Genomic DNA, 55744 nt, shown 5'->3' on the forward strand with positions numbered 1-55744 from the left:
ATCTCCTTGCGGGTCCGCTTGCGCTTGCCCATGCCTTCGGCATCACCGAACGTCAGCTGCATCGATCGTCACCCTCATCGCGTTGCGCTATTGTCGCCCACGTCGGGGGAGTTGTTCAGAGTTTCCCTAGAGCCTCTCGCGTAGCCACATTACGTCGCTTTGCCGCCCACGGTGCAGGCTGCGATACTTCACGCCCGCCGCCCGATCGCCATTGCGGCAAGGCGTTACCGCCGTCGACCGCCGCGGCGCAACCGACCGACCATCCGGATATCGACAGCATGAACCGACTGACCCACCGTCTCGCCGCCGCCATCGCACTCACGCTGGGCGTCGCCGCCTGCGCCCCGACGACCCCCGTTGTCGAGGACGTGCCCGTGGAAGCCCTGCCGACGTTCGAGGTTCCGGCTCCGGCCACCGCGCAGCAGCGTGAGCTGGCAGGGCGGCAGGTCGAAGAACTCGATCGCATGCTTGCGCTCGACACGCGTTGCAATTGGCTCGACCCTGCCGCGCGCGCTGCGCTTGCGGCGACAGCGGAGGAGCGTCGCGCGTGGCTTGCCTGGCAGAACGGCGAACCGGCCGCTCCGCAACCTGCCGATGCGTCCTGCTCGAACAAGGAAGTTCGCACCGCGGTGGAATACGGTAGCTGGCAGATGCGGGTGACCTGGGCGCTGCGCGCGCACGCCCTGCTCGACCGTAGCGGAGCGACGAGCTGGCAGTCCGGGTTGAGCAGTGTGGAAGCGCAGCGTGCCGCGTTGCAGGAAGCGTCAGACGGGCTGGAAGCGCGTTATGCCGCGTCGATCCAGCAAGCACGGCCGGGAATTGAGAGCGAGGCACAACAGATGCTGGCCACGCGCTGCCAAGCGACCGCTTGCCCTACCCTTCCGCACGACCCGGCGTTTGCAGCGTATGCCGACGTATGGCTGAAACAGGCCGAAGCCTATGCCGTCGTTCTTGCAGGCATGGAAGACAAGCTCGGCGCCCCGCCGGCTGATGAGGACGCGGACACCGCGCCCTGAAGAAGCTCCCAAGCCTGGGCCGCCGCGACGCTGCCGGTGGCTCTGGGATAGACGTGAGCAGCGTTCGCTGATGGCAGCGCTTCCACCACATGGTCTGCCAGTAACCGCGACGTAGCCGTTCGCCAACGTTGTACACGTTTCACGCGGCACAGCGGCAGGTGATGAGATGGCACGCGGGTAATCGCGGGCAGGCCCGATAGGCGCCGACTGGCGCTCAAGCGTGCATACCGGCCATCCGTGCCCGGCGCGCCCCGCGGCTGTGTACTGCCGCCGGCGGGCGTCGGCTGCACCTGCTCCAGCCCGCCATGCCGCCCATTTTCGGATCATCTTCTGATCGCAGAACCCGATAGGGCTGGCATCCTGGTCCAGGAAGCATGCTGTTTCCAGGGCCCGACTGAACTCTGGACATTTAATGCAGGCACAAAAAAGCGGGGGGCTTTGCGCCCCCCGCTTCATCTCGCGCCGGTTGTCAGATAACAGCCGGTGAACTCACTTCTTACAGACGGGTGCTCGGGGTCAGCCACTCGTCGCCCTGCTCCTTCTCCGGGGTCAGGTTGGTGACCACGCCGGTGTCGAGGTTACGGTTCAGGGCCGAGGCCTTGAACGAATCGCACTCGGCGGTGACGCGCACGTACCAGCGGCCGGTGCCGTCGCCGAAGGAGCCGTTACCCTTCGAGGAACCGTTCTCCAGCTCATCGGAGTTGAAGTGCTGGGAAGCGTGCGGCGGCAGCGTGAAGGTGACCTCACCGCTCAGGCGGCCGGCGTCGTCCTTGGCATCAAGAGTGACCGGGCAGACGTCCGCAGTGTTGTTGGTGATGCGGAGGAACGACTGCGCACGGCTGTTGGCAGCCGGGTTGACGTTCTGGAACACCATCGTGCTGCCGTTGATCTGCAGCGGCGACAGGTTGACGCTGACGGCCGGCGGGTTGCGACGCTGGGTCGACAGCTGGTAGTCCACGTTGACAGTGGCCGACAGCGGCTGCGCCATCATCTCGTTGCTGCCGTTGGCACGCAGACAGACATACACCGTGCTTGCGCCCGGAGGCGCACCGGTCACAGCGGAGAACAGCGCGTTGCTGGCCGGAGCGCGGAACGCGATCGTGTCACCAGCGGCATTCACGGTGCCGTTGAGGCTGGTCGCGCCGTCGCAGGTCGCATCGGTGTTGAGGAACGCGTTGTCGTTACGGAACGCCGAGAGGTTCGTACCCTTGACGTCGATTGCGATCCGCGCGGTCGCGACGACGTTGTACTCCGGCGCGCTAGCAACCGCGTTGAAGTTGTTGACGTATTCCGTAGCGGTGGCACCAGCCCCCGTCACGGTCGCCTTGGCGATGTCGATCACGATCGAGCCGGGCGACCACAGGGTGTTCGGCACGCCGTTCGCGCCGCCAACGTCACCGTTCAGCGAGAAGCGGGTCTTGCGACCATACGCGCCGGCGCCGGTGCCGCCACCGGCGACGTCAATGCGTGCGGCGGTATTCGTCGCCGGGTTGGACTTGATGTCCAGGCCCCAGACCGAACGCGCGATCGTGGTGCCGGCAGCAAGGATCTGCTGGCCATCTGCGTTCTGCGCGGTGATTTCCGCACCGATGAAATCCTGCGTGAACAGACCCTGGACCAGGTTCGTCACCTGCAGGCTGTTCAGTGCAATCGCGTTGCCGGCCGCAACGTTGCCGGCGGCGGTAGCGGTGAACGTGAAATTCAGTTCCTGGCCCGAAGCCGAGTAGTAGGCGCCCGGCTGGATGGTGCCGCCGCCGAACTGGCTTCCGATGACGAAGCCGTTGACCAGAGTCTGCGCCGGAGCGTTCTGGTCGAAGCGGGCGCCGTTGGTCAGGGTGACCTTGACGGTGACAGTGCTGCCAGCGGTGACCGTAGCCATACGGTCAGCATCGGTGGGCTGAGCGGTCAGGGTGAGGTCGCGCGGGGTGTAGATGGTCGTGCCATCGTTGACGATCAGGTCCTTGGCGAACGTGATCTGCTTGCCAGCCGGGTAGCCGAGCGAGGCGGCCGAGGCGAGGCCCGGCAGGGCGACCGCGGCAGCCACTGCAGCGGCGAGCAGGGTCTTGTTGAACTTCGTCATCTGTAACTCCATTAGGTGTTGGCAACTAAACGTTTAGTTTGCAAGTAGCTCTTACCGGTTACCCGTTCTCCCCGGTACCGTCGGGCGAACCCTCTGGCAACCGGTTGCATCCTTGAAGCCTGGACAGACGACATGTCCCCCGGACCCCCCGAACCGCAAGCTACCGCCGAACGTTAACCAACCCTTAGTGCAGCGTCAAGCACGATCCCGCCTCTTCAGGATCAGGACTACCTGACTAGGAGACGGGCCTATTCATCATCATGGGACTGCTTACATCGTCACATGCGACGGAAAATTGACGCGCCCTTCACAGAAAAAGCAAGGGTTTTGGCCAATTTCGCCGACGTGCGGAGCAACGCGCTCAGCGCGTTAGCTGATGTCGTGCTAGACGGCGATATCGTTCGCGCTGGTGATGGCCAGGATGATCCCGATCATGATCACGCCAATCACCGAACCGATGAGCAAAATCGCCAGCGGCTCCAATAGCGCAAGGAACTGTTTCATGCGGGCGCGACCGGTGTTTTCGCACAGCCGTGCGAGTGACTGCAGCATGGCGGGCAACTCGCCCGAGCGTTCGCCCACTCGGATCAGGTTGTAGCCGGTGGCGGTGAGGGTGGCCTGCTCCTCCAGGGAGTCCGCAAGCGTCGCGCCGGCGCGGACGTTGCGCACCACGTCATCCAGGCGTGCGCGCCGGCCGGGCGCGCGCACGCCGGCCTGGGCGAGTGACAAGGCATCCAGCAGCGGCACCCGGTTGCCCAGCAGCGTGGCGAGGATGCGCGCCCACGCCGCGGTCTCGGCCTCCACCCGCCAGGCGCCGATGACCGGCAGCGATTCCATGCGCTCGTAACCCCTGGCCCGTGCCTGCGGATCCTGCAGCCAGCGCCAAGCTGCAGCGCCCGCCCCTGCCAGCAGCACCAATAGCACCCACCAGTATTCACGGGCGAACATGCCGGTACTGAGCACGGCCCACCCGAGCCATGGAAGCTCGTCCGCGCGCGTCAGCAGCGTGGCGAACTTGGGGACGACGAAGGTGAACATCAGGATGACGGCCCCGATGCCCGCGGTCACCAGCACCGCAGGGTATGTCAGCGCCTGGCGGATCTCAGACTGCACCTGCTGGTCGTATTCCATCTGGCTCACCGCATCCCGCAGCGCCTTGCCAAGCTGGCCGGATTTCTCACCGCTGAGCACCAGGGTCCCGACGTAGGGGGGCAACGGGAGGCCGGTGTCGAGCAACGCCTGCGAGAACGACTGACCCCGACGCAAAGCGGCCGAGATGGTCTCGAAGGCGGCGAGCAGGCGCGGATGGTGTGCCGACCGGGACTGCGCGCCGACCGCCTCGGCCAGGCCCACCCCGGACTCCAGCAGGGTGGAGAGTTCATGCAGCGCCAGGATGACGTCGCGACCGCGCATGCGGCGCTCGCGCAGGCCCCGCCTGCCCGGGAGGGCCTGGACCTTGTCCGGGCGCAGCGATACCACCGACAACCCCCGGCGCTCGAGCAGCCGCGCCGCTTCACGCTCGGTCGCGGCAGCGATGTCGCCCTCGAGCACCGCCCCTTCGGCGTTGATCGACTTGAACCGGAACCTCGCCATCAGACTGCCGTCACCCGCAGCACTTCATCCACCGTGGTCATGCCCTGCCAGGCCTTGAGCAGGCCGTCCTCGCGCAGGAAGCGGTAGCCGCGCTCGCGCGCCATGGCACGCAGCTGCTGGTGCGTTGCACCCGCGACCACCGACTGCTGCATGGCCTCGTCGACCGGCACCAGTTCGTAGATACCGACGCGGCCGCGATACCCCGTGCCCTGGCAGTGGGGGCAGCCGACGGCCTCCATCCACCTTGGCTCGGAGCCTGCGCCAAGGACGCGCCCGGCCCAGTGCGCGGCTTCCTCCATGATGGCCGGCAGCACGGATGCGCCCGGGCGGGCGCACTGGGCGCAAAGCCGCCGCACCAGCCGCTGCGCCTGCACCCCCTTCAGCGGGGTGGCGACCAGGAACGGCTCCACGCCCATGTCGATGAGACGGGTGAACGCACCCAGCGCGTCATTGGTATGCACGGTCGACAGCACCAGATGCCCGGTCAGCGCGGACTGGATGGCGATCTCGGCGGTCTCGCGGTCGCGGATCTCGCCCACCATGATCACGTCAGGGTCCTGGCGCAGGATGGACCGCAGCGCGGTCGCGAAGGTCAGCCCGATATCGGCATGGGCCTGGATCTGGGTGATGCCGGGGAGCTGGAATTCCACCGGGTCCTCGACGGTGATGATCTTCTTCAGCCCGTCGTTGCTGGCGGCCAGCGTGGCGTACAGGGTGGTCGACTTGCCCGAACCGGTCGGGCCGGTGACCAGCACGATGCCGTGAGCCTCCCGGCTCCATCCCTGCAGCATCTGCAGATGGTCGGCCTCCATGCCCAGCCGCTCCAGCGCGAGATCCTTGCGCTCCTTGGGCAGCAGGCGCAGCACGATCGATTCGCCGTGAACACCGGGCAGCGCGGAGGCGCGGATGTCCATCAGCTGGCCGCTGGCCCGCGTACTCAGGCGGCCGTCCTGCGGCAACCGGCGCTCCGCGATATCCATGCCGGAGATGAGCTTCAGGCGCGATGCCACGGCATTGAAGCGCTCGCGTGGCAGGCGCAGGCGGGCATACAGCACGCCATCGATCCGGAAGCGGACCACGAACTGGTGTTCTTCGGGCTCCAGGTGGATGTCCGAGGCGCGCTGCTCCACTGCCTGCGCCATCAGGTTGTTGACCAGCTCGACCACCGGCGCCTCTTCGGCCAGCTCGCGAAGGTGGCGAACATCGTCGCCGTCGTAGCGACCGCCCTCGCCCTGCTCCCTGATCAGCTGGTCAAGGGTGCGTTCCACCAGCTGGGCCGGCGCGAGCGCCGGGCGGATGTCGCGACCGGCATACAGATAGTCCAGTGCTTCGCGCAGCGAAGGATCAAGCGGATCCCGACCCGCACACCAGGCCTGGCCATCCGGGTCCTGCCACAGCAGCACTTCGCGGTCCTGCAGCCAGTCGAACCCCGGTTCACCCCCACCTTCGGGAAGCACCCATTCGCCGGGCGTCGCTGGCAGGGCGACGTCGCGCCCGACAACCGGCAGCGCCAGCTGGCTGGACAGTGCCTCGACCAGCTGGTCTTCCGACAACGCACCGATGCGCACCAGCAAGCTGCCCAGCCGCGCGCCCACGGAGCGCTGCAGTTCCAGCGCGCGCTCGAGATCGGAAGGCCGGATCGCCTCGCGGGCGAGCAGCAGCTCACCGAGCAGGGGGGGCGCATCCCCGATGGCAGGCTGGGCACTCATTACGGATCCGGCGGCATTTCGGGCGCGTATTGTGTCATGGCCTGACTGCAACCCCTCCCCGCACGCCTGCGCGCGGATAGAATGGGCGGGTCCCGTCCTGGATCTCCGACATGCGTATGCGCCGCCATCCCTCCAAGCCCCGCCTGGCGCGCGGGTTCACCCTGCTCGAGATGATCGTGGTCCTCGTGATCATCGGCCTCATCATGGGCCTGGTCGGGCCGCGGCTCTTCAGCCAGGCCGACCGCGCCAAGGTGCAGACCGCGGAGACCCAGGTGCGGATGCTGCGCGGGGCTCTGGAAACGATGCGCCTGGACATCGGCCGGGTGCCGACGCAGGAGGAAGGCCTCCGGCTGCTGACGGAACGCCCGACAGACCCTGCGATGGCGCAGCGCTGGCAGGGTCCTTATCTGGAAGACGGCGTGCCGCAGGATCCATGGGGCAATGCGTACCAGTACTCGCCCAGGCCGTCCGGGCACCATTCCTTCACCCTGTACTCGTTCGGTGCCGACGGCCAGCGCGGTGGCGAGGGCCACGACGCCGATGTCGGTCAACTGCCGGATTCGTGAGTCGCGTGCGGGGCTACACCCTGCTGGAAATCCTCGTGGTGGTTGCCCTGCTCGCGCTGGCGACGTCGCTGGTGGCCCCGGCGGGCTACCGGATGATCACCAGCTGGCGCGAAGCCGGTGAGGTGGACGAGGTGCTGCAGTCCATCAGCGCGCTGCCGCTGCGCGCGCGCGCGGCCGGACGCGAACTTGTCTTGCCGGACCCTACGACCCCGGACCCCGCAACACCGGATGCGGCGCACGTCGAGCTGCCCGACGGCTGGCGCCTCGAAATGCACTCACCACTGACGGTGCGCGCAAACGGTGCGTGTTCGGATGCCTCGGGCATCCTGCATACCACACGCCAGCTCATCGATTTCCGTGTGGCAGCACCGTTCTGCGCGGTGCGCCGCGTTGCTGCGGACGGCCAGTGACGGTGCGCGCCTGCCGACCGCCCGTACGTGCGCGCGCGACCGGGTTCACCCTGCTGGAAGCCATCGTGGCGATGGTGGTCATGGCCACGTCGCTGCTGGCGCTCTACAGCTGGCTGTCCACATCCACCTTCGCACTGACCCGGGCGCAGGCACAGGCGCGGTCGCTCGAGGACGCCCGCACCGCACTGGCACTGGTCGAGGACATCAATCCTTTCGAACACCCCAGGGGTGAGCGCGACATCGGGCCGTTGCGGGTGCGCTGGCAGGCCACGGAACTGACGGAGCGTCGGCCAGGGCTGAGCAGCGTCGGGTTTCCCACCCAGTTCGACTTCATCCTCTACGACGTCGAGGTGGAGGCCCTGCGCGACGAGCGCGTGGTACGGACCTTCAACTTCCGAAAGGCCGGATGGGAGATCACCCGCCCCATCAACCTGGAAGAAGAATGAGCAGGTCCAGTGAGTCCGGCATGACCCTGCTGGAAATGCTGGTGGTACTGGTCATCGCCAGCATGGCCCTGGCGCTCGGGTTCCAGTCACTGGGGCAATGGCGACGCGCAAATGCCGCCATCGAGACCCTGACCCTGCAGGGCCGGCAGATGATGCTGTCGCGCAGCTGGCTGGAATCGTCAGTCCGGGGGCTGCACCCGGTGGAGGACACGCCCTTCGCGGGCCAAGGGGAGCAGTGGACAGGTGTGACACTGCAACCGGTGCTCGCAACACAGGGTGGCGCCACCGCGGTGAGCTGGCGGATCGAACGCGGGGCGGGTGGCGTGGTGGTCCTGTCGTTGGAGGAAGGGAGCCAGGCGCTGGAGCTGCCTCTGGGTGAAGTCGCCGACGCCCGATTCGAGTATCTCGACCCGGAAGGTGGCCTGCACCCGCAATGGCCACCCGCGCTGGGCCTCAACGACCACCTGCCGGCCGCCGTGGGTCTGGTTCTTGAAGGCGCACCTGGGGATCAGCGGGTCTGGCTGGCCCCGGTGATCGGCATGCGCAATCCGGTTCCGGTGATGTATGAACCCGAGACGGATTAGTCCGAAGCGGCGCCGCCAGTCAGAAGGCGGCTTCGTACTCGTGATCGTGCTGGCGCTGGTCGTGGTGCTGACCGTACTCGCGTCGGCGGTTGCCACGTCCGGGCGGCGCGCAGTGGAAGAAGCCCAGGTCGAGATCGAGCGCTTCGAGGGCGATCTCGATATGCGCTCCACGCAGGAGACGCTGCTGTTCATGCTCTCCACCCATCGGCGAAACATTGCCGGCCTTGCGGCGCTCCCATCGCCTGCTGCAACGGCTGCAATGCTCGATGACGATACGGATGGCGCAAGTGCGTTACCCTCGGGCAACGACATCCGGCTCGATGGGACCAGCTATCGGGGCCTCGGAAGCGCGGCGTTCGCCCTGCAGGACGATGCAGGCCTGCTGAGCCCGAACTGGGCTTCGCCTGCACTGCTCGAGGCCTTCTACTCCAAGCTGGGGGTGCCACCCGAACAGTGGTCCGGCCTGGAAGCCAAACGGCTCGACTATCAGGATCCCGACTCACTCCACCGCCTGGACGGGGCCGAAGCGGAGCATTACGAGAAGGCTGGCCGCCCGCCGCCGCCCAACCGGGCCGTTGCCACGCCCCTGGAGTTCCGGCGCATCCTGCAATGGGATGACGCGCTTGCGTCCCTGGACGATGACCGGCTTCTGGGCATTCTTTCCGCGCACCGCGGTGGCACCATCAACCTCAACAGTGCTCCCGCAAGCGTGCTGGCGCTGATCCCGGGCATGGACGAGGCCAGCGCACAGCGACTGGTTTCATACCGGGTGCACTCCCCGATCGTCTCCGTTTGGCAGGTGCGGGAATTGTTCCCCATCCCGCCTTTCATGGAGGACAACGTCACCCTCTTTCCAAACCGGGCCGGCAACCTTATCCTGTGGGATCGTCGTCGAGGCGTTAAGAGACTCGTTCACTGGAGCCTGACGCCTTACGCCATCGGTGGTCCGCCCTGGCAAATCGACTACGAGGTCATCCTCGCGCGTGAGAATCAATCGGACGATGCCCTGGGTGAAGCGCCTTCAACGCCGCTTTTCACCCCGCCGGATCCTGCTGGGAAAAGATTCGAACCTGACGCTGGAGAGTGAAGGCAGTGATGCCCTCGTCTGCCTCGTCGGGCGGGCACTCTGCCTGTTCGTGCACGTGGATGCCAGCCGGGTTCCGGAGAAGCAGCAGCGCGATTTCGTCGGCCTGGCCGTACGGCGTGCCGCGCCGTTCCCGGACCCGGAGTTTGGCGTTGCCTGGGGGCCCGATGGCCGGGCCGCAGTGTGGTACTGGTCGCGATCGAGGGTCGAGGAACTGCTGTCGTCAAGGCAGGTGCGCGCGGGCAAGGTCCGCTTCGAGCCCGAACCCCTGTATGTCAGAAGTCCCCATACCACCGGGGCCGGGCTTCTCGCGCTTCACGAAGGTTTCGAGGGGCGCGTCTGGCACGAAGGATCGCTGACCGCCAGTCGATGGTGGCCCACGTTACCCACCGCCGAGCAATGGCACAGCTATGTCCGCGCCGCAGGGCAGGTATCCCCGGGGATGGGCGCGCCCGCGGCAGTGGAGTCGAGTACGCAGGCCAGGCCTTGGGGCGCTCGGACCGGCACGGGGCGCGCGTCGTTGCAGCTCTCCGGACTGGAGCGGCATCTACCCACTGCCGCTCTCGCGGCAGCCTTGCTGGTGGTTACCATTGCGGCAGTACAGACGGGCAGTCTGCTGAGGAGTCACCTGGACACCTTGCAGGCCGAGCGCGCAGCGGAGCAGCTCGACGATCCGCTCAAGCGGATCCTTGCGGCGCGCGAAGCCGCTGACGGCCATCGGGTTGCCATCGACCAGCTGATCGCCCTGCGCGCTCCCCGCTCGCTCATCGAGCTGCTGGCCGAAGCCGCCCGGCTTGTTCCCGGCGATGCGCACATCTCTCAGTGGAGCCAGCCGGTGCCGGAACGCGTGGAGATCACATTGTCAGGAGCAACCGCGGATCCGCAGTCCCTGGTCGAAACCTGGGAAGCCTCGCCCTATTTCGAAGGAGTTACCACTGATGTCGGGCGTGGTGGCGAGATCGTTATCCGCGCGCTTATCACGCCCGCGCTGCCGCCGACTGGTGCCACGTGAATCGAGCCCAGCTGACTGCCAAGCTTCGCGATCAGCTCAACGCGACCCCCTGGTTGCGATGGGCATTGTTGTTGATCGGCGTTCTCGCTGCCGTCCTTGGCTTGCAGGGACTCGAGAGTCTGCGATCGCGCGCGCAGGACATGTCCATCGAGCAGGAGGCGCGTCTGCGCCAGATCCGTTCATTGCAGGGCCAGGACGTCTGGATCGCGCGCCAGCGCGAGTCGGCGGAGCTGCACGAAAGCCTTCTGGCGGAGATTCCATCGGCCCCCACCAGCGGCGTTGCGCAGGCCGCCGTGCAGGGCTGGCTTGCCGGGCTGGGCAACAGCATCGCCGACACCGAAAGCGTTCGCATTTCCGTGGAGGGCGCGGCCCCGGTGGAATCGATGCCAGGCCTGTTCCGGATTCGCGCCACCCTGCGCGCCGGGATGACGGCACGCGAGGCCCTCAATGTGGCACGACAGATCGAGAGCAGTGCCAATCTCGTCGTGATCGAGAGCGCGGAGATTCGCAGTGACGTCAATCAGCTGGCGAGCTTTGGCGTCAATGCGTTCTACCGGATTGCGCCGGCTGACCAGCAGGCAACGCAATGAGGCGTGTGTACCTTGTCGTGGCAGCTTGCATCATAGGAGGCCTTATCATTGGTGCCTCGTGGCCACCGCCGCCCATCCCGCGTCAACGTGACGATGTGGGCCAATGGTCGCTCCCCCCGCGCGAGCAGATCGCCCGCTTCTCCTCCGACGCGTTCACCGAGGCAGAGAAATTGCGATGGCGGGCGGACGCATCGGAGGGTGGGGACGCACCGTCTGCAGCCGTGGCATGGCAGTTTGCCGGGCTGACCGAAGCCGGACGTACGCAGGCACTGGTGATTGAAGCGGGGACCAGGCAGGCGCGCCGCCTCGTCGCCGGGGAATTGCTGCCTGATGGAAGCAGGCTGGTCAGCATCGACCGCGACACAATCACAGTTGACCTTGAAGGCTGCACACGCGTTTACCAGATGCACCGCAAGCAACCCATCCGCTCGTCGGGCTCGTGTGATGTCACGCCAGCTGCTTCGGAATAAGAGAGCTCCATGACCTTTTATCGCCCAACCATCGGCATCGCGTTTGCCGTTACGCTCCTGGCGGCCTGCGCAAGCCCACACGAACGGACCCGCGCACCAGCTCCGCTCGCTGTTCCAGCGAAGCCGCAGTATGTCCAGGCCGACCCCATCGTGGACAACAGCGCACAGCCCACGGATCTGGTCCAGAGCGCCACGCCGCGCGTGGACATGCCCAGCAGTGCAAGCGTTTCACTGGGTTCCGGCGAGATGTTGCCCCCGATGCCCGACACGCCCGTACGAATCAACGTACAGGACTTGCCGATCACCGTTCTGGCGAACGAGGTGTTCAACAATATCCTCGGCCTGAACCTCAACATCGACCCACAGGTAGCGCAACTTCAGGAGCTGGTGACGCTCAACACCCAGGAGAACCTGCGGCCGATCGAACTGTTCCGCCTCACACGACAGGTGCTGGCGGAATATGGGGTGTCCGTGGAGTTCGAGGGTGGCCTGGTGCAGTTGCGGATGGCGGCGCAGGGCACGTCCGCGACCCCCCCTTTGGTTGTCAGCGGTCGCGCATTACCAAGTGTTCCCACTTCCCATCGGCCCGTGTTCCAGCTGATCGAGCTTGAGGTGGTCCGTAGCGGTGACGCTGTTCGCTGGTTGACGACATTGTTCGGCCAGGAGTTGCGCATCACCGAGGAGACCGCGCGCAATGCGATCCTGCTGCAGGGGCGCCCGAGCCAGGTGCGTCAGGCAATCGAAGCACTTCGTGTCTTTGACAGGCCGCTGATGCGGGGTCGGGTCAGCACACGGCTCGAGCCTGTCTTCATGACGGCTGACGAACTTTCAAACCGGCTCACTGAAGTCCTCAATCTCCAGGGGTACAGCGCAAACCGTAGCGCCGGTTCGCCCGCAAGCGTGATCGTGCTGCCGATCGCTGCAGCGAATTCCGTCATCGTGTTCGCGACCAGCCAGGACACGTTGAATTACGCGGTCTCGTGGGCACGCGAACTCGATCGGCCGAGCCAGCACGCCGGTTCCGAATCAATGTTCTATTACCAGGTGAGAAACACGAAGGCGATCGACATTGCCAGTGTGCTTACCAACAGCCTTCAGGGGACCACCGCCAACACTCCGGCCGCTACGGCGGAGGCAGGGACTGCTGGCGGAGCGCCCAGCCAGGGTGCAGCCGCAGTTCGCACGGCACCGGGCTCGTCGATCCTCGTCGACGAGCCACGCAATGCGCTCATCTTCCAGGGTGATCCCGCGCAATGGGAACGGATGCTCGGCTTGATCCGCCAGATGGACCGCGCGCCTCGCCAGGTCATGATCGAAGTCACGATCGCGGAGGTCACGCTCAATGACGATCTCGAGTACGGCCTGAGCTGGTTCGCCAAGAATGGCTGGGGGCGCTTCGACGGCAGCATCTACAGCGGTAGCGGCTCCGGCGGAAACAACCCGGGACCATCAGGTGGGCTGACCTACCTGGTTGATGTTGCAGGTCAGAACCGGCTTGCATTGACGGCGCTCGCATCCGACAACCGTGTCAGCATCCTTTCCACGCCGAGGCTGCTGGTAAAAAGCGGCAGCGAGGCGAGCATCGACGTCGGCACGGAAGTTCCGACAGTCACAATGACCACGACCTCGAACCAGCAGACGGATGGCAACACCAACCTGCTGCAGTCGATCCAGTACCGGAAGACGGGCGTAATTCTCAATATCAAGCCGACGGTCTATTCGGATGACCGGATCGACCTGGAGATCAGCCAGGAAGTCAGCGAGGCGCTTCCGTTGAACTCCGACTCAACGGCCGGATCGCCGTCGATTTTCAATCGCAGCCTCAACACTTCCCTCAGCCTTCGGGATGGCGGGTCCGTGGTGATGGCCGGCCTGATATCGACGAGCAACACCAATACCGAGAGCGGAATACCGTTCATCAAGGATGTTCCCGTCCTCGGCAATCTTTTCAAAAGTCAGACCGTGAAGCAGGCAAAGACCGAGCTCGTGCTCCTGATCATTCCGTACATCGTGGAATCACAGGATCAGGCAACCGAGCTCAGCCGAGTGGTCGCCGACCGCTTCGATCTGCTGGATCTGGAAGAGGCGTTGCCGGTACAACCGCCAGGCCCGGTACTGCCCCCTCAGCGTCCCCCTGCGCCGTTGCTGCTTTCCCCTCCCATTTCTGATTGACGCGGAGTATCCAATGAAGCCCAACGCTCCAACGAAAATGACAGCCTTCCTCGCGCTTGCCGTGCTGCTCGCCAGCTGTGCGCGCCGGGAAGCCGATACCGACGCGGATGGCGACCAGACCGCCACTGCGTCGAGCGCGGATCAGACGGTGCCGGCCCAGGTGGCGAACTCCCCTGCGGGCCCGCCGCCCGAGGTGACTGGAGTCAAGATCGAGGTGACGCTGACCCCCGACGCGGAGCAGGCACTGGCCAGCGCAGGGGAAAAGGTGCGCGTCGAGGTGATTCTTGGCGGTGATCCTGCTCCGGGCTCCTCGGCTCCGACCAATGAATTCGGACTCGTCGAACTGTTGAAGGACGTGCACGAGCTCGATGGCTCGGGCACGTTGCAGTTCGCCGAAGAGGATGTGGACCAGAGCAGGCTGGATGAGATCGTCGGGCAACCCCAGCTCATGGTGAACGCCATGTCGGCGATGAAGAGCTCGAGCACGAACATGCTCGCCTGCGCTTTCTATTGGGACACATTGAGCAAGGCAGGCCGGGAAGGCGTGCGGATCGAATGTCCTCTGACGCGGTAGAAAACGGCGCGTTGGACCGTTCGTAAAGGTCGAAAGCCCCGGTTACCCGGGGCTTTTCTGTTATCGCAGGGCTGCGTCGAGATCGGAAGTCAGATCGGCCGCGGCCTCCACCCCCACACTCAACCGCACCAGGTCATCCGTGATGCCCAGCGTCGCGCGACGCTCCACCGGCACGGAGGCATGCGTCATCACCGAGGGGTGGTTGACCAGGCTCTCCACGCCGCCCAGCGACTCGGCCAGGGTGAACAGCTGCGTGCGCTCGCAGAACCGCTTCGCCGCCTCGTAGCCGCCCTTGACGCGCACCGAGACGATGCCGCCGAAGCCATCCATCTGCTTCTTTGCCAGCTCGTGCTGCGGATGCGCAATGAGGCCGGGATAGATCACCCGCTCGACCGCGGCATGGCCCTGCAGGAACTCGGCGATCGCCTGGGCGTTCCCGCAGTGGGCCTTCATGCGCAGGTGCAGGGTCTTGAGGCCGCGCAGGGCGAGGAAGCTGTCGAACGGGCCCTGCACGCCGCCGATGGAGTTCTGCAGGAACGCCAGCTGCTCGGCGAGCTCGGCGTTGTCACCGACCACCACCATGCCACCGACCATGTCGGAGTGGCCGTTGAGGTATTTGGTCGCCGAGTGCAGTACGAGGTCGGCACCCAGTGCGAGCGGGCGCTGCAGGATCGGCGATGCGAACGTGTTGTCGACCACCACCATGAGGCCGCGCTTGTGGGCGATCGCGGCGACCTGCTCGATGTCGACCAGCTTCAGCATCGGGTTGGTCGGGGTTTCGATCCAGACGATCCGGGTTTCGGGGCGGATCGCCGCCTCGAATGCGTCGGTGTCGCTGAGGTCGACCCAGCTCACTTCCAGGCCGGCGGTGCGGCGGCGGACGCGCTCGAACAGGCGATAGGTGCCGCCGTAGACGTCGTCCATGGCGATGATGTGGCTGCCGGCGTCCAGCAGTTCCAGCACGGTCGATGACGCAGCGAGACCCGAGGCGAACGCGAAGCCGCGGCTGCCACCCTCGAGCGAGGCCACGCCGCGCTCATAGGCGAAACGCGTGGGGTTGTGCGTGCGCGAGTACTCGAAGCCCTGGTGTTCGCCGGGGCTCGACTGCGCATAGGTCGACGTGGCGTAGATCGGCGTCATCACCGCGCCAGTCGACGGATCCGGATGCTGCCCGCCATGGATGGCCAGGGTCGCGAGCGAAAGCGCGCGCTCGTCATGCGCGGGGGAGTTGTCGGACATCGGGGGACTCCGTAAAAGTGGCCCGATTCTAGCAGCGAGGGCTGAATCTTCGGTTCAGTGGTCGGGGCGGAGCGCCCCCGTCGGGCCCTTTGGGATACCTCGACGCGCCACATCGAAGTCGCTCGCCTTGCAGGCGGCTCCGCCGTCCAGATCGGCGGTCTGCCGATCTGTCTCCCGCAAGCGCGGACGCGAGGACACCCTCATCCGGCCCTTCGGGCCCCCTTCTCCCGCATGCGGGAGAAGGGGGCGCTATGAGCTACTGCACCCGCCGCCGCAGATAGTTCAGCAGGTCGATGCGCGTGATCAGCCCCAGGAACTTCTCCCCATCGACGACGATCGCCACCTGCCCACGGTCGAACACCGGCAGCAGCGCCTCGATCGACGACTTCACGTCCAGCCGGTCGAGCTTGCTGACCATCGCGGTGGACACCGGGTCGCGGAAGCGGGCCTGGTCGCCGTAGACGTGCAGCAGCACGTCGGATTCGTCGACGATGCCGACCAGGCGGTCGCCGTCCATCACCGGCAGCTGCGAGACGTCGTAGAGCTTCATCCGCTGGTAGGCGGTGACCAGCAGGTCGGTCGGCGCCACCACCACGGTGTCGCGCTGTGCATACGGGCGCAGGATCAGGTCGCGCAGGTCGCCGTGCTGCTCGCGCTCGAGGAAGCCGTTGTCGAGCATCCAGTAGTCGTTGTACATCTTCGACAGGTACTTGTTGCCCGTGTCGCAGACGAACACCAGCACCTTCTTCGGCGTGGCCTGCTCGCGGCAGTACTTCAGCGCTGCGGCCAGCAGGGTGCCGGTGGACGAGCCGCCGAGGATGCCCTCCTTCGCCAGCAGCTCGCGCGCGGTGAGGAAACTCTCGCGGTCACTGATGGCGTAGGCCTTCTTCACCCGCGAGAAGTCCGAGATCGACGGCAGGAAGTCCTCGCCGATGCCCTCGACCATCCAGCTGGCGGACTTGTCGCTGAGCGTGCCCTCGTTGATGTATTCGGTGAGGATCGAGCCGACCGGGTCGGCGAGGATCATCTCCACATCGGGCGCGTGCTCGGCAAAGCAGCGCGACAGGCCGGTCATGGTGCCGGAGCTGCCGCAGCCGAACACGATCGCATCCAGCCCGCCGACCTCGGCCATCTGCCGCAGGATCTCGGGCCCGGTGCCGTGCTCGTGCGCGGCCGGGTTGTCGGGGTTGCCGAACTGGTTGATGAAGTACGCGCCCGGGGTCTCGGCGGCGATGCGCGCGGCCAGGTCCTGGTAGTAGTCCGGGTGGCCCTTGGCGACGTCCGAGCGGGTCAGCACAACCTCGGCGCCCATCGCCTTGAGGTTGAAAATCTTCTCGCGGCTCATCTTGTCCGGCACCACCAGCACCAGGCGGTAGCCCTTCTGCTGCGCTACCAGCGCCAGGCCAATGCCGGTGTTGCCGGCAGTACCCTCGACCAGGGTGTCACCGGGCCTGATGTCGCCGCGCGCCTCGGCAGCCTCGATCATGCGCAGGCCGATGCGGTCCTTGATGGAGCCGCCCGGGTTCTGGTTCTCGAGCTTGAAGTAGAGCTCGCACATGCCGGTGTCGAGGCGCTGGGCGCGGACGATCGGCGTGTCGGCGATGAGTTCGAGGACGGAGGCGTGGATGGGCATCGGGATCGCAGGCTTGAGCGGACCGCCGATTATCGCATCCCCGCTCCCCGATACCCCGCGGACGGCCCCGGCCGACGAGGGAACCGGGGACGCCCGCGGGTTGGGACACGATCAGTGGTTCTGCAGGCTGTCGTACATCTGGACCAGTCGGTCCTTGGCCTGGAGTTTTTCGCGCTTCATCTGCGCCAGGGTCGTTTCATCGATCGGCAGCACGCCGAGTTCGGCATCCATGACTTTCTTGTCCAGTTCCTTGTGGTGGTGGTACAGGCGCCGGAATTCGGGGTTGGCCTGGAACACCGCTTCGATTTCGGCCTGGGGTTGCCCTTCGAACATGATGGAAGCCTCCTGTCAGCAGCTCTGTTGCACAGACAGGAACGCCCCGGGAGATACCGGGGCGTTCCAGGGGGTCAGGCCATGCGCGGTACGCCCTGCCATCCGGCCGCGCAGCACCGCGGTCGGGCGGGCTGACGCGGCTTCGGCAATGTGCACATACGACATATGCAGTGGCCTGGATGGCGGTGCCGCGATGGCACCGCTTCGATCCGACCCTACTCCTCGGCCACCGGACCGGCAAGCGCCCAAGCGACCGTGTTGCGGGACCGGTCAGATGGGGTGACGTGTCACCAGCCGGGCGATTACCGCATCACTGCGCGACCGCGCCCCATTCACCCAAGCCCTTGATTTTATTGAACCCCGTCTGAGCACGCGGCTCAGGCCGAAGGCGGACTCAGTCGATGTCCTGTTCGGCCTGTCGCATCAGCTCGGCTTCGCGGCGGGCCAGTTCGGCGTCGCGCGCACGCGCGGCCCGCAGCTTCGCGGCCTGGTCGCTGGCCACGCCTTCCAGCACCGTCTCCGCCTGCTGCCGGGCGGTGAATTCGGAATCCGCGGCGGCACGCAGGCGCGCGGCCTCCTCGGCCTGGATCTGTGCCTGGATGCGCAGCCGCTCGGCTTCGGCGCGCGCGCGGGCGGCTTCCTGACGGCTGGCTTCGACCAGCAGATCGGCGCGGGTGCGGTCGAGACGGTCGATTTCGCGGCGCAACGCTTCGGTACGCGCCGCGGTCTCGGCAGTGTCCACCCGCCAGCCGGCCACCTGGCGCAGCGCGTCGCGGTCACGCGCGCGCGCATTGGCGTAGGCGTCGATGGCCTGCCGCGCCTGCAGGCGCTCCAGCTGCGCGAAGCCGCTGGTGGCGGGGTCGGCCTCGAGCGCCTGCAGGCGGCGGCCGAGGATGTCGGTCTCGTCGATCGCCTGGGCGCAGGCCGGCCCAGCGAAGGCGACCGCCAGCAGGAAGAGCGGCAACGCGATCACGGTGGCTTTCATGTTCATTCCTCGTCGATCTGCAGCTGACGGCGCAGGTCGGTGATCTGTGCGCGGTGGCGGGCGAGTTCGGACTGCGCAACCGCCTCGCGGCTGCGGGCCGCGGCCAGGTCGGCGAGCGCGGCCGCGGACAGCGCCGCCGAACGCGCCTCGGCATCGCGGCCGGCGGCGAGCGCGGACTGCGCCTGCGCCAGCAGTGCGCGCGCCTGCTCGATGTCCTGGAAGGCGTACTGGTCGGCATCGGCACCGGCGGCACGGCTCACCGCCTGCTGCGCGGTCGAGACCTCCGACGTGGGCGGCGGAACGGTGGCGCAAGCTGTGAGCGCCAGCACGCTTGCCAGTGCGCAGGCCTGCAGGAACCGTGGGAAGTGTGCGAAAGTGGACATCGGGCCGCGCCGGAAGGGGAACCTGCGGCCAATTGTCTGCAGCATGTGCCCGCCGCGCAATGACCGGCGGGCCACACCAAGGGGATCGTGCATGGACATCGGCTATTTCCTGAAGCTGATGACGGAAAAGAACGCGTCGGACATGTTCCTGACCACCGGCGCGCCGGTGTACATCAAGGTCGAGGGCAAGCTGTATCCGCTGGGCAATACCGGCCTGCCCGCCGGGATGGTCAAGAAGATCGCCTATTCGTTGATGGACGAGGGACAGGTGCCGGTGTTCGAGCGCGAGCTCGAGCTCAACATGGCGCTGTCGCTGCAGGACGCCGGGCGCTTCCGCGTCAACGTGTTCAAGCAGCGTGGCGAGATGGGCATGGTGATCCGCTCGATCCGCAGCACAATTCCGTCGATCGAGGAACTGCAGCTTCCGCAGGTGCTCAAGCAGATCGTCATGGCGCCGCGCGGCTTGGTGCTGATCGTCGGCTCCACCGGCTCGGGCAAGTCGACCACGCTGGCGTCGATGATCGACTACCGCAACTCAAGCACCTCGGGCCATATCCTCACCATCGAGGATCCGATCGAATACCTGCACCGGCACAAGAAGTCGATCGTCAACCAGCGCGAGGTGGGGCTCGACACCCACACGTTCCACAACGCGCTCAAGAATGCGATGCGCGAAGCGCCCGACGTCATCCTGATCGGCGAGATCCTCGACGCCACCACGATGGAGGCCGCGATCGCGTTCGCCGAGACCGGGCACCTGTGCCTGGCGACGCTGCACTCCAACAACGCCGACCAGACGATCGAGCGGATCCTCAACTTCTTCAACGAGGCCGCGCACAAGAACGTGCTGATGAACCTCGCGCTCAACCTCAAGGCGGTCGTCAGCCAGCGCCTGGTGGTCGGCCGCGACGGTCGGCGCATGCCCGCGGCGGAAGTGCTGATCAACACGCCGATGATCCGCGACCTCTTGCGCCGCGGTCAGGTGCACGAGATCAAGCAGGCGATGGAGGACTCGCTGGAGGAAGGCATGGAGAGCTTCGACCAGTGCCTGTTCCGCCTGTACAAGGAAGGCCGCATCGAGATGGAGGAGGCGCTGAAGGCGGCCGACTCGCGCGATGGCCTGGCGCTGAAGTTCCGGCTCTCCGAAGGCGGCGACGTGCACGATCCCTACGCCGACGTGTACTCGCACGGCGAGGAAATGCTGCGCTGATTGCAGGCGCGCCGGACAGCATCCGGCGCCCTGCCCCGCTTCACCCGCCCTGCGTCGCGGCAGGGCCGTAACTACGATTGCCGACGCGCCTCAGGGCGCGTCGGGCTGCTTTTCCGGCCGTGCGGCATCGAACGCCGGCAGCGCCAGGCAGGCCTGCTCGATGCGCAGCAGCGTCGGGAACGGCGACAGGTCGACGCCGAACCGGCGGGCGTTGTAGAGCTGCGGCACCAGACAGCAGTCCGCCAACCCCGGGGTCGTCCCTTCGCAGAAGGCATCGGTGGACGGATGGCCGTCAAGCAGCGCCTCGAACGCACCCAGCCCTTCCACCATCCAGTGCTTGAGCCACACCTCGCGCTCGGGCTGCGGCACGTTCCATTCGTGCTCGAGGAAGCGCATCACCCGCAGGTTGTTGAGCGGATGGATCTCGCAGGCGACCAGCTGCGCCAGCTCGCGCACGCGCTGGCGACCACGCGCAGTCGACGGCAACAGCGGCGGCTCCGGCCACACCTCGTCGAGGTATTCCAGGATCGACAGCGACTGCCGCATGCGGCGCTGGCCGTGCACCAACATCGGCACCAGCTTCTGCGGCGCGTGCTCGGCGTACTCCGGCGCAAGCTGTTCGCCGCCGTTGCGCACCAGATGCACCGGCACGATGTCGTACGGCAGGCGCTTGAGGTTCAGGCCGATGCGCACGCGATAGGCGGCGCTCGATCGCCAGTAGGAATACAGCGCCAGGCGCTCGCTCATGTGTCCCCGTTCCCCTTGGGCACCCCCGTGCCAGCCGTGCACGTTAACGCGTTCAGCGCGCGCGGGGAATGCCGCGCGCGCCGATGCTCAGACCGCCTGTCGTTCGATGCGCTGTTCGATGGCGCCGAAGATGGACTCGCCCTGCGCATCCCGCATCTCGATGCGCACCGTGTCGCCGAAGGACAGGAACGGAGTAAGCGGCTTGCCGTGCTCAAGTGCTTCCACCGTGCGCTTCTCGGCGAAGCACGAGGCACCCTTGCTGGTGTCCTGGTTGGCGATGGTGCCCGAGCCCACGATGGTGCCGGCCGACAGCGGCCGCGTTTTCGCCGCATGCGCGACCAGCTGTGCGAAGTCGAACTGCATGTCCACGCCGGCTTCGGGCGCTCCGAACCATTCGCCGTTGACGTGGGTCACCAGCGGCAGATGCAGCTTGTTGCCCTGCCAGGCATCGCCGAGTTCGTCGGGGGTGACGAACACCGGGCTCAGTGCCGAGCGCGGCTTGGACTGCAGGAAGCCGAAGCCCTTGGCGAGTTCGCCGGGGATCAGGTTGCGCAGGCTGACGTCGTTGACCAGCCCGACCAGCTGGATATGCCCCGCGGCCTCTTCAGGCGTCGGCGCCATCGGCACGTCGTCGGTGATCACCACGATCTCGGCCTCGAGGTCGATGCCGTAGTCCTCGCTGACCACGCGCACCGGATCACGCGGGCCAAGGAAGCCGGCACTGGTGGCCTGGTACATCAGCGGGTCGGTGTAGAAGCTCTCCGGCACCTCGGCACCACGCGCGCGGCGCACCCGTTCGACATGCGGCAGGTAGGCGCTGCCGTCGACGAACTCGTAGGCACGCGGCAACGGCGATGCGAGCGCGCTGACGTCGAGATCGAATGCGCCATCGACATCGCCGGCTTCCAGCTGCTGTGCAAGCGCGTTGAGGCGCGGGGCGGTGTTCGACCAGTCCTCGAGTGCGCGTTGCAGGGTCGGCGCGATGCCATCGGCGCGCACGGCGCGGGCCAGGTCACGCGAGACGACGACGAGGGTGCCGTCGCGGCCGCCCTCCTTCAGGGAACCAAGCTTCATTGCCGCTCCGCAAGAACAGTAGAGGCCGGCAATTGTAACGGCCGTGTCCGGGCCGTGGCTTCCGCCGCGGGTGAGCGCGGATCAGCGCCGGGTAGGAGCGTTGCACGTTACGAAGGCAGCCCAGACCGAACAGTGCGCGGAAACGTGCCCGCCCCATGCATTTCAGTCTGCGTTGATCGGCGTGGGTCCTCGGCAACAGCGCGCCTCACTCGTCGCCCTGGAAGTTCCCCGCACGCAGAGTGATGACCAGCGTGTCGCGATGGCCGTGCCCATCCACCGGCTGGATCGGCGTGGATTCGTGGATCACCCGCGCATCGTCGAGCAGCAGCAGCGACCACGGCTCCGACAGGGTGAAGCGTTGCCCGTCCGGGCCATCGGCGTCAAACACCCGGGTCTCGCCGCCCTTGATGGCATGCCGGCCCACCATGCACACGGCGACCAGGTCGACGCCATCACGATGCGCGCCTTCGGGCGTCGGCCGGCCGATGCCGTCGCTGGTGTCGATGCGGAACTGGTGCGCTTCCACATACCAGGGTTGCGCGCCGCGCAATGCGTCGCCGAGACCGGCAAGCCCCTGCAGCAGACCGGTCCACGCCGGTGCCGCCACCACCGGTTCCTCGACCGGCTCGAACCAGCGGCGCATGCCGCCATGCAGTGCGTTGTAGTCGCGCGGCTGCCAGTGCGCGCGGTGCGGCGCGAGCTGCAACCCGCCTGTTTCGTGGTCGACCACGAAGCACGAATGCCGGCGACGGCGATAGCGGCCGCCATCCAGCAGGTAGGTGTCGGGCGGCAACCGTTCCCAGCTTTCGCGGATGACATCGAACGCCGCCACCGGCACGCCGGCAAGTGCGGCGACGTCGTCCGCTGCAAGCACGGCGTAGCCGTGCGCACGCATCGCCCCGGCGACATCGGCAAGCGGGGTGCAGGGAGGAGCGAGATCGGGGGTCATGCGATGGTCCAGGTGTGCGGCAAGCCGCCGCGCGCGCATTGTCCTGCCACGACGCTTCGGTAACCAGCGCGCGATTGTGCCGGGCGCGGCCACGCCAGCAGGCGGAGGCAGGGAACACGAAGGCGATCCGGGTACCCGACATCGTGCGCCGGCTACCCGCGACCGCCTGCGCCGGGAATCGCCACTCACGCCAGGCATGCACGATTGCGGCCATCCACCTCGCAGCGTTCGGCTTCCTCCCTCCACAACGGAAAAACCCGCCTTGCGGCGGGTTTTTCGGACCTCCTGCACGCGGCGGGAGGTGGATCTGGCAGCCCCGGAAGGATTCGAACCTCCGAATGCCTGAGTCAGAGTCAGGTGCCTTACCGCTTGGCGACGGGGCTGTGGGAAGCGGATTGTAGCGTCGACCGGCCGGGTGCGTACAGAGGGGTACGCAGGCCCGGCGCGGTTGAATTAACGCTTGGAGAACTGGGTGGCGCGGCGGGCCTTGTGCAGACCGACCTTCTTGCGCTCGACCTCGCGGGCGTCACGGGTCATGAAGCCGGCCTTGCGCAGCTCGGTCTTCAGCGACTCGTCGTACTCCACCAGCGCGCGGGCGATGCCGAGGCGGATCGCACCGGCCTGGCCGGTGGTGCCGCCGCCGGACGCGGTGACCAGCACGTCGAACTTGTCGGTCGACTGGGTCAGCTCGAGCGGCTGGCGCACGATCATGCGCGCGGTCTCGCGGCCGAAGAATTCGTCGAGCGGACGGCCGTTGACGTTGATGTTGCCGCTGCCCTTGCGCAGGAACACGCGGGCGACGGAGGACTTGCGACGGCCGGTGCCGTAATTCTGGGTGATAGCCATGACTTAGAGTTCCAGGGGCTGCGGCTGCTGGGCGGTGTGCGGATGCTCCGCACCCTTGTAGACCTTGAGCTTGCGGTACATTGCGCGGCCCAGCGTGTTCTTCGGCAGCATGCCCTTCACCGCGGTCTCGATCACGCGCTCCGGATGACGCTCCAGCGCCTGCGCCAGCGTCTCGGTCTTGAGGTTGCCGATATAGCCGGTGAAGCGGTGGTAGAGCTTGTCGGTCAGCTTCTTGCCGGTCACGGCCACCTTCTCGGCGTTGATCACGATGATGTAGTCACCGGTATCGACGTGCGGGGTGTAGACGGGCTTGTGCTTGCCACGGAGGCGGCGGGCGATTTCGCTGCTGAGGCGGCCGAGCGTCTTGCCGGAGGCATCGACGAGGTACCAGTCGCGCTGGACGGTCTCGGACTTGGCGGTGAAAGTCTTCATGACGGAATACTGGTACTCGATAGGTCGATGGTCGGGCTGGTTCCGGGCAGGCCCTTGCGGCCGGCGGAACGTCGCCTCGCGTTTTCGGTGCAACAAAGAAGCGGAATGATAGCCGGCTCCGGCGCGTGCCGCAAGCGGCGGGACTTTCCGCACCCTGGGCCCCTGGCGCCATCGCCACGCCGGGGTGAACATGATGCCCGACCCCGCCCGGCACGACACCATGCACGCCCGACAGCTCTCCACCCTCGACCGCATCCTCGCCCAGGCCCAGCACGCCATGGACACCGTGCTCGGCAACCCGCCCGCCGCCCGCGCCAACCCCGCGGCCGACACCCCGGATGTCGAGCTCGATGCCGACGAGCGCCGCCACGCTGCAGGACTGATGCGCATCAACCATGTCGGCGAGGTCTGCGCGCAGGCGCTGTACGTCGGCCAGGCCGCGGTGGCGCGCGATGCACATACCCGTGAGCACCTGATGGCGGCCGCGCAGGAGGAGACCGACCATCTCGCCTGGTGCGCCGAACGCCTGCGCGAGCTCGACGCCCGCCCCAGCCTGTTCAATCCGCTGTGGTACGCCGGCAGCTATGCCATCGGCCTGGCGGCGGGGCTGCGCGGGGACGGCTGGAACCTCGGCTTTGTGGTCGAGACGGAACGCCAGGTCGAGGCGCATCTGGACGAACACCTGCAGACGCTGCCGCCGGCCGACCTGCGCAGCCGCGCGATCCTCCAGACCATGAAGGCCGACGAGGCGCGCCACGCGGACGAGGCCGAGCGCGCCGGTGCCCGCGTGCTGCCGCAGCCGATCCCGGCGGTGATGCGGCTGGCCTCCACGGCCATGAAGACGGTCGCCTACCGGCTCTGACGCCCCTGCAGAAACGAAAAGCCCCGCATGCGCGGGGCTTTCCTGACAGGTCGCGTGGAAGCGCACGGGTCGCTCAGTCGGCCAGGTTGCGGCCGTGGTAGAGCTCCTCGATCTCGCGCTTCAGCCGCGCCTCGATCTTCATCCGGTCCTTGAACGACAGGTTGCGCGCCCTTTCCTCGAACAGGTACTGGTCGAGGTCGAAGTCCTTCAGGTGCATCTTGGTGTGGAAGATGTTTTCCTGGTAGACGTTCACATCGAGTGCGTCGTAGCGCGACTTGATGTTCTTGGCGAGGTAGTCCTGGATCGAATTGATCTTGTGGTCGATGTAGTGCTTCTTGCCCTTGATGTCGCGGGTGAAGCCGCGCACCCGGTAGTCCATCACCACGATGTCGGACTCGAGGCTCTCGATCAGGTAGTTCAACGCCTTCAGCGGCGAGATCACCCCGCAGGTGGCGACATCGATGTCGGCACGGAAGGTGGCGATGCCGTTGTCCGGGTGGGTTTCCGGATAGGTGTGCACGGTGATGTGCGACTTGTCGAGGTGCGCGACCACGGCGTCGGAAATCACGCCCTTGGCCGCCGACTTGTCGATCACCGGTTCCTCGGAGATCAGGATCGTCACCGACGCGCCCTGCGGGTCGTAATCCTGGCGCGCGATGTTGAGGATGTTGGCGCCGATGATCTCGGCCACGTCCGTGAGAATCTGCGTCAGGCGATCCGCGTTGTAGGCCTCATCGATGTACTCGATGTAACGACGGCGCTCGTCCTCGGACGACGCGTAGCACACGTCGTAGATGTTGAAGGACAAGGCCTTCGTCAGATTGTTGAACCCCTGGAGCTTCAGGCGGGGCAGCGGCTTGACCACTCGGTCGACCTCTGGCTGGAAACGGCGAAAGGCGAATTATGGGGCAATCCGGCAGACTTCGCTGTACGGGAGTTTGCCCGGCGCGTCGGGACCGCCTACTCTCCAGTGCTTCCCCGACTGTTCAGGCAATGAGCGCACGCGCTGTGGCCGTCATCCCACCCCTCCAACGACCGGTGCACCCCCTTATGCCTACGCCGGCGACCATCGAACGATTCCTCGCCCATTGTCATCGCCGCCGTTATCCGGCGCGCACCGATGTGTTCCGTCCCGGCGACCCTGCCGGCACGCTCTATTACGTGGTCAGCGGCTCGGTCAGCATCATCGCCGAGGAGGACGACGGCCGCGAGCTGGTGCTCGGCTACTTCGGCAACGGTGAATTCGTCGGTGAAATGGGCCTGTTCATCGACACCAACCGTCGCGAGGTGATCCTGCGCACGCGCATGCCCTGCGAACTGGCCGAGATCAGCTACGAGCGCCTGCAGGCGCTGCTGGAAGGTCCCTTGGCCAACGACGCCACCCGCATCCTGTATGCGATCGGTGCGCAGCTGTCGCGGCGCCTGGTCGACACCAGCCGCAAGGCCGGGCGCCTCGCCTTCCTCGACGTGACCGACCGCATCACCCGCACCCTGCACGACCTCACCCGTGAGCCGGAGGCGATGAGCCATCCGCAGGGCACGCAGTTGCGCGTCTCGCGCCAGGAACTGGCGCGGCTGGTGGGCTGCTCGCGCGAGATGGCCGGCCGCGTGCTGAAGAAGCTGCAGGTGGACGGCAAGCTGCACGCCCGCGGCAAGACCATCGTGCTGTACGGAACCCGCTGACCCGGATGATCAGGGCGGGCCACGGCGTGCTGACGGATGCCGACCTGCGCAGCGCGTCGCTGGTCGATGCGGACGACGTCGCCGCGCTGCTGTCGGAGATGGGCTATCCCTGCGACGTCGACGACGCCGCACGCCGGATCAGCGCCATCGTCGACAACGATCGCCAGGCACTGGTGGTGGCGCGCTGCGATGGCGTGGTCTGCGGCCTACTGGCGCTGGACTTCATGTACTACCTGCCGCTGGGCACCACCACCTGCCGCATCACCGCGCTGGTGGTGCGCAACGACGCCCAGGGGCGCGGCCTTGGCCGCAGGCTGCTGAAGGAAGCCGAACGTCGCGCGCGCTTCGGCGGCGCGGCGCGGCTGGAGATCACCAGCGGCTCGCAGCGCAGCGATGCCCATGCCTTCTACAAGGCCTGCGGCTACAGCGACGGCACCCTGCGCTTCATCAAGCACCTCGGCGACGCCTGAGCGTCATGGCCCGGGAGTGCGTGGGCACCCCGGCCCCGCACGCCCACCTGCACAGCCACTGACATCACCGCGGGCTTCACGCTGCCCGTCATTACCCTGCGCGACCGGCCACCGCCGCGGTAGCAATCCCCATGGAACTGACCGACGCGTTCTGGTGGTTCGTGCTGATCGGGCTCGGCGCCCAGCTCATCGATGGTGCGCTGGGCATGGCATTCGGGCTGGTGGCGTCGTCGATCCTGCTGGGCATGGGCCTGCCGCCCGCTGCGGTGAGCGCGAGCGTGCATACCGCCGAGATCTTCACCACGGGCGCGTCCGGCGTGTCGCACCTGGCCTTCGGCAATGTCGACCGGCGGCTGTTCCTGCGGCTTGCGCTGCCCGGCATGGTCGGTGGCGTGATCGGCGCATGGCTGCTGACGCGCCTGCCCGGGGATGCGATCCGGCCGTTCGTCTACGCCTACCTGCTGGTGCTGGCGGTCCTGATCCTGCTGCGTGCGGCCGGCCGCGCGAAGCCTCCGCGCGAGGTGAAACGGGTCCCGCTGCTGGGTTTCGTGGCCGGCCTACTGGACGCCAGCGGCGGTGGCGGCTGGGGGCCGATGGCGACCTCCACCCTGCTCGCCCGCGGCGGGCTTGCGCGCACCACCATCGGCACCGTCAACGCATCGGAATTCCTGGTCACCCTGGCCATCTCGCTGATGTTCTTCCTGTCGATGGGCCTGGACCATCTGGAGACCGTGCTCGGCCTGCTGGTCGGCGGCATGGTCGCGGCGCCGCTGTCGGCGGTGCTGGTCAGGCACGTGCGCGAGCGCTGGGTGCTGGGCGCGGTGGGCGTGCTGGTTGCCGCGATCAGCGGCTACAACATCGTGCGCGCGGGACTGACGATGTTCTGAAGCGTCCGGGCACTGGCCAATTCATCGCCAGTGCAACAACCCCGCCTTGCCTGCCAACGACTTGCCCCACTTGTGCACAGCTTTCGCCATGCCCCATCCACACGCGGTGTGGACAGAACGCGCCGGTGACAGCGCGACTCGCGCCGGGGCTCAGGACGCCACCGGCTCCCCGCCGCGGCCCGCGCAACCCCAGTTGAGGATCGGCGTGCCTGGCGGCAGCACGCGCCGGAACAGCTCGATCGCGCCGTACTTGGGGTTGACCACCACCGGCGCACGCGCGGCGCGCAGCAGTGGCATGTCGGCGGTGCTGTCGGAATAGGCGATGTCGACGCCGTCGTAGCCGGCCTCGCGCAGCATCCGCATCTTCTCTTCGGCGTGGCAGTGGCGGGTGACGAGGATGGCGCCGGCACGCGGCCCGGTCAGGCTGCCGATCACCGGCACGGTCTCGTGGGCGACGAAGCCGAGGATCGCGCGGGCAAGCTCCGGCGGAGCGCCCGTCGCCACGACCACGCGGTCGCCGGCCATGCGGTGGCCGTGCAGCACGTCCAGGGCAACCGGCAACAGGCGGCTGCGCAGTTCGTCGGTGTGCTGCGCCACGTAGCGGTCGATCAGCAGGTCGAGCGTGCGCGGCCGGTGCAGGCCGACGGTGCCGATCCAGACGAAGCCGGAGATGCCGCGGCGGCGCGTGGGCAGGAACGCGATCATCGGGCCCAGCACCGGCGTGGCCAGCAGCGCCAGCGCCATCCGCCACGCGCTGCGCCTGATCAGCCAGGCGAACAGATGGCTGCCGGAGTCGCCGTCGTAGAGGGTGTGGTCGAAGTCGAACACGATGGTCGGCGCGCCCTCGCGCTCGATCGGAAACGGCAGCGGCGCGTTCATGCCGCGGCCTCCGCGAAGAACAGCCGCCGCAGGGCCTCGCCCGGATCGGGTTCGCGCATGAACGCCTCGCCGACCAGGAACGCGTGGATGTCGGCCGCACGCAGGCGTTCGACGTCGGCGCGCGTGTGCACGCCGCTTTCGGTCACCAGCCGCCGCCCGCCGGTGACGCGGTCGCGCAGCGACAGGGTGGTGTCGAGCGAGACCTCGAAGCTGCGCAGGCTGCGGTTGTTGATGCCGATCAGCGGCGGCCGGCCCGCATGCGCCGGCAGTTGCAATGCACGCGTGAGCTCGTCGCCATCGTGGGCCTCGACCAGCACGTCCATGCCCAGCGACTGCGCCAGCGCCGACAGCGACTGCAGCGCGTCATCGTCGAGCGCGGCGACGATCAGCAGCACGCAGTCGGCGCCCAGCACGCGCGCCTCGTGGATCTGGTACGGGTCCACGACGAAGTCCTTGCGCAGCACCGGGAGGTCGCAGTTCGCACGTGCGGCGACCAGGTACTCATCGGCGCCCTGGAAGAAGTCGCGGTCGGTGAGCACCGACAGGCAGGCAGCACCGGCGGCGGCGTAGCTGCGCGCGATGTCGTCGGGGCGGAAGTCCTCGCGGATGACGCCCTTCGACGGGCTCGCCTTCTTGACCTCGGCAATCACCGCCGGCCGCCCATCGGCGATGGCCCGCTCGATGGCACGGGCGAAGCCGCGCGGTGCCGGTGCGTGCGGCACCCGCTCGCGCAGTTCGTCCAGCGGGCGGACACGCCGGCGTTCGGCGACCTCCTCGCGCTTGCGTTGGAGGATGCGTTCGAGGATGTCGGTCATGGGCCTGTTGCTGCGACGGAGGAACCGCCGCCATTGTCCCCGTTCGCGCCGCCTTCCGCCTGCGCCAGTGCGACCGTGGTGGCGATGAACCCGTCCAGCTTCCGGCGTGCGCTGCCATCGGCGAGCACCGCGCGTGCGCGCTCGATGCCTTCGGCGATCGAGTCGACCACACCCGCCACGTACAGCGTCGCGCCGGCGTTGAGCAGGACGATGTCGCGCGCGGGGCCCGGCGCCCCATCCAGTACCGACAGCAGCATCGCCTTCGATTCGGCCGCATCGGCCACCTTGAGATTGCGGCTGGCCGACATCGCGATGCCGAAGTCCTCGGGATGCACCTCGTATTCGCGGACCTCGCCGTCGCGCAGTTCGCCCACCAGGGTGCCGGCACCGAGCGAGAGTTCGTCCATGCCGTCGCGGCCCCACACCACCAGCGCGCGTTCGGCGCCCAGGCGCTGCAGCACGCGGGTCTGGATGCCGACGAGATCCGGATGGAACACGCCCATCAGGATCGCCGGCGCATGGGCGGGGTTGGTCAGCGGGCCCAGGATGTTGAAGATCGTGCGCACGCCCATCTCGCGGCGTACCGGCGCCACCACCTTCATCGCCGGGTGGTGCACCGGCGCGAACATGAAGCCCACGCCGGTGCGTGCCACCGATTCGGCTACCTGCGATGGCTGCAGTTCGATCGCCGCGCCCAGCGCCTCGAGCACGTCGGCGGCGCCCGACTTCGACGACACACTGCGGTTGCCGTGCTTGGCGATGCGCGCACCGGCGGCGGCGGCGACGAATGCGGAGCAGGTGGAGATGTTGAAGGTGTGCGCGCCATCGCCACCGGTGCCGACCACGTCGACCAGGTGACGTCGGTCGGCGATCTCCACCGGACGCGCGAACTCGCGCATCACCGCGGCGGCGCCGGCGATCTCGCCGACGGTTTCCTTCTTGACCCGCAGGCCGGTCAGGATCGCCGCGGTCATCATCGGCGACACCTCGCCGCGCATGATCTGGCGCATCAGATCGACCATCTCGTCGTGGAAGATCTCGCGGTGTTCGATCGTGCGCTGCAGCGCGTCCTGCGGGGTGATGGGCATGCTGGATCCGTGGGGTCGCGAATGCGGCGGATGACCTTACCCGCAACCGCCGGCCGCGCGAAACCCGCGGGCGTGGATCGCAGCGTGCCGGGTGCCGCTCAGCGCACCAGGAAGTTCTTCAGCAGCGCGTGGCCATGCTCGGTGAGGATGGATTCCGGATGGAACTGCACGCCCTCCACCGGATGCTCGCGGTGGCGCAGGCCCATGATTTCCTCGATGCCGCCGCCGTCGTGCTCGGTCCACGCGGTGACCTCGAGGCAATCCGGCAGCGACTCGCGCTCGACCACCAGCGAGTGGTAGCGGGTGGCCTCGTAGCTGTCCGGCAGTCCGGCGAACACGCCCAGCCCGTGGTGGCGGATCGGCGAGGTCTTGCCGTGCATGATCCGTCCCGCACGCACCACCCGGCCGCCATAGGCCTGGCCGATGCCCTGGTGCCCGAGGCACACGCCGAGGATCGGAATCCGCGGACCGAGCGTTTCCACCACCGCCACCGAGACACCGGCCTCGTTCGGCGTGCACGGCCCCGGCGAGATCACGATGCGCTCCGGCGCCAGCTGGTCGATCTCGTCGACGGTCAGCTCGTCGTTGCGCACCACCCGCACCTCGGCGCCCAGTGCCTGCAGGTACTGCACGAGGTTCCAGGTGAAGCTGTCGTAGTTGTCGATCATCAACAGCATCGGTCGGTCCGCGCGCAGGGGTGGGCGTAAAAGGCGGGCAAGCTTAGCAGCCGCAACGACCCCTGATGGCGGCGCCACCCATGCCGCGGGACACATGCGTGGCAGGCCCTGCGCGGCATACTGCGGAAGTCCGCATCCGCGATGCGGCCGCCATTCACGAGGAGCCCCGATGCCACCTGTCGCCGAGCCCCCATCCAGCGCGTCCAGCACGTCCCGCCTGCTGCGGTTCGTCAACCTGCGCCAGGGCGAGGGCACACCGGTGCTGGTCGCGGCCCTGTTCTTCTTCTTCGTGCTGACCGCGCTGATGCTGCTGCGGCCGGCGCGCGATGCGCTCGGCATGGAGCGCGGCATCGACAGCGTGCGCTGGCTGTTCATCGGTACCGCGGTGGTGACGCTTGCGGTCAACCCGGTGTTCGGCTGGCTGGTCAGCCGCTTCAAACGGCTGCAGGCGATCGGTGCGACCTACGGCTTCTTCGTTGCCAGCCTGGTCGGGTTCTGGGGGCTGCTGATGTTCGCGCCCGGCGCCATCGGCGCGCGCAGCGGACAGGTGTTCTACGTGTGGTTCAGCGTGTTCAACCTGTTCGTGACCATGGTCTTCTGGGCGCTGATGGCCGACCGTTTCACGAGCGACCAGGGCAAGCGGGTATTCGCGCTGGTCTCGGTGGGCGGCACGCTGGGCGCGATCTTCGGCCCCTGGCTGACCTCACGGTTGGCCGAACCGCTGGGGACGCCGGCGCTGCTGCTGGTGGCGGGCGGCCTCCTGCTGCTGGCTCTGGCCTGCGCATGGCTGCTGGTGCGCCTGCAACCGGCCACCACGGGCCACGGCGCTGCGCGGTCCAGTGATCGAGAGCGTATCGGCGGCAGCGCATGGGCGGGATTGCGCGCGGTGTTCGCCTCGCCGTACCTGGCCGGCATCGCCGGCTATGTGCTGCTGATGACGGTGGTCGCGACCTTCATCTACTTCACCCGCCTGCAGATGGTTGCAGCGGTCGCCGACGACATGGATACGCGCGCCGCGATCCTCGGCAACATCGACATGTGGACGCAGGTGGCGGTGCTGGTACTGCAGGTCACGCTGACCGGCCGGATCATCCGCCGCTTCGGCCTCGGCGTCGCGCTGGCGATCCTGCCGATCGCCACCGCCATCGGCTTCATCGGGCTGGCGATCTACGGCTCGTTCGTGGTGCTGGTGCTGCTGGAGGCCACCAACCGCGCGGTGCAGCGCGGCATCACCCGGCCCGCGCGCGAGGCGCTGTTCACCGTGGTCGCGCGGGAGGACAAGTACAAGGCCAAGGCCTTTATCGACACCTTCGTGTACCGCGCCGGCGACGTGGTCGGCGCGCAGACCGAAGGCATGCTCGGCCGGCTGGGCCTGGCCATGGGTGGACTGGTGAGCGTGGTGATCCCGCTGGCGCTGGTGTGGGCGGTGCTGGCGCTGTGGCTGGGGCGCGCGCAGGCGCGGCGGGCGGTGACGGGCGATGCCGGAGACACCCTCACCCCTGCCCCTCTCCCGCGCGCGGGAGAGGGGTAGTGCGCTACAACCCCTTCGCCGCCTGCGCCACCGCGCGGAACAATGCGCGGCCCTTGTTCATCGTCTCGTCCCACTCCTTCTGCGGGTCGGAGTCGTAGACGATGCCGGCGCCGGCCTGCACGTGCAGGCGGCCGTCCTGGATCACCGCGGTGCGGATGGCGATCGCGGTATCGGCATCGCCATGCCAGCCGATGTATCCCACCGCACCCGAATAGACATTGCGCCGCACCGGTTCGAGCTCGCGGATCACTTCCAGCGCGCGGATCTTCGGCGCGCCGCTGACGGTGCCCGCCGGGAACGTCGCGCGCAGCACGTCGACATAGTCGAGGCCCTCGCGCAGGCGGCCGGTGACCTCGCTGACGATATGCATGACGTGGCTGTAGCGTTCGATGACGAACCGTTCGCCGACCTCCACGCTGCCCGCCTCGGCCACGCGGCCGACATCGTTGCGGCCGAGGTCGATCAGCATCAGGTGCTCGGCGCGTTCCTTGGGGTCGGCCAGCAGCTCGGCTTCCAGCGCGGCGTCCTCGTCCGGCGTGGCGCCGCGCGGGCGGGTGCCGGCGATCGGCCGCACGGTGACCGTGCCGCCCTGCTGGCGCACCAGGATCTCCGGTGACGAACCCACCACCTGGGTGCCGCCGACATCCAGGAAGTACATGTACGGCGATGGATTCAACGCACGCAGCGCGCGGTAGACGTCCACCGGGCGCGCGTTGAACGGCACCGACATCCGCTGCGACAGCACCACCTGGAACACGTCGCCGGCGCGGATGTATTCCTTCGACCGCTCGACCGCGTCGATGAAGCCTTCGCGGGTGAAGCCGGAGACGAAGTCGGCCTCGTCGAGCGCGGCCGGCTGCAGGGTCTCCGGATAGCCGGCGCCACCGTGGCGCAGCCGGTGGGCCAGCGCATCGAGGCGGCGGTTGGCGCGTGCCCAGGCCTGGGGCAGGCGCGGATCGGCGTGGACGACCAGGTACAGCCGCCCGCGCAGGTTGTCGAACACCGCCACTTCTTCGGACTGCATCAGCAGGATGTCGGCGGTGCCGAGTTCGTCTCGGCGCGCGGGGGCATCGGCCGCATCGGCCAGGCGCGGCTCGATATAGCCGATGCATTCGAAGCCGAACCAGCCGACCAGGCCGCCGGTGAACGCCGGCAGGCCCTCGATGCGCGGCACCGACTCCGCGGTGCGCAGTCGCTCGACCTCGACGAACGGGTCCTCGACCTCGCGGTGCTCCACCACCTCGCCGTGCTCGCGCACCGACATCGCGTGGCCGTGGAACTCGACCACGCGGGAGGCCGGCAGGCCGATGATCGAGTAGCGGCCGAAGCGCTCGCCGCCCTCGACCGATTCGAACAGGTAGGTGTACGGCCCGTCGGCGAGCTTCAGATACACCGACAGCGGCGTATCGAGGTCGGACAGGACCTCACGGGCGACGGGGATGCGGGTATGGCCTTCGGCGGCGAAACGGTCGAACTGCTGCTGGGTGATCAAGCGCTGGCTCCACGAGGAATGGACGGACGGCGACGCGGTGGCGTCACCACCGCCACGCGTGGGCGCGGGCCGGGCAGTCGGAACGTTGCATGGGCGCTACTGTACCGGCTCGCCCTGCGGCCGGCGACGGTTCACGACGCCAGCGCGACGCCTGCCGACAGCAGCGGCGAATCCTCCGGCAGCACCACCCGCAGCCGTCGCGGCACGCAGTCGATGCGGAAGCGCGTGCCGGTCACCGGCTCGCCGTCGATGTTGAGCATCAGCGGCTGCGGCGTGGTGATCTCGATCCACGGCAGGCGTGCGCGGGTGGCAACGCGGTCGAGTGCGGCGTCCTTGCCGGACCCCACCAGGGTGCCCACCGTCGCGGCGACCTCGCCTTCGAGCTGCGGCACCACGGTGACGTCGAGCAGACCGTCGTCCACCTGTGCATCCGGACACAGTGCCTGGCCGCCGCCGGCCTGCCGGCCATTGCCCACGCCCAGCGCGATGAAGTCGCCCTGCCATTCGAACCCGGGGCCGCGCAGCAACACCGGCACCGGGTCGATGCGGCCCATCCGCGCGATCCCGGTGACCAGGTAGGCCAGGCCGCCGAGCATCTTCTTCAGCCCTTCGCGGGTCTCCACGGTGATCTCGGTACCGAAGCCGCCGCTGACGAGGTTGAGCGACCAGGTGGCCCCATCGTCGTGGGTGATGCGCAGCAGGTCGATTGCCATGGCCCTGCCGCGGGTCGCCAGGGCGAAGGCCTCGTCCAGCGCCTCCGGCACGCCGGCAGCGGTGGCGAAATCATTGGCGGTGCCCAATGGCAGCAGGCCGAACTCCGGCAGTGCATCGGCATCGCCCGCGGCATCGGCCAGCGCGGCGGCGACATCGCGCAGGGTGCCATCGCCGCCGCCCGCGATCACCCGCTGCGCGCCGGCGGCGAGTGCTTCGCGCACGTAGCGCAGGGCGTCACCGTCTTCCCAGGTCAGCCGCACCTCGATCGCATGACCGGATGCACGCGCGGCGGTGACCGCCTCGCGCACCGCGTCGTTGCCGGCAGCCTTGGCATTGAGGATCAGGTACCAGCACGGTGGGGTCATGGTGGGCAGGCAGGACGCGGCGGAGGTGCCGCGGCGGAGTGTAGGGCGCGGACATGCCGGGCGCGCATGAAGGCGGCGCGCGACATCAGCGCGTCACCGCTGTGTCACCGGCAGGTCATCGCACCGGCCCAGCATCGGAGGCCATTGCAGGGACGACGGGCGGAGGCGGGATTGCCTCCATGTCATGCGGCCGGGAGCACGGACGCTCCCGGCCGCGGCGACGGTCAGGCGGCGCGCTGCCCGCGCACGGCATCCACCCCGGCACGCATCCGGCGGACCACGTCGGCATAGTCCGGCTGGCCGAAGATCGCCGAGCCGGCGACGAAGGTATCGGCACCGGCGGCTGCGATCTCGCCGATGTTGTCCGGCTTCACCCCGCCGTCGATCTCCAGGCGGATGGCGCGCCCGCTGGCATCGATGCGTTCGCGCACCCGGCGCAGCTTGTCCAGCGTGGACGGAATGAACGCCTGGCCGCCGAAGCCGGGATTGACCGACATCAGCAGCACCAGGTCGAGCTCGTCGAGCACGTAGTCCAGCACCTCGACCGGCGTGGCCGGGTTGAGCACCAGCCCGGCCTGGCAGCCTTCCGCCCGGATCAGCTGGATCGTGCGGTGCACGTGCTTCGAAGCCTCGGGGTGGAAGCTGATCAGGCTGGCGCCTGCCTTCGCGAAGTCCGGCACGATGCGGTCCACCGGCTCCACCATCAGGTGCACGTCGATCGGCGCGGTCACCCCGTGCCTGCGCAGCGCGTCGCACACCAGCGGGCCGATGGTGAGGTTGGGCACGTAATGGTTGTCCATCACGTCGAAGTGGATCCAGTCCGCGCCTGCGGCGAGCACGGCATCGACCTCCTCGCCGAGGCGGGCGAAGTTGGCGGACAGGATGGACGGGGCGATGACGGTCGGTTGCATTGCGGCTCGCGGTTGCGGGAAGGGATCAGCGACCGCGGCGCTTGCCACGGATGCGGGTATAGGCGGCATTGATCTCGGCGGCACGGCGCGCGGCCTGGTCCTGCAGCTCGGGCGCCGCATTGGCAAGCCGGTCGGGGTGGTACTGCGCCATCAGCTTGCGGTAGGCGCGGTCGATGTCCTCGTCGCTGGCATCGCGCTCCAGGCCCAGCACCCGGTACGGGGCCCCGCGCTGCGGCATCAGCCAGCCGGCATCGAATGCATGGCCGATCAGCAGGCCGATCACGCCGCCCGCCGGATGCCTGAGCAGCAGCCAGCCGGCGATGAAGCCGAGCAGTTTTCCGTACCAGGGTTTCATGCCGGCAGTGTAAACGCAGGGGCGTCGCCGCCGCGGCATGCAGGGGTGAACAGGGGCCCGCAACCGTGGTGTCCGATGACGCTGCACCGCCGCCATAAACCGCACTACACTGGCCGACCCCTCACGCACGGGGCTATGCCCTTGACCACGACGCTGACCGAAGCCGAGCTGCCCGCCCTGCCCCTGCGCCACCGCGGCAAGGTGCGCGACGTGTTCGACGTGCCGGATGCCTTGTTGCCTGCCGACGAGCGCGGCAACGGCGACCACCTGCTGATCGTGGCCACCGACCGCCTCTCCGCGTTCGACGTGGTGCTGCCCGACCCGATTCCCGGCAAGGGCGAGATGCTTTGCCAGATCAGCAACTTCTGGTTCGAGAAGACCGCGCACCTGATGCCCAACCACCTCACGGGCATCCCGGTCGAGGCGGTGCTGCCCGAAGGCGTGGATCCGGCCGCCTACGTGCAGCGCTCGGTGGTGACCCGGCGGCTGAAGCCGGTGCCGGTGGAAGCGATCGCGCGCGGTTACGTCATCGGCAGCGGCTGGAAGGACTACCAGCGCACCGGCCGTATCAGCGGCATCCGCCTGCCGGACGGCCTGCGCCAGGCCGAGCAGCTGGCCGAGCCGATCTTCACCCCGTCGACCAAGGCGGCGGTGGGCGAGCACGACGAGAACATCGACTTCGACACCATGGTGCGCACGGTCGGTGCGGAACTCGCCGAGCAGATCCGTGATGCCACCCTGCGGCTGTACCGCTACGCGGCCGAGTACGCGGCCGCGCGCGGCATCCTGCTGGCCGACACCAAGTTCGAGTTCGGCACCGACGCCGACGGCCGCCTGTACGTGATGGACGAGATGCTGACCCCGGACTCGTCACGCTACTGGCCCGCCGACGAATACCGGGTCGGCACCAGCCCGCCGAGCTACGACAAGCAGATCGTGCGCGACTGGTTGGAGACCCAGGACTGGGACAAGACACCGCCCGGCCCGCGGCTGCCGGCCGGGGTGATCGAGCGCACCCGCGCCCGCTACGCCGACGCCCTGCAGAAACTGGCCGGCATCCGCATCGACTGAGCAGGCCGTTCGCGCGCGGCCCGCTGGCCGCGTGCGAGCATGGCGGCCGGCTTCGATCGGGGCACAGGCATGCACAGCGGCTATCTGTTTCTTGCGGTGGCGATCATCGCCGAGGTGATCGCCACCAGCGCGCTCAAGGCATCCGAAGGCTTCACCCGCCTGTGGCCGTCGCTGGTCGTGGTGGTCGGCTACGCGATCGCGTTCTACTGCCTGTCGCTGGTGCTGCGCACGGTGCCGGTGGGCGTGGCCTACGCGATCTGGTCGGGCGCCGGCGTGGCGCTGATCGCGCTGATCGGCTGGCTGGTGCTGGGCCAGCCGCTGGACCTTCCGGCGGTGATCGGCATCGGCCTGATCGTCAGCGGGGTGGCGGTTTTGCAGCTATTCTCGAAAGCCGCCGCGCATTGACCCACGGGAGGGGAGGATGACCGCGACACACGACGACGGCCCGCGCGCGATCGACCGCTGGTTCGCCAGCTACTCCGACGACCACCGCAACCCGGCCAACCAGGCCATCCACGTGGCCGCGGTGCCGCTGATCCTGTGGAGCGTGATCGCGCTGCTGTGGTGCATCCCGGTCGCTGAAGGCGGGCTGTTCCGCCCCGGCATCTGGGCGGCGATGGCGATGTTCGCGGCATGGCTGTTCTACTTCCGCGCCTCGCGGCCGCTGGGCATCGGCATGGCCGCGGTGTTCCTGGTGATGGCCGCGGTCACCCAGCTGCTGCACCAGTCGCTGGGCACCCGCGGGCTGCTGGTCACCGCGATCATCGTGTTCGTGGTCGCGTGGATCGCGCAGTTCGTCGGCCACAGCAGCCTCTACGAGGGGAAGAAGCCAAGCTTCTTCACCGACCTGCGCTACCTGCTGATCGGCCCGGCGTGGGTGCTGTCGAAGCTCTACCGGAAGCTCGGCCTGCGCTGGTAAGCCCGAAAAGAAAACTCGGCCCCAGGCAAAGGACACCCGGTTTCGAGGTGATGGGGGCTGACAGCCGCGCCCGGGCAGCGGAGCGCCGCACGCACATGTTTCCTTCAGCCCGCGACCAGCATCTCCCGCGTCGGCCTGAACTCCCGCGGCGCGTAGCCGAGGTCGCGGGCGGCCGGGGTGGCATCGAACACCAGGTCCTCGCGCATCCGCGCCACCGCACCGGCGGGCAGGCCGTGCAGTCGACCGCCCGCATGCGCGGCCGCGAGGGCGAGGCGGAACAGCGGCGACGGCACCCGCAGCAGCCGCGGCCTCTCCGGCAGCGCCGCCAGCACCCGCCGTACCATCGCGTCGTAGGGCAGCGTTTCCCCACCCGGCAGCGCATAGGCCTGGCCGGCGGCGGCAGGCGCCGACACTGCGGCCAGCGCCGCCTCGGCGAGATCGTCGACGTGCACCGGCTGGCGCAGGCCGCATGCATCGCGCGGCAGCACGAACACACCGGTCCGCCGCGCGAGCGCGGCGATCCGGCTCAGGCTGGCATCGCGCGCGGCGCCGTAGACCAGCGTCGGGCGCAACAGGGTGGCGGTGGCGCCACTGGCGTGCGCCGCGGCGAAGACCCGCGCTTCGGAGGCAGCCAGGGTGGCCGCCAGCGCCCGCTCGCCGGGATCGCCCGCCGCACGTTTGGTCTCGAGGCTGGTCGAGCCGAATGCGATCACCCGCGCGGCCCGCAGCGCGGTGCCGGCGTACCACAGCGAGAATGCGTCCAGCGGCCCGCAACTGAACACCGCGTCGAAGCGCGCGTCGGGTGCGACCACGTCGGGAAAGCCGCCCGCATGCCAGCGCAGCCCTGGTGCGTCGGCGCGCGGCGGTGTGCGCGAAACCGCGTCGACCTCCCAGCCTGCCGCCGAGAGCTTCGCCAGCAGCGCAGCGCCGATCTGGCCACTGCCGCCGAACACCAGCGCGCGGCGTGCATCCGTCCGCGTCATTGCGACGGCCCGCGGCACGGCATGGCAATGGCGGATGCGTAGCCGGGGGCGCGTCCGGCGATCGCGGCGGCGAAGATCACGTGCACCGGTGTGGCCTGCAGACAGGGCCGGCCAGTGTCCGCGCTCGCGGCGCCGGTGCCAACACGTGCACGGCGTGTTCCCATGCCGCGGCGTTTGCGGTTACGCGTGCGCGCGAGTATGGACAGGACCGTCGCAGGGCACTGCTAGAATCGGGCGCCGCTCGTGAATCACGTATTCCCTGCATGCCTTTGACCCTGCATCTCCTGCTGTCGCTCCCATTCCTGGCAGCGGCAGTCGTGGCCGCGCTGCCGCGCACGCTCTCGCGTGGCGCCGTGTCGTGGACGGCCGCGGCAGCGCCACTGGTTGGGCTCGTGTTGTTGGGGCTGATGTCGCCGGCGGTGATCGACGGCGACATCCTGCGCGCCAGCCTGCCGTGGATACCGTCGGCCGGGCTCGACCTGTCGCTGCGGCTGGATGGCCTGGCGTGGATGTTCGCGGGCCTGGTGCTGGGCATCGGCGCGCTGATCGTGATGTACGCCCACTACTACCTCGACAGCCGCGACAACGCACCGCGCTTCTACTCGTTCCTGCTGCTTTTCATGGGCGCCATGCTGGGCATGGTGCTGTCCGGCAACCTGTTGCTGCTGGTGGTGTTCTGGGAGCTGACCTCGATCAGCTCCTTCCTGCTGATCGGCTTCTGGACCCACCGCGAGGACGCACGCCAGGGCGCGCGCATGGCGCTGACGATCACCGCACTCGGTGGACTGGCCCTGCTCGGCGGCGTCCTGCTGATCGGGCGCGTGGTGGGCAGTTTCGAACTCGATGCGGTGTTCGCGGCCGGCGACGCGATCCGCAACGACGCCTGGTATCCGGCGATCCTTGGTCTGGTGCTGCTCGGCATCTTCACCAAGAGCGCGCAGTTCCCGTTCCACTTCTGGCTGCCGCAGGCGATGGCCGCGCCGACCCCGGTCTCGGCCTACCTGCACTCGGCGACGATGGTGAAGGCCGGCGTGTTCCTGCTGGCGCGCCTGCACCCGGCACTGGCCGGCACCGACCTGTTCTTCTACGTGGTCACCACCGTCGGTGCGATCACCCTGCTGGTGGGTGCGTGGTACGCGATCTTCCAGCATGACCTCAAGGGCCTGCTGGCGTATTCCACGATCTCGCACCTCGGCCTGATCACCATGCTGTTCGGGCTGTCGACGCCGATGGCGGTGGTCGCCGGCGTGTTCCACATCCTCAACCACGCCACCTTCAAGGCCTCGCTGTTCATGGCCGCCGGCATCATCGACCACGAGACCGGCACCCGCGACATGCGCCGGCTCGGCAACCTGCGACGCTTCATGCCCTGGACCGCGGCGCTGGCGATCATCGCCTCGCTGGCGATGGCAGGCGTGCCGCTGCTCAACGGCTTCCTGTCCAAGGAAATGTTCTTCGCCGAGGCGCTGCAGGTGGAAGCGCAGGGTGCGATGCAGCTGTTCGTGACCGTTGCCGCGGGGCTGGCGGGCGTGCTGGGCGTGGCCTACAGCCTGCGTTTCGTGCACGACACCTTCTTCGGCGATGGCCCGCGCGACCTCGATACCGATCCGCACGAGCCGGTGCGCTGGATGCGCGTGCCGGTGGCGGTGCTGGTGGTGATGTGCCTGGCGGTGGGCGTGCTGCCCGCGCTGACCGTCAGTGGCATCCTCGAGACCGCGGTCGCCGGCACGCTGGGGCCTGCAGCACCGGAGTTCAGCCTCGCCGTGTGGCATGGCTGGAACCTGCCGCTGGCGATGAGCATCATCGGCCTGGTCGGCGGCGTGTTCCTGTATTTCACCCTGCGCCGGCTGTTCGCCCTGCACGACGCCATGCTGCGCTCGTGGGGCCGGCACCTGTTCCAGGTCAACATCGAGAAGCTGTTCGCCGCCGCCGGCCGCTTCACCGAACGGGTCGCCGCAGGGGGCATCCGCCGCAGCCTGTTCTGGATGATCGTGGTGGTCCTGGTGGTGGGCGCGGCGCCGTTCCTCGGCGATGCGGCGGCGGAGGCCGCGGGCTACGGCGCCCTGCCATCGCCGCAGCCGATGCCGTTGATCGGGTGGATCGTCTGGACCGTGCTGGTCGGCAGCACCCTGGCGACCGTGGCCGCACACGGGCGCAGGCTGACGGCGCTCATCGTGATCGGCGCGGTCGGGTTGATGCTCTGCGCGGTGTTCGCGCTGTTGTCGGCACCGGATCTCGCGCTGACCCAGCTGCTGGTGGAGATGGTGACCATCGCGCTGATGATGATGGCGCTCAACTACCTGCCCAAGCAGTCGAAGCAGGCCCGCACCCCGTTCCGGCGCTGGCGCGATGCCGGCATCTCGGCGGCCGCCGGCATCGGCATCTTCGCGCTGGCATACGGGATGCTGCTCAGGCCGTCGCAGACGATCTCCGGCGAGTTGCTGGCACGCTCGCTGCCCGAGGCCTATGGCGCCAACGTCGTCAACGTCATCCTGGTCGACTTCCGCGGCTTCGATACCTTCGGCGAGATCACGGTGTTCGCGGTGGCGGCGCTGGTGGTGCACGCACTGCTGCGCTGGGCGCGGCTCAAGCCCGACGAGATCATGCCCGGGCCACCGGTGCAGCTGCCGATCCCCGCCGACCTCACCCAGCTGCTGTTCCCGCTGACGCTGACGGTGTCGATCTACCTGTTCCTGCGTGGCCACAACGCACCCGGCGGTGGCTTCATCGCCGGCCTGGCGATCGCGGTGCCGGTGCTGATCAAGTACGTGCTGCAGGGTGCGCGCGCGGTGGAGGCGACGTTCGGCTTCGATTACCTGCGCGGCGTGGGCCTGGGCCTGCTCATCGCCTGCATCGGCGGGCTCGGCTCGCTGCTGTTCGGGCTGCCATTCCTGACCAGCGGACATTACGACCTCGAGCTGCCGATGGTGGGCAGCCTGCCGCTTACCAGCGCGCTGGTGTTCGACACCGGCGTGTACATCGTGGTCTTCGCGGGTGCGCTGCTGATCCTGTCGACGATGGGCACCGTCAAGCACCGCCAGCGGGCCGCAGAGGAGAACTACTGATGGAATTCGCACTCGCCAGCGCGATCGGCGTACTCACCGCCTCGGGCGTCTACCTGCTGCTGCGCGCCCGCACGTTCGACGTGATCCTGGGCCTGACGCTACTGTCGTACGCCACCAACCTGCTGATCTTCTCGTCCGGCCGGCTGGTGGTCGGCAAGGCACCGGTGCTGCGCGACGGCGTCGAGGCGACGCTGGCCAACCATGCCGACCCGTTGCCCCAGGCGCTGGTGCTGACCGCGATCGTCATCGCGTTCGCGATGACCGCCGTGGCGGTGGTGGTGGCGATGCGCAACCACGCCGACCTGCAGAGCGACCACGTGGATGGCCGCGAGCCCGGCCACAAGGGTGACCGATGACGCAGCACCTGGTCCTCGCGCCGATCCTGATTCCGCTGATCACCGGCGCGTTTCTGCTGCTGCTCGAACGCCGGCACGACAGCCAGGTCCTGCGCACCGGCGCGTGGATCGGCATGGCCCTGCTGCTGGCCTCGTCAGTCGCGCTGATGGCACGCGCGTCGCAGGGCGGCATCGACGTCTACCTGCTGGGCGACTGGCCGGCGCGGCTGGGCATCGTGCTGATGCTCGACCGGCTCAGCGCATTGATGGTACTGACCAGCACGTTGCTGGCGATCCCCTGCCTGCTGTACGCCTGCGCGGGCTGGGACAAGCGCGCACTGCACTTCCACGCCCTGTTCCAGATCCAGCTCGCGGGCCTCAACGGTGCCTTCCTGACCGGCGACGTCTTCAACCTGTTCGTGTTCTTCGAGGTGCTGCTGATCGCCTCCTACGGCCTGCTGCTGTCGGGTGGCCGCGGCGACCGCATGAAGGCCGGCATGCACTACGTGGTCTTCAACATCGTCGCTTCGACCCTGTTCCTGGTGGCGCTCGGCCTGCTCTATGGCCTGCTCGGCACGCTCAACATGGCCGAGATCGCGGTGCGCCTGCGCGAGGTGGCACCGGAGGATCTCGCCATCGTGCGCGCGACGTGCGGGCTGCTGCTGGTGGTGTTCTGCGCCAAGGCCGCGCTGCTGCCGCTGTACCTGTGGCTGCCGGAAACCTACTCGCGGGCGCCGGCCACCGTCGCCGCGTTGTTCACGATCATGACCAAGGTCGGGCTGTACGCACTGCTCAGGCTGTCGACGCTGATGTTCGGCGAAGAGGCCGGCCTGCTTGCCGGATTCGCCAGCGACACGCTGCTGGCGTTCGGACTCGTCACCCTGGTGCTTGCCGGCGTGGGCGTGGTGGGTTCGCTGCGCCTGCGCATCAGCGCGGCGTACCTGGTGCTGCTGTCGGCCGGTACGCTGTTCGTGGCGTTCGCGCTGGCGCAGCCCGGCACCATCTCCGCCGGCCTGTATTACCTGCCGCACAGCTGCTTTGCCGGCGCCGCGATGTTCATGATTGCCCACATCGTGCAGCGCGAACGCGGGCTTCTCGGTGACCGCGTGTTGCCCACCGCACCGCCGCTGCCGAGGCTGACCGGGTCGCTGTACATGGTGGCCGCCATCTCCATCGCCGGCCTGCCGCCGCTGTCGGGGTTCATCGGCAAGTTCGCGCTGCTGGGCGCGGCCCCGGACGGGGACACCGGCTGGGTGTTTGCCGCCGTGCTGGGCAGCAGCCTGCTGGCGATCATCGGGCTGACCCGCACCGGCACCCGGTTGTTCTGGCGTGTCGAGGAAAGCGACCTGCCCCGCTCGCCCCCACCGACGATTCCCCGGCTCGAACTCGCCGCCACCGGCCTGCTGCTGGCCTATGGCATCGCCATGACCGTCGCCGCCGAACCGGTGCTGCGCTACACCGGCGCGACCGCGGCCCAGCTGCTGTCGCCTGACGATTACATCGAGTCGGTCCGCGGGACCCGTCCCCTGCTGAGGACGCCGTGACATGAAACTACAGCTGTTTCCCTCGGTACCGCAGAGCATCACCGTCTTCATCTTCTGGGTGTTGATGGCGGAGGACTACAGCCTCGGCACGCTGCTGATGGCGCTGTTGCTGGCGCTGTTGATGCCGCAGATCTCCGCGCGGCTGGAGCGCGAATTCGCGCAGATCGGGAATGCGTCCGCGCTGATCCCGCTGGCCTTCAAGCTGGCCTGGGACGTGGTGGTCGCCAACATCACCGTCGCCCGCCAGGTCCTGGGGCCCGAACGCAAACTGCGCTCCGCGTTCATCTGGGTGCCACTCGAACTCACCAACATCCATGGAATCTCGGCCCTGACCAGCGTCATCACCCTGACCCCGGGCACGGTGTCGGCGGAACTGTCGGAGGACCGCAGGCACCTGCTGGTGCACTTCCTCGATGTCGACGACCCGGAAGCGGTGGTGGCCGGCATCAAGCAACGCTACGAAGCGCCCCTGCGCAAGGTGTTCCCATGATCGATATCGCTGTGGTCGCTGGCATGGTCGTCGTCGGTTCGGCGATGCTGCTTTCGCTGATACGGTTGATCCGCGGCCCCTCCGCGCCCGACCGCATCCTCGCGCTCGACACGCTGTACGTCAGCACCATCGCCCAGCTGATCCTGTTCGGCATGCACCTCGACTCGGAAATCTATTTCGAGGCCGCACTGATCATCGCCATGCTCGGGTTCTTCGGCACCGTGGTGCTGTCGAAGTACGTCATCCGCCGGGACATCGTGGAATGAACGCCGTCATCGACACCCTCGCCATCTTCCTGCTGGTCGTGGGTTGCTTCTTCGTGTTCCTCGGCGCGTTCGCGCTGGTCAAGCTGTCGAGCTTCTTCACCCGCATCCACGGCCCGACCAAGGCGAGCACGCTCGGCGTCGGCTGCATCCTGGCCGCCTCGATCCTCTACCACACCGTGCACGGGGCCGGCCTGCATCCGCGCGAGCTGCTGATCACGCTGTTCCTCTTCATGACCGCGCCGGTCTCGGCGCACCTGATGTCACGTGCAGCGCTGTCGCTGATGGAAGGCCGCCCCGGCGACCCCTCGGTAACGCCGGACCCGGGCGGACATATCCGCGATGACGCCGACGAGCGCGCGGATGAGCGCGCCCGGCAGGCCGAGCGCCCGCACGTGGAATGAGCACGACTGCGCATGTGCGCGCAGCCAGTCGGCGTGTCGGTCAGTCAGTCGGTCACGCCGGGCCGCATCGGCAGGATGCCTGCGGCGCCGGCGAGTGGCCGGTGAAATCGCGCGGGTCGCGCGTCGTACCGACCCGGCTCAGCCGCGTGGCGGGCTGAAATTGCGCTTCAGCCCGGCCCAGCAGGCCTGGTAGTCGCGCTGGCGGTGGGCGGCATCGACCGCCTGCTGCGTCGGGCGGATCACCGCCCGCGACTCGAACATGAAGGCCATGGTGTCGCGGATCACGTCGGGCCTGGAGAGATCCGCATTCGATGCCTTCTCGAAGGTCGCCGCATCCGGGCCGTGCCCGGTCATGCAGTTGTGCAGCGAGCAGCCACCGGGCGCGAAGCCTTCGGCCTTGGCGTCGTACTCGCCGTGCACCAGGCCCATGAATTCGCTGGCCACGTTGCGGTGGAACCACGGCGGCCGGAACGTGTGCTGCTGCACCAGCCAGCGCGGCGGGAAGATCGCGAAATCGAGGTTGCCCACGCCGGCGGTGTCGCTGGGCGAGGTCAGCACCAGGAAGATGCTTGGATCGGGGTGGTCGAAGCTGATCGAACCGATGGTGTTGAAGCGGCGCAGGTCGTACTTGTACGGCGCGTAGTTGCCGTGCCAGCCGACCACGTCGAGCGGCGAATGGCCGATATCGGCACGCCACAGGTGGCCCTGGAACTTGGCGACCAGTTCGAAGTCGCCCTCGAGGTCCTCGTAGGCGGCCTGCGGACTGAGGAAGTCGCGCGGGTTGGCCAGGCCGTTCGAACCGATCGGCCCGAGGTCGGGCAGGCGCAGGTGGGCACCGAAGTTCTCGCACAGATAGCCGCGCGACGGCCCATCCGGGAGTTCGACGCGGAAGCGCACGCCGCGCGGAATCACCGCGATCTCCTGCGGCTCGACGTCCAGCACGCCCATTTCGGTGGCGAGGCGCAGGCGGCCCTGCTGCGGCACGATCAGCTGCTCGCCGTCGGCGCTGTAGTAGTAACGGCCCTGCATCGACGTGCTGGCGGCATACACGCGCACCGCGATGCCGGTCTGCGCCGCGGCCGAACCATTGCCGGCCACGGTGTACAGCCCGTCGATGAAGTCCACCGGGGTGTCGGGCAGCGGCATCGGGCTCCAGCGCATCTGGTCGGGCGAGACCGGGCCGTCGCCGAAGTCGTCGTGCAGCCGCGGCTGCATGCAGCGCTCGAACGGCCCGTGCATCGCCGCCGGGCGGATGCGGTAGAGCCAGCTGCGGCGGTTTTCCGCACGCGGCGCGGTGAACGCCGACCCCGACAGCTGCTCTGCATACAGGCCGTGGGCAACGCGTTGCGGCGAGTTCTGCCCTTCCGGCAGGGTGCCGGCCTCGGCCTCGGTCGCGAAATGGTTGCCGAAGCCGCTCATGTAGCCGCGCGGCTGCATGGCCCGCGCATCGGCCTGTGGCATCGGGATCACGCTGTCGTCGGTGGATGCGTTCATGGCGTCGCCTGTGGTGAAGCCCCTCTCCCGCACGTGGGAGGGGGGTGGGGTGAGGGCGACGCGTGGTGCCCTCATCCGCCCCTTCGGGGCAGCTTCTCCCGCATGCGGGAGAAGGGATGCGGCGTTACAGCACGCCGCGCTTCATCTGGTCGCGCTCGATCGACTCGAACAGGGCCTGGAAGTTGCCCTCGCCGAAGCCCTCGTTGCCCTTGCGCTGGATGATCTCGAAGAAGATCGGGCCGAACGCGTTCTGGCCGAAAATCTGCAGCAGCTTGCGCTGCTTGGTCTCGGGATCGGCGTCGATCAGGATCGCATTGCGACGCAGGCGCTCGACATCCTCGCCATGGTCGGGCACGCGCTGGTCGATGACGTCGAAATACGCATCGGGCGTGTCGAGGAAGGCGATGCCGGCCTCGCGCATCTTCTCCACCGTCTCGTAGATGTCGTCGGTGAACAGCGCGATGTGCTGGATGCCCTCGCCCTTGTAGTCGCGCAGGTATTCGTTGATCTGGCTCTTCTCGTCCGAGGACTCGTTGAGCGGGATGCGCACCACGCCGTCGGGTGCGGTCATCGCCTTCGACAGCAGGCCGGTCTTGGCACCCTTGATGTCGAAATAGCGGATCTCGCGGAAGTTGAACAGCTTCTCGTAGTAGTCCGACCACTTCTGCATGTTCCCGAGGAACAGGTTGTGGGTGAGGTGGTCGATGAAGGTCAGGCCGAAGCCGCGCGGATGCTGGTCCACGCCCGGCAGCGGCTCGTAGTCGGCATAGACATCCGGCGCGGAATCGTCGACCAGGTACAGCATGCAGTCGCCGATGCCCTTGATCGCCGGGAAGCCGACCGCGCCGGTCTCGGCCTTGTGGTCGGCCTTCTCGCCGCCCTGGGCGAGCACGTGTTCGAGCACTTCGGCAGGCTTCTTTTTGAAGCGGATCGCGAACCCGCAGGCCGACGGGCCGTGCTGGGCGGCGAAGTCGGACGCGAAGGAATCGGGTTCCTCGTTCAACAGGAAGTTGATCGTGCCCTGCCGGAAGAGGGTGATCGCGCGCTTGCGGTGTTTTGCGATCGCGGTGAAGCCGAGCTTCTCGAGGTAGTCGCGCATGCGCGCGCCCTGGCCTTCCGGCGCGGCGAACTCGACGAACTCGAACCCGTTGATGCCCATCGGGTTCTCGAAGGTGGTGACCTGCATGCCGAGATTCGGTGCCCGGGGCGAGGTCTGCGGTTGCGCGCTCATGTGCGGCTCCTTGATTCGGTGGCCGGCCGCGTGCGCGGCCTTGTGGTGGACGTATCCGCCGTTATAGTTTCACGTGTAACCATTTGCAAGGTGCGTCGCAGCATGGCCATCCGACCCCCGCCCCACCCGCCGTCACCGGCCGATGCACTGCAGCTGGAGCGCTTCCTGCCGTACCGGCTGAGCGTGCTGTCCAACCGACTGAGCAGCGCCATCGCCCAGGTCTATTCGCAGCGTTTCGGCCTCGCGATCACCGAATGGCGCGTGATCGCGGTGCTCGAACGCTTTCCCGGGCTGTCGGCCAACGAGGTCGCGCAACGCACCGCGATGGACAAGGTGGCGGTCAGTCGTGCGGTGTCGCGCCTGCTCGAAGGTGGCCGGCTGGAGCGCGAGATCCACGACGGCGACCGCCGCCGCTCGGTGCTGCGGCTGTCGGCGGAAGGCCGGCGCATCCATCGCGAGGTCGCGCCGCTGGCGCTGGCATTCGAACAGCGCCTGCTGCGCGGCATGTCCACGAACGAACGCGACCTGCTGTTCGGCCTGCTCGACCGGCTGGATGCGCTGGAGATGGAGGCCGAACTGGAAGCCGCCGGCGAACCGGCGGTGCGTGCCTAGCCGGGCTTGCGGCCGGAGGCGTATTCGAGCCCGTGTGCGCCGGGGCCCGATTCCGCCCGCCACAGCAGCCACGAGAACAGCAGGCCCAGCGCGGCGAGCGCGGTGTAGAACCACATGCCGGGCGCGTAGCCCGCGGGGTTCTGCGGCCCTGCCGCGAACGCGGTGTTGAAGCGCCCCACCGCCAGCGGCACCAGTGCCACGCCGACCTGCTGGCACAACGTCATCATCGAGTACGCCGCGCCCAGCCGGCTCTCACGCACGATATAGGCCACCGACGGCCACATCACCGCCGGGATCAGCGAGAACACGCCGCCCAACATCAGCATCACCAGCAGCAGGGTGAGCGGCACTTCGGCACTGCCGGCGAACGGGATCCAGATGCCGATCGCCGGCCCCGGTGGCGCGTAGGTGACCAGCAGGAAGAGCGGGAGCATCACCAGCGAACCCACTGCCATGAACAGTGAGCGGCGCCCGACCCGGTCGACCCACAGGCCGAACAGCGGGGTGACCACGATCGCGGCCATCGGCAGCAGGCTGCTGAGCATGCCGGCGGTCTCGCGGTCCAGACCATGCGCCTGCTGGAAGTAGTCGATCGCGAAGGCACGGAACGGGAACACGGTGGCGTAGAACACCACGCACAGGCCGACGATGTACCAGTACGACGCGCTGAAGGCGTACATGCCCTTGAGCTGGAGCCTGTCGGTCTGCTCGACCTGCCCGAGGTTCACCCGGCCCTCGGCACGCGACTCCGCCATCCAGTACAGCATCGCCGCGGTCACGCCCACCGTGGCCACGCCGGTCGCCAGCCACAGCGGGTCCTGCCAGTTCGAATACAGCGGACTTGCGAACGACGTCGACCAGTCGGCGGAGGCCGAGCCGAGCCGGGCGATCGACAGGTTGATGCCGAAGGCGAACGACAGCTCCTTGCCCTTGAACCATTTCGCCAGCGCCGCGGTGGCGGCGACGATCAACGGCTCGGCGCCGATGCCGAGCAGGAAACGGCCGGCCAGCATGGTCTCGAAGCGCGCGGTGGACGCCATCAGCGCCGCGGCGGCCAGGCAGATCAGCGCGAACAGGGTGATCGAGCGCTTGGTGCCCCAGCGGTCGATCACGTAGCCGCCGATCAGCAGCACCACCACCGCGGCGATGCTGTAGGCACTGAAGATCATGCTGATCTGGTCGTAGGTGAAGCCTTCCTGCTCGCGCAGCAGGTCCACCACCGGGCCGAACGCGTCGTAGATGTAGTAGTTGCCGAACATCGCGACGCTGACCAGCACCAGCGCGACCCAGCGCTGCAGCGGCGACGGGCGGGGCAGGACGTTGGCAGCGTGGTCGGTCATCGGACGAGGGCTCGGGACAGGGCGTGGATGTCGTCGCCGGCCCGCGCGGGACCGGCGACATGCAGCACCTGCCCGCGAGGCGGGCAGGCGACGGCGGTTACTTCACGCCGTGCATCAGTTTCTGGATCAGCGGCGCGATCAGGAACAGCAGCACGCCGGCACCCAGCAGCGCCCAGAAGCCGAAGGTGTAGCCGGCATGCGCGGAGGCCACCGTCATGCCGCCCTCGCCACTCACGCTGGAGGCGAACATGCCCGACAGGTTGTTGCCGATCGCGATCGACAGGAACCAGCCGCCCATCGCCAGACCGGTGAGCCTGGACGGCGCCAGCTTGGTGGTCATCGACAGCCCGATCGGCGACAGGCACAGCTCACCGATCGACTGGATCACGTAGACCATGAACAGCGTCCAGAACGGGATCCTCAGCGTCTCCGGGTCGACCATGCTCGACAGCGCGAGCATCAGCAGCAGGAAGGCCAGGCCGTTGAAGATGAGCCCCAGGCCGAACTTGCGCGGGATCGACGGATTGGCGCTGCCCATCTTCACCCAGAGCCACGCGATGATCGGCGCCAGGGTGATGATCGCGATGGAGTTCACCGACTGGAACCAGCCCACCGGGAAGATCCAGCCGCCGAGGTCGCGGTTGACGATGTTCTGGGCGAGGAAGTTGAACGAGCTGCCGGCCTGCTCGAAGAACATCCAGAACAGCACGTTGAAGCCGAAGATGATCAGCATCGCGATCACCATGTCGCGCTGCCTGGAACCTTCGCGGATGCCCTCGACCAGCAGCATGATCGCCGGCACCACGAACAGCGCCAGCAGGATCCAGTTGAGCAGCCCCGCCTCGATGGTGAGCAGGAAATAGAACACCGGGATCGCCACGACGGTGCCGATCGCCACCATCAGCAGGCGGCCCATGCCGTTACCGGACGCCGCGACCGGCGCGGCACCGACGCCCTGCAGCTGGCTGCGGCCGAACCAGAACCACACCAGGCTCAGCAGCATGCCGATGCCCGAGGCGATGAACACCGCGGTGTAGGCCGGCATGCCGTCGTTGCCGAACACCTTCTCGGCCAGCAGGCCGGTCAGGATCGGCGCGATGAACGCGCCCATGTTGATGCCCATGTAGAAGATGGTGAAGCCGGAATCGCGGCGGTGGTCGCCGGTGGCGTAGAGCTTGCCCACCATCGTCGAGATGATCGGCTTGAACAGGCCGTTGCCGACGATCACCGTGGCCAGGCCGAGCTTGAGCCACTGTTCGCTGGGCAGCGCGATCAGGAACAGGCCGATCGCCATGAACACCGCGCCGAGCAGGATCGAGCGCTGGTAGCCGATCAGCTTGTCGGCGACATAGCCGCCGAAGATCGCCGCCGCATAGACCAGCGCCAGGTAGGCGCCGTAGAGCTCGCTGGCCGGGGCTTCGCCCGAGGAATCGCCGCGATAGAACTGCGCCACGATGTAGAGCACCAGCGCCCAGCGCATGCCGTAGAACGCGAAGCGTTCCCAGAACTCGGTCATGAACAGCATCCACAGCGGACGCGGATGACCCATGACCTGCGGGAAGTCGGGTGGAGAGCCGGAAACCGGCATGTGCATGCCGGGGCCGGCCGGCTCGACAGTGGGCGTGGAACTCATGCGACGGGACTCCCCCAGGGATTTCGATGACAGGGCTGCAGTGGTCCGCCGCGGCGGACGCGCGAGGATGGATCGCCGGGACGGCCCGCGTCAAACCCGCGGGCACGTCCGTCGACGTGCGGGATCAGCCCGGCACGTATTCGTAGCTGGCGCCCACGCCCAGCGGGATGCCAACGCCCCAGAACGCCAGCAGGAACAGCGTCCACACCACCAGCAGGGCCAGCGAATACGGCAGCATCAGCGCCAGCAGCGTGCCGATGCCGCTCGACTTCACGTAGCGCTGGCAGAACACCACGATCAGCGGGAAGTACGGCAGCAGCGGGGTGATGATGTTGGTGCTGGAATCGCCCACCCGGTACGCGGCCTGGGTGAGGTCGGGCGAGATGCCCAGCTGCATCAGCATCGGCACCATGATCGCGCCGATCAGCGCCCACTTTGCCGATGCCGAGCCGACCATCAGGTTGACGAAGGCCGACAGCACCACGATGCCGACCAGGGTCACGCCCATCGGCAGCCCCATCGCCTGCAGCGCGTTGGCCCCCTTGATCGCCAGCAGCGCGCCGAGGTTGCTCTGCCCGAAGGCGTAGATGAACTGCGCGGCGAAGAACGCCATGACGATGTAATAGCCCATGCCGCTCATCGCCCGGCTCATGCCCTGCACGACGTCGCGGTGGTTCTTCACCGTGCCCGCCATGTAGCCGTAGACGATGCCCGGCACCAGGAACAGGATGAAGATCAGGGGCACGATCGACTGCATCAGCGGTGCGGTCGCCACCAGCAGCTCACCGGCGTTGGGGGAGTCGGCGCCGGCACGCCACGCCGAGCCCACGGGCACGCTGGTCAGCACCAGCACCGCGACCAGCACGAGCATCGATGCCACCGCCGCCCACAGCCCGGTGCGCTCGCGCGCGGTCAGCGTTTCCATCGCCGGCATGTCGGCCATGTCGCCGTCGACCGCGGTGTTGCGAAGGCGCGGTTCGATGACGCGGTCGGTCAGGAACCAGCCGACCGCCACCACCAGCGCCGTCGAGGCGGTTGTGAAGTAGTAGTTGTTGAGCGGGCTGATGATGATTTCCGGATCGATCAGGCGCGCGGCTTCCTGGCTCAGGCCGGCCAGCAGCGGGTCAAGGCTCGACGGAATGAAGGTCGCGGAGAACCCGCCGGATACGCCCGCGAAGGCCGCGGCGATGCCCGCCAGCGGATGGCGCCCGGCCGCGTAGAAGATCACCGCGCCCAGCGGGATCACCAGCACGTAACCGGCATCCACCGCGACGTGGCTGAAGATGCCGACCGCGATCAGCACCGGCGTGAGCAGCATCCGCGGCGTCACCGACAGGATCGCGCGCAGCGCCGCGTTGATGAAGCCGGTGTGCTCGGCGACGCCGAGGCCGAGCATCGCCACCAGCACCACACCGAGCGGCGCGAAGTTGACGAAGGTGGACACCATCGTCGCCATGAAGGCGGTGAAGCTGGTTCCAGCGAGGAGATTGTTGATCTGGATCGGATCGCCGCTGCGCGGGTCGATCTCGGCGAAGTTGACCTGCGCCAGCGCGGCGGAGACCACCCATACCACCAGCATCAGCCCGAGGAACAGGACTGCCGGATCAGGCAGCTTGTTGCCTACGCGCTCGACGGCGTCGAGGAATCGGGCGACGGCGCCACGCGGCGTCGGCGTGGCGGCCGGAGCGGGATGACTCATGCTGGGGTTCCCCTGTGCGGTGACTCGAGTGCCGGCATCCTAGCAGCCGCTTTGCCGCGGCTGCCTGTCAGTAGCGGCCGGTTGCGCCGGCAGGTGGCGCGAGATGCGTGCGCACCTCGAACAGCTCGGGGAAGAACGTGAGGTCGAGTGCCTGGCGCAGGAAGCCGACGCCGCTGGAACCTCCGGTGCCGCGCTTGAAGCCGATGATGCGCATCACCGTGCGCATGTGGCGGAAACGCCACAGCTGGAACTGCGACTCGAGATCGACGAGGTCCTCGCACAGCGAGTACTCGCGCCACCAGGTGCCGGTATCCGCGTAGATCACCCGCATCACCTCCACCAGTGCCGGGTCCATGACGTGCGGCCGGCTCCAGTCGCGCTCAAGGTGCGCGGGCGGGATCGCATGGCCCCAGCGCGCGAGGTAGCGCAGGAATTCGTCGTAGAGGCCCGGTGCGCGCAGCACGCTCTCGAGCGCGGCCTGGCCGTCGGCGTCGTGGGCGAACACGTCGAGCATCTGCTCGTTCTTGTTGCCCAGCAGGAATTCCACCGTGCGGTACTGCAGCGACTGGAAGCCCGACGACGGCCCCAGGATCCCGCGGAATTCCATGTACTCCGACGGGGTGAGCGTCTCCAGCACCGACCACTGCTCGGTGAGCTGGCGCAGCACCTGCTTGCAGCGCGCCAGCACCTTGCGGCAGCGCCCGACCTCGTCGCGCCTGAGGTGCACGATCGCGGCGCCCAGCTCGTGGATCATCAGCTTGATCCACAGCTCGGAGACGTGGTGCTGGACGATGAACAGCATCTCGTCGTGGTGCGGCGGATCCGACAACGGCACCTGCGACGACAGCAGGCGGTCCAGGCGCAGGTAGCCGCCGTAGGTCATCCGCCCTTCGAGATCGGTGTGGATGCCGGCTTCGAGGTCGCGCTGGTTGTCCGTCGCCGGCTCCGACGCCGGCCGGGTCGAGTCCGGCAGGTTCGCGGCGTGGCCGGGAGCCGGCGGTTTGCGGTCGGTGCTCATTGGCGGAAGGGTACCCGATCAATCCGCGTGCCCCGCTGTCATGCGCCGGCCACGGGATCGGTGCAGAATCGCCACGGGACCGGGGGGCCAGACTAGGGAGAGGCGCGATGCGCATGCTCGCAGGCCGGCTGTTGCTGGCCGTGGCTTTGGGGTGCGGCGCGGGCGCGACCGCCCATGCCCAGGTGGTGGTCAGCCAGGTGTACGGCGCCGGCGGCAACAGCGGTGCGGTCCACAACGCCGACTACATCGAACTGTTCAACCGTGGCGACACGCCCGAAGCACTGGGCGGCAGGTCGCTGCAGTACGCCAGTGCCACCGGCACCGGCAACTTCGGCGCCAGCGCCACGCAGCTGGTGGTCCTGCCGGATGTCGACCTCGCCCCGGGGCAGTACTTCCTGGTCGGCCTGGCGGGCGGCGCCAACGGCGCACCGCTGCCGGAAGTAAACGCCACCGGCACCATCAACATGGCCGCGGCGGCCGGCAAGGTCGCACTGGTGGAAGGCACCACCAGCCTCGGCTGCAACGGCGGCAGTACGCCCTGCAGCGCGGAGCAGGCCGCGCGCATCCTCGACCTGGTCGGCTTCGGCGGCGCGAACTGGTCGGAGGGCAGCGGCCCGGCCCCGGCCCTGTCGGCGGTACTGGCGGGCTGGCGCGCCGACGACGGCTGCAGCGACAGCAACGACAACGCCGCGGATTTCTCGGCCCGCGCGCCTGCGCCACGCAATCGCGCCACCCCCACCCTGCCCTGCGCAGGCGGCGGCACGCCGTGGTTGAGCA

At 67.9% G+C, this 55744-nt stretch carries 57 protein-coding genes and 1 tRNA gene (1 of these 58 cut by a window edge); 28 read left to right on the top strand and 30 right to left on the bottom strand.

Annotated features, from left to right (window positions below; genetic code table 11):
• Positions 1-278: 278 nt before the first annotated feature.
• Positions 279-1016, top strand: a complete 738-nt coding sequence (locus tag LDO11_RS13655; protein ID WP_232142027.1) for a hypothetical protein — start codon at positions 279-281, stop codon at positions 1014-1016.
• A gap of 496 nt (positions 1017-1512) precedes the next feature.
• On the opposite strand, the gene LDO11_RS13660 is transcribed toward LDO11_RS13655, so the two are convergent.
• From LDO11_RS13660 to LDO11_RS13670, 3 genes are all read right to left on the bottom strand, one after another.
• Positions 1513-3096, bottom strand: a complete 1584-nt coding sequence (locus tag LDO11_RS13660) for a hypothetical protein (RefSeq protein WP_232142028.1) — start codon at positions 3094-3096, stop codon at positions 1513-1515.
• A gap of 384 nt (positions 3097-3480) precedes the next feature.
• Positions 3481-4689, bottom strand: coding sequence for a type II secretion system F family protein (locus LDO11_RS13665; RefSeq protein WP_494337146.1), 1209 nt, complete (start codon positions 4687-4689; stop codon positions 3481-3483).
• Positions 4689-6398, bottom strand: coding sequence for a GspE/PulE family protein (locus LDO11_RS13670; protein ID WP_129135118.1), 1710 nt, complete (start codon positions 6396-6398; stop codon positions 4689-4691). Before LDO11_RS13670 ends, LDO11_RS13665 begins: the two co-directional genes overlap by 1 nt.
• Positions 6399-6508: 110 nt before the next feature.
• On the opposite strand from LDO11_RS13670, the gene gspG reads away from it, so the two are divergent.
• The 10 genes from gspG to LDO11_RS13720 are packed head-to-tail and all read left to right on the top strand — an operon-like array spanning position 6509 to position 14306.
• Entirely contained in the window at positions 6509-6964 is a 456-nt protein-coding gene (gspG, locus tag LDO11_RS13675; RefSeq protein ID WP_206733354.1) for a type II secretion system major pseudopilin GspG, read from the top strand.
• 5 nt (positions 6965-6969) lie between these two features.
• The gene (locus LDO11_RS13680) at positions 6970-7374 is read left to right on the top strand and encodes a prepilin-type N-terminal cleavage/methylation domain-containing protein (RefSeq protein WP_232142030.1); all 405 of its coding nucleotides are present in this window, start codon (positions 6970-6972) and stop codon (positions 7372-7374) included.
• 2 nt (positions 7375-7376) lie between these two features.
• Positions 7377-7820 carry a PulJ/GspJ family protein gene (locus LDO11_RS13685; RefSeq protein ID WP_232142031.1) on the top strand — a complete coding sequence of 148 codons (444 nt, stop codon included), beginning with the start codon at positions 7377-7379 and terminating at the stop codon, positions 7818-7820.
• Complete coding sequence (locus LDO11_RS13690; RefSeq protein ID WP_255683495.1) at positions 7817-8404, top strand: type II secretion system protein; 588 nt, start codon at positions 7817-7819, stop codon at positions 8402-8404. The genes LDO11_RS13685 and LDO11_RS13690 overlap by 4 nt, the downstream gene beginning before the upstream one ends.
• Positions 8405-8444: 40 nt before the next feature.
• The gene (locus tag LDO11_RS13695; RefSeq protein ID WP_232142033.1) at positions 8445-9491 is read left to right on the top strand and encodes a type II secretion system protein GspK; all 1047 of its coding nucleotides are present in this window, start codon (positions 8445-8447) and stop codon (positions 9489-9491) included.
• On the top strand, positions 9406-10500 hold the full coding sequence (locus LDO11_RS13700) for a hypothetical protein (protein ID WP_232142034.1): 1095 nt from the start codon (positions 9406-9408) through the stop codon (positions 10498-10500). The genes LDO11_RS13695 and LDO11_RS13700 overlap by 86 nt, the downstream gene beginning before the upstream one ends.
• Positions 10497-11090, top strand: a complete 594-nt coding sequence (locus tag LDO11_RS13705; protein WP_232142035.1) for a hypothetical protein — start codon at positions 10497-10499, stop codon at positions 11088-11090. The genes LDO11_RS13700 and LDO11_RS13705 overlap by 4 nt, the downstream gene beginning before the upstream one ends.
• The gene (locus tag LDO11_RS13710) at positions 11087-11560 is read left to right on the top strand and encodes a hypothetical protein (RefSeq protein ID WP_232142036.1); all 474 of its coding nucleotides are present in this window, start codon (positions 11087-11089) and stop codon (positions 11558-11560) included. The genes LDO11_RS13705 and LDO11_RS13710 overlap by 4 nt, the downstream gene beginning before the upstream one ends.
• A 9-nt stretch (positions 11561-11569) precedes the next feature.
• Positions 11570-13732, top strand: coding sequence for a secretin GspD/PilQ domain-containing protein (locus tag LDO11_RS13715; RefSeq protein ID WP_232142037.1), 2163 nt, complete (start codon positions 11570-11572; stop codon positions 13730-13732).
• 13 nt (positions 13733-13745) lie between these two features.
• Positions 13746-14306: a hypothetical protein gene (locus LDO11_RS13720; RefSeq protein WP_232142038.1), complete on the top strand. Its 561-nt coding sequence runs from the start codon at positions 13746-13748 to the stop codon at positions 14304-14306.
• Positions 14307-14366: 60 nt separating this feature from the next.
• Here the strand turns inward: LDO11_RS13720 and LDO11_RS13725 are convergent, their stop codons facing one another.
• From LDO11_RS13725 to LDO11_RS13745, 5 genes are all read right to left on the bottom strand, one after another.
• Positions 14367-15545, bottom strand: a complete 1179-nt coding sequence (locus tag LDO11_RS13725; protein ID WP_232142039.1) for a cystathionine gamma-synthase — start codon at positions 15543-15545, stop codon at positions 14367-14369.
• 256 nt (positions 15546-15801) lie between these two features.
• Positions 15802-17178: a pyridoxal-phosphate dependent enzyme gene (locus LDO11_RS13730; protein WP_232142040.1), complete on the bottom strand. Its 1377-nt coding sequence runs from the start codon at positions 17176-17178 to the stop codon at positions 15802-15804.
• 111 nt (positions 17179-17289) lie between these two features.
• Positions 17290-17511, bottom strand: a complete 222-nt coding sequence (locus LDO11_RS13735; protein ID WP_129135106.1) for an HP1242/YdcH family protein — start codon at positions 17509-17511, stop codon at positions 17290-17292.
• Positions 17512-17905: 394 nt separating this feature from the next.
• On the bottom strand, positions 17906-18496 hold the full coding sequence (locus LDO11_RS13740) for a hypothetical protein (RefSeq protein ID WP_232142041.1): 591 nt from the start codon (positions 18494-18496) through the stop codon (positions 17906-17908).
• A gap of 2 nt (positions 18497-18498) precedes the next feature.
• Positions 18499-18879: a DUF4398 domain-containing protein gene (locus tag LDO11_RS13745; protein WP_129135104.1), complete on the bottom strand. Its 381-nt coding sequence runs from the start codon at positions 18877-18879 to the stop codon at positions 18499-18501.
• Between the two features lie 91 nt (positions 18880-18970).
• Between LDO11_RS13745 and LDO11_RS13750 the strand changes: the two genes are divergently transcribed.
• Positions 18971-20089, top strand: a complete 1119-nt coding sequence (locus tag LDO11_RS13750) for a PilT/PilU family type 4a pilus ATPase (protein ID WP_232142042.1) — start codon at positions 18971-18973, stop codon at positions 20087-20089.
• Positions 20090-20179: 90 nt separating this feature from the next.
• Here the strand turns inward: LDO11_RS13750 and maiA are convergent, their stop codons facing one another.
• From maiA to rplM, 6 genes are all read right to left on the bottom strand, one after another.
• The gene (maiA, locus tag LDO11_RS13755; RefSeq protein ID WP_129135102.1) at positions 20180-20836 is read right to left on the bottom strand and encodes a maleylacetoacetate isomerase; all 657 of its coding nucleotides are present in this window, start codon (positions 20834-20836) and stop codon (positions 20180-20182) included.
• A gap of 87 nt (positions 20837-20923) precedes the next feature.
• Positions 20924-21910, bottom strand: a complete 987-nt coding sequence (locus LDO11_RS13760) for a fumarylacetoacetate hydrolase family protein (RefSeq protein ID WP_232142043.1) — start codon at positions 21908-21910, stop codon at positions 20924-20926.
• 205 nt (positions 21911-22115) lie between these two features.
• Positions 22116-22859, bottom strand: coding sequence for a 2OG-Fe dioxygenase family protein (locus tag LDO11_RS13765; RefSeq protein ID WP_232142044.1), 744 nt, complete (start codon positions 22857-22859; stop codon positions 22116-22118).
• Between the two features lie 308 nt (positions 22860-23167).
• Positions 23168-23242, bottom strand: a tRNA-Gln gene (locus LDO11_RS13770).
• 70 nt (positions 23243-23312) lie between these two features.
• Positions 23313-23705, bottom strand: a complete 393-nt coding sequence (rpsI, locus tag LDO11_RS13775; RefSeq protein WP_100324398.1) for a 30S ribosomal protein S9 — start codon at positions 23703-23705, stop codon at positions 23313-23315.
• A 3-nt stretch (positions 23706-23708) separates the two neighbouring features.
• Positions 23709-24137, bottom strand: coding sequence for a 50S ribosomal protein L13 (gene rplM / locus LDO11_RS13780; RefSeq protein ID WP_100324397.1), 429 nt, complete (start codon positions 24135-24137; stop codon positions 23709-23711).
• Between the two features lie 220 nt (positions 24138-24357).
• Here rplM and coq7 point away from each other — a divergent pair, with 220 nt between their 5' ends.
• Entirely contained in the window at positions 24358-24999 is a 642-nt protein-coding gene (gene coq7, locus LDO11_RS13785) for a 2-polyprenyl-3-methyl-6-methoxy-1,4-benzoquinone monooxygenase (RefSeq protein ID WP_232142045.1), read from the top strand.
• Between the two features lie 73 nt (positions 25000-25072).
• Here coq7 and speD read toward each other — a convergent pair whose 3' ends face one another.
• Positions 25073-25864 carry an adenosylmethionine decarboxylase gene (speD, locus tag LDO11_RS13790; RefSeq protein ID WP_232142046.1) on the bottom strand — a complete coding sequence of 264 codons (792 nt, stop codon included), beginning with the start codon at positions 25862-25864 and terminating at the stop codon, positions 25073-25075.
• Positions 25865-26049: 185 nt separating this feature from the next.
• On the opposite strand from speD, the gene crp reads away from it, so the two are divergent.
• From crp to LDO11_RS13805, 3 genes are all read left to right on the top strand, one after another.
• A complete protein-coding gene (gene crp / locus LDO11_RS13795; protein WP_129135097.1) occupies positions 26050-26682 on the top strand; it encodes a cAMP-activated global transcriptional regulator CRP in 633 nt (210 codons plus the stop codon).
• 5 nt (positions 26683-26687) lie between these two features.
• A complete protein-coding gene (locus LDO11_RS13800) occupies positions 26688-27152 on the top strand; it encodes a GNAT family N-acetyltransferase (RefSeq protein ID WP_232142047.1) in 465 nt (154 codons plus the stop codon).
• Between the two features lie 131 nt (positions 27153-27283).
• Positions 27284-28039, top strand: coding sequence for a sulfite exporter TauE/SafE family protein (locus LDO11_RS13805; protein ID WP_232142048.1), 756 nt, complete (start codon positions 27284-27286; stop codon positions 28037-28039).
• Positions 28040-28189: 150 nt separating this feature from the next.
• On the opposite strand, the gene LDO11_RS13810 is transcribed toward LDO11_RS13805, so the two are convergent.
• The 4 genes from LDO11_RS13810 to LDO11_RS13825 all read right to left on the bottom strand — a co-directional run bounded on the left by LDO11_RS13810 (position 28190) and on the right by LDO11_RS13825 (position 31498).
• On the bottom strand, positions 28190-28918 hold the full coding sequence (locus LDO11_RS13810) for a haloacid dehalogenase-like hydrolase (RefSeq protein WP_232142049.1): 729 nt from the start codon (positions 28916-28918) through the stop codon (positions 28190-28192).
• On the bottom strand, positions 28915-29733 hold the full coding sequence (trpC, locus tag LDO11_RS13815; RefSeq protein WP_232142050.1) for an indole-3-glycerol phosphate synthase TrpC: 819 nt from the start codon (positions 29731-29733) through the stop codon (positions 28915-28917). Before trpC ends, LDO11_RS13810 begins: the two co-directional genes overlap by 4 nt.
• On the bottom strand, positions 29730-30821 hold the full coding sequence (trpD, locus tag LDO11_RS13820; RefSeq protein WP_232142051.1) for an anthranilate phosphoribosyltransferase: 1092 nt from the start codon (positions 30819-30821) through the stop codon (positions 29730-29732). Before trpD ends, trpC begins: the two co-directional genes overlap by 4 nt.
• Before the next feature lie 98 nt (positions 30822-30919).
• Positions 30920-31498, bottom strand: a complete 579-nt coding sequence (locus LDO11_RS13825) for an anthranilate synthase component II (protein ID WP_232142052.1) — start codon at positions 31496-31498, stop codon at positions 30920-30922.
• A gap of 169 nt (positions 31499-31667) precedes the next feature.
• On the opposite strand from LDO11_RS13825, the gene LDO11_RS13830 reads away from it, so the two are divergent.
• Positions 31668-33029 (top strand): NTP/NDP exchange transporter, encoded by a 1362-nt coding sequence (locus tag LDO11_RS13830; RefSeq protein WP_232142053.1) that lies wholly within the window; start codon positions 31668-31670, stop codon positions 33027-33029.
• 4 nt (positions 33030-33033) lie between these two features.
• Here the strand turns inward: LDO11_RS13830 and trpE are convergent, their stop codons facing one another.
• The 4 genes from trpE to LDO11_RS15795 all read right to left on the bottom strand — a co-directional run bounded on the left by trpE (position 33034) and on the right by LDO11_RS15795 (position 36866).
• The gene (gene trpE / locus LDO11_RS13835) at positions 33034-34521 is read right to left on the bottom strand and encodes an anthranilate synthase component I (protein WP_129135089.1); all 1488 of its coding nucleotides are present in this window, start codon (positions 34519-34521) and stop codon (positions 33034-33036) included.
• Positions 34522-34652: 131 nt separating this feature from the next.
• The gene (gene yegS / locus LDO11_RS13840; RefSeq protein WP_232142054.1) at positions 34653-35600 is read right to left on the bottom strand and encodes a lipid kinase YegS; all 948 of its coding nucleotides are present in this window, start codon (positions 35598-35600) and stop codon (positions 34653-34655) included.
• Positions 35601-35824: 224 nt separating this feature from the next.
• A complete protein-coding gene (rpe, locus tag LDO11_RS13845) occupies positions 35825-36511 on the bottom strand; it encodes a ribulose-phosphate 3-epimerase (protein ID WP_232142055.1) in 687 nt (228 codons plus the stop codon).
• Between the two features lie 25 nt (positions 36512-36536).
• Positions 36537-36866 (bottom strand): J domain-containing protein, encoded by a 330-nt coding sequence (locus tag LDO11_RS15795; RefSeq protein ID WP_305068852.1) that lies wholly within the window; start codon positions 36864-36866, stop codon positions 36537-36539.
• A 141-nt stretch (positions 36867-37007) separates the two neighbouring features.
• Between LDO11_RS15795 and LDO11_RS13855 the strand changes: the two genes are divergently transcribed.
• The 3 genes from LDO11_RS13855 to LDO11_RS13865 all read left to right on the top strand — a co-directional run bounded on the left by LDO11_RS13855 (position 37008) and on the right by LDO11_RS13865 (position 38856).
• Complete coding sequence (locus LDO11_RS13855; protein ID WP_164972100.1) at positions 37008-37937, top strand: phosphoribosylaminoimidazolesuccinocarboxamide synthase; 930 nt, start codon at positions 37008-37010, stop codon at positions 37935-37937.
• 69 nt (positions 37938-38006) lie between these two features.
• Positions 38007-38342, top strand: coding sequence for a DMT family transporter (locus LDO11_RS13860; protein ID WP_232142056.1), 336 nt, complete (start codon positions 38007-38009; stop codon positions 38340-38342).
• Positions 38343-38358: 16 nt separating this feature from the next.
• Positions 38359-38856 (top strand): Mpo1 family 2-hydroxy fatty acid dioxygenase, encoded by a 498-nt coding sequence (locus tag LDO11_RS13865; protein ID WP_232142057.1) that lies wholly within the window; start codon positions 38359-38361, stop codon positions 38854-38856.
• A 104-nt stretch (positions 38857-38960) separates the two neighbouring features.
• Here LDO11_RS13865 and LDO11_RS13870 read toward each other — a convergent pair whose 3' ends face one another.
• Positions 38961-39839: an NAD-dependent epimerase/dehydratase family protein gene (locus tag LDO11_RS13870; RefSeq protein WP_232142058.1), complete on the bottom strand. Its 879-nt coding sequence runs from the start codon at positions 39837-39839 to the stop codon at positions 38961-38963.
• A gap of 263 nt (positions 39840-40102) precedes the next feature.
• Between LDO11_RS13870 and LDO11_RS13875 the strand changes: the two genes are divergently transcribed.
• From LDO11_RS13875 to LDO11_RS13900, 6 genes are read left to right on the top strand one after another with little or no spacing between them, the layout of a single operon-like run.
• Entirely contained in the window at positions 40103-42904 is a 2802-nt protein-coding gene (locus LDO11_RS13875; protein WP_232142059.1) for a monovalent cation/H+ antiporter subunit A, read from the top strand.
• A complete protein-coding gene (locus LDO11_RS13880; RefSeq protein ID WP_100324378.1) occupies positions 42904-43260 on the top strand; it encodes a Na+/H+ antiporter subunit C in 357 nt (118 codons plus the stop codon). The genes LDO11_RS13875 and LDO11_RS13880 overlap by 1 nt, the downstream gene beginning before the upstream one ends.
• A complete protein-coding gene (locus tag LDO11_RS13885) occupies positions 43257-44783 on the top strand; it encodes a monovalent cation/H+ antiporter subunit D (protein WP_129135079.1) in 1527 nt (508 codons plus the stop codon). Before LDO11_RS13880 ends, LDO11_RS13885 begins: the two co-directional genes overlap by 4 nt.
• A 1-nt stretch (position 44784) precedes the next feature.
• Entirely contained in the window at positions 44785-45273 is a 489-nt protein-coding gene (locus LDO11_RS13890; protein ID WP_129135078.1) for a Na+/H+ antiporter subunit E, read from the top strand.
• On the top strand, positions 45270-45539 hold the full coding sequence (locus LDO11_RS13895; RefSeq protein WP_100324375.1) for a K+/H+ antiporter subunit F: 270 nt from the start codon (positions 45270-45272) through the stop codon (positions 45537-45539). Before LDO11_RS13890 ends, LDO11_RS13895 begins: the two co-directional genes overlap by 4 nt.
• Complete coding sequence (locus LDO11_RS13900; RefSeq protein ID WP_232142060.1) at positions 45536-45940, top strand: Na+/H+ antiporter subunit G; 405 nt, start codon at positions 45536-45538, stop codon at positions 45938-45940. The genes LDO11_RS13895 and LDO11_RS13900 overlap by 4 nt, the downstream gene beginning before the upstream one ends.
• A 138-nt stretch (positions 45941-46078) precedes the next feature.
• Here LDO11_RS13900 and hmgA read toward each other — a convergent pair whose 3' ends face one another.
• Both hmgA and hppD read right to left on the bottom strand, forming a co-directional pair.
• Positions 46079-47377, bottom strand: coding sequence for a homogentisate 1,2-dioxygenase (gene hmgA / locus LDO11_RS13905; protein ID WP_232142120.1), 1299 nt, complete (start codon positions 47375-47377; stop codon positions 46079-46081).
• A 181-nt stretch (positions 47378-47558) separates the two neighbouring features.
• Entirely contained in the window at positions 47559-48665 is a 1107-nt protein-coding gene (gene hppD / locus LDO11_RS13910; protein WP_129135076.1) for a 4-hydroxyphenylpyruvate dioxygenase, read from the bottom strand.
• Positions 48666-48767: 102 nt separating this feature from the next.
• Between hppD and LDO11_RS13915 the strand changes: the two genes are divergently transcribed.
• On the top strand, positions 48768-49277 hold the full coding sequence (locus LDO11_RS13915) for a MarR family winged helix-turn-helix transcriptional regulator (RefSeq protein ID WP_129135075.1): 510 nt from the start codon (positions 48768-48770) through the stop codon (positions 49275-49277).
• Here the strand turns inward: LDO11_RS13915 and LDO11_RS13920 are convergent.
• The 4 genes from LDO11_RS13920 to LDO11_RS13935 all read right to left on the bottom strand — a co-directional run bounded on the left by LDO11_RS13920 (position 49274) and on the right by LDO11_RS13935 (position 54967).
• Positions 49274-50617 carry an MFS transporter gene (locus LDO11_RS13920; protein ID WP_232142061.1) on the bottom strand — a complete coding sequence of 448 codons (1344 nt, stop codon included), beginning with the start codon at positions 50615-50617 and terminating at the stop codon, positions 49274-49276. The two genes, LDO11_RS13915 and LDO11_RS13920, sit on opposite strands and share 4 nt — an antisense overlap.
• Before the next feature lie 97 nt (positions 50618-50714).
• Entirely contained in the window at positions 50715-52211 is a 1497-nt protein-coding gene (locus LDO11_RS13925) for a peptide MFS transporter (protein WP_232142121.1), read from the bottom strand.
• A 163-nt stretch (positions 52212-52374) separates the two neighbouring features.
• Positions 52375-53949 carry an AbgT family transporter gene (locus LDO11_RS13930; RefSeq protein WP_232142062.1) on the bottom strand — a complete coding sequence of 525 codons (1575 nt, stop codon included), beginning with the start codon at positions 53947-53949 and terminating at the stop codon, positions 52375-52377.
• Positions 53950-54016: 67 nt separating this feature from the next.
• Positions 54017-54967, bottom strand: coding sequence for a tryptophan 2,3-dioxygenase (locus LDO11_RS13935; protein ID WP_232142063.1), 951 nt, complete (start codon positions 54965-54967; stop codon positions 54017-54019).
• 107 nt (positions 54968-55074) lie between these two features.
• Between LDO11_RS13935 and LDO11_RS13940 the strand changes: the two genes are divergently transcribed.
• On the top strand, positions 55075-55744 hold the 5' portion of the coding sequence (locus LDO11_RS13940) for a Calx-beta domain-containing protein (protein WP_232142064.1). 2900 nt of this gene lie beyond the right edge of the window; 670 of the gene's 3570 nt are visible here — the first part of the coding sequence; the start codon lies at positions 55075-55077; its stop codon lies off the right edge, out of view.

Source organism: Alterluteimonas muca (assembly GCF_021191595.1).
Taxonomy (GTDB): domain Bacteria; phylum Pseudomonadota; class Gammaproteobacteria; order Xanthomonadales; family Xanthomonadaceae; genus Luteimonas; species Luteimonas muca.

Coding starts and splice junctions, on each gene's coding strand:
- LDO11_RS13655 (WP_232142027.1), top strand. CDS start 279: ATGAACCGACTGACCCACCGTCTCGCCGCCGCCATCGCACTCACGCTG.
- LDO11_RS13660 (WP_232142028.1), bottom strand. CDS start 3,096: ATGACGAAGTTCAACAAGACCCTGCTCGCCGCTGCAGTGGCTGCCGCG.
- LDO11_RS13665 (WP_494337146.1), bottom strand. CDS start 4,689: ATGGCGAGGTTCCGGTTCAAGTCGATCAACGCCGAAGGGGCGGTGCTC.
- LDO11_RS13670 (WP_129135118.1), bottom strand. CDS start 6,398: ATGAGTGCCCAGCCTGCCATCGGGGATGCGCCCCCCCTGCTCGGTGAG.
- gspG (WP_206733354.1), top strand. CDS start 6,509: ATGCGTATGCGCCGCCATCCCTCCAAGCCCCGCCTGGCGCGCGGGTTC.
- LDO11_RS13690 (WP_255683495.1), top strand. CDS start 7,817: ATGAGCAGGTCCAGTGAGTCCGGCATGACCCTGCTGGAAATGCTGGTG.
- LDO11_RS13700 (WP_232142034.1), top strand. CDS start 9,406: ATGCCCTGGGTGAAGCGCCTTCAACGCCGCTTTTCACCCCGCCGGATC.
- LDO11_RS13710 (WP_232142036.1), top strand. CDS start 11,087: ATGAGGCGTGTGTACCTTGTCGTGGCAGCTTGCATCATAGGAGGCCTT.
- LDO11_RS13715 (WP_232142037.1), top strand. CDS start 11,570: ATGACCTTTTATCGCCCAACCATCGGCATCGCGTTTGCCGTTACGCTC.
- LDO11_RS13720 (WP_232142038.1), top strand. CDS start 13,746: ATGAAGCCCAACGCTCCAACGAAAATGACAGCCTTCCTCGCGCTTGCC.
- LDO11_RS13725 (WP_232142039.1), bottom strand. CDS start 15,545: ATGTCCGACAACTCCCCCGCGCATGACGAGCGCGCGCTTTCGCTCGCG.
- LDO11_RS13730 (WP_232142040.1), bottom strand. CDS start 17,178: ATGCCCATCCACGCCTCCGTCCTCGAACTCATCGCCGACACGCCGATC.
- LDO11_RS13735 (WP_129135106.1), bottom strand. CDS start 17,511: ATGTTCGAAGGGCAACCCCAGGCCGAAATCGAAGCGGTGTTCCAGGCC.
- LDO11_RS13740 (WP_232142041.1), bottom strand. CDS start 18,496: ATGAAAGCCACCGTGATCGCGTTGCCGCTCTTCCTGCTGGCGGTCGCC.
- LDO11_RS13745 (WP_129135104.1), bottom strand. CDS start 18,879: ATGTCCACTTTCGCACACTTCCCACGGTTCCTGCAGGCCTGCGCACTG.
- LDO11_RS13750 (WP_232142042.1), top strand. CDS start 18,971: ATGGACATCGGCTATTTCCTGAAGCTGATGACGGAAAAGAACGCGTCG.
- maiA (WP_129135102.1), bottom strand. CDS start 20,836: ATGAGCGAGCGCCTGGCGCTGTATTCCTACTGGCGATCGAGCGCCGCC.
- LDO11_RS13760 (WP_232142043.1), bottom strand. CDS start 21,910: ATGAAGCTTGGTTCCCTGAAGGAGGGCGGCCGCGACGGCACCCTCGTC.
- LDO11_RS13765 (WP_232142044.1), bottom strand. CDS start 22,859: ATGACCCCCGATCTCGCTCCTCCCTGCACCCCGCTTGCCGATGTCGCC.
- rpsI (WP_100324398.1), bottom strand. CDS start 23,705: ATGGCTATCACCCAGAATTACGGCACCGGCCGTCGCAAGTCCTCCGTC.
- rplM (WP_100324397.1), bottom strand. CDS start 24,137: ATGAAGACTTTCACCGCCAAGTCCGAGACCGTCCAGCGCGACTGGTAC.
- coq7 (WP_232142045.1), top strand. CDS start 24,358: ATGCACGCCCGACAGCTCTCCACCCTCGACCGCATCCTCGCCCAGGCC.
- crp (WP_129135097.1), top strand. CDS start 26,050: ATGCCTACGCCGGCGACCATCGAACGATTCCTCGCCCATTGTCATCGC.
- LDO11_RS13800 (WP_232142047.1), top strand. CDS start 26,688: ATGATCAGGGCGGGCCACGGCGTGCTGACGGATGCCGACCTGCGCAGC.
- LDO11_RS13805 (WP_232142048.1), top strand. CDS start 27,284: ATGGAACTGACCGACGCGTTCTGGTGGTTCGTGCTGATCGGGCTCGGC.
- LDO11_RS13810 (WP_232142049.1), bottom strand. CDS start 28,918: ATGAACGCGCCGCTGCCGTTTCCGATCGAGCGCGAGGGCGCGCCGACC.
- trpC (WP_232142050.1), bottom strand. CDS start 29,733: ATGACCGACATCCTCGAACGCATCCTCCAACGCAAGCGCGAGGAGGTC.
- trpD (WP_232142051.1), bottom strand. CDS start 30,821: ATGCCCATCACCCCGCAGGACGCGCTGCAGCGCACGATCGAACACCGC.
- LDO11_RS13825 (WP_232142052.1), bottom strand. CDS start 31,498: ATGCTGTTGATGATCGACAACTACGACAGCTTCACCTGGAACCTCGTG.
- LDO11_RS13830 (WP_232142053.1), top strand. CDS start 31,668: ATGCCACCTGTCGCCGAGCCCCCATCCAGCGCGTCCAGCACGTCCCGC.
- yegS (WP_232142054.1), bottom strand. CDS start 35,600: ATGACCCCACCGTGCTGGTACCTGATCCTCAATGCCAAGGCTGCCGGC.
- rpe (WP_232142055.1), bottom strand. CDS start 36,511: ATGCAACCGACCGTCATCGCCCCGTCCATCCTGTCCGCCAACTTCGCC.
- LDO11_RS15795 (WP_305068852.1), bottom strand. CDS start 36,866: ATGAAACCCTGGTACGGAAAACTGCTCGGCTTCATCGCCGGCTGGCTG.
- LDO11_RS13860 (WP_232142056.1), top strand. CDS start 38,007: ATGCACAGCGGCTATCTGTTTCTTGCGGTGGCGATCATCGCCGAGGTG.
- LDO11_RS13865 (WP_232142057.1), top strand. CDS start 38,359: ATGACCGCGACACACGACGACGGCCCGCGCGCGATCGACCGCTGGTTC.
- LDO11_RS13870 (WP_232142058.1), bottom strand. CDS start 39,839: ATGACGCGGACGGATGCACGCCGCGCGCTGGTGTTCGGCGGCAGTGGC.
- LDO11_RS13875 (WP_232142059.1), top strand. CDS start 40,103: ATGCCTTTGACCCTGCATCTCCTGCTGTCGCTCCCATTCCTGGCAGCG.
- LDO11_RS13880 (WP_100324378.1), top strand. CDS start 42,904: ATGGAATTCGCACTCGCCAGCGCGATCGGCGTACTCACCGCCTCGGGC.
- LDO11_RS13885 (WP_129135079.1), top strand. CDS start 43,257: ATGACGCAGCACCTGGTCCTCGCGCCGATCCTGATTCCGCTGATCACC.
- LDO11_RS13890 (WP_129135078.1), top strand. CDS start 44,785: ATGAAACTACAGCTGTTTCCCTCGGTACCGCAGAGCATCACCGTCTTC.
- LDO11_RS13895 (WP_100324375.1), top strand. CDS start 45,270: ATGATCGATATCGCTGTGGTCGCTGGCATGGTCGTCGTCGGTTCGGCG.
- LDO11_RS13900 (WP_232142060.1), top strand. CDS start 45,536: ATGAACGCCGTCATCGACACCCTCGCCATCTTCCTGCTGGTCGTGGGT.
- hmgA (WP_232142120.1), bottom strand. CDS start 47,377: ATGCAGCCGCGCGGCTACATGAGCGGCTTCGGCAACCATTTCGCGACC.
- hppD (WP_129135076.1), bottom strand. CDS start 48,665: ATGAGCGCGCAACCGCAGACCTCGCCCCGGGCACCGAATCTCGGCATG.
- LDO11_RS13915 (WP_129135075.1), top strand. CDS start 48,768: ATGGCCATCCGACCCCCGCCCCACCCGCCGTCACCGGCCGATGCACTG.
- LDO11_RS13920 (WP_232142061.1), bottom strand. CDS start 50,617: ATGACCGACCACGCTGCCAACGTCCTGCCCCGCCCGTCGCCGCTGCAG.
- LDO11_RS13925 (WP_232142121.1), bottom strand. CDS start 52,211: ATGCACATGCCGGTTTCCGGCTCTCCACCCGACTTCCCGCAGGTCATG.
- LDO11_RS13930 (WP_232142062.1), bottom strand. CDS start 53,949: ATGAGTCATCCCGCTCCGGCCGCCACGCCGACGCCGCGTGGCGCCGTC.
- LDO11_RS13935 (WP_232142063.1), bottom strand. CDS start 54,967: ATGAGCACCGACCGCAAACCGCCGGCTCCCGGCCACGCCGCGAACCTG.